Source organism: Flavobacterium sp. HJJ (assembly GCF_015351475.1).
GTDB classification, from domain to species: domain Bacteria; phylum Bacteroidota; class Bacteroidia; order Flavobacteriales; family Flavobacteriaceae; genus Flavobacterium; species Flavobacterium marginilacus.
On the sequence record NZ_JADKPR010000001.1, the window covers coordinates 1 to 57,671 of the forward strand.

Annotated in this window: 50 protein-coding genes and 2 tRNA genes (1 of these 52 running past the window's edge); 20 read left to right on the forward strand and 32 right to left on the reverse strand. The window is 35.4% G+C overall.

Features of this window, described 5'->3' with window-relative positions; translation table 11 throughout:
- Nucleotides 1-26: 26 nt before the first annotated feature.
- From IRZ80_RS00005 to tpx, 8 genes are all read right to left on the reverse strand, one after another.
- Nucleotides 27-1,268 (reverse strand): site-specific integrase, encoded by a 1,242-nt coding sequence (locus IRZ80_RS00005; protein WP_194638958.1) that lies wholly within the window; start codon nucleotides 1,266-1,268, stop codon nucleotides 27-29.
- 271 nt (nucleotides 1,269-1,539) lie between these two features.
- Nucleotides 1,540-1,627: transfer RNA gene (locus IRZ80_RS00010), tRNA-Ser, on the reverse strand.
- A gap of 158 nt (nucleotides 1,628-1,785) precedes the next feature.
- Nucleotides 1,786-2,919 (reverse strand): 3,4-dihydroxy-2-butanone-4-phosphate synthase, encoded by a 1,134-nt coding sequence (ribB, locus tag IRZ80_RS00015; protein ID WP_194638959.1) that lies wholly within the window; start codon nucleotides 2,917-2,919, stop codon nucleotides 1,786-1,788.
- Complete coding sequence (locus IRZ80_RS00020; RefSeq protein WP_194638960.1) at nucleotides 2,920-4,371, reverse strand: LptF/LptG family permease; 1,452 nt, start codon at nucleotides 4,369-4,371, stop codon at nucleotides 2,920-2,922.
- A gap of 8 nt (nucleotides 4,372-4,379) precedes the next feature.
- Complete coding sequence (locus tag IRZ80_RS00025; RefSeq protein WP_194639628.1) at nucleotides 4,380-5,021, reverse strand: LolA family protein; 642 nt, start codon at nucleotides 5,019-5,021, stop codon at nucleotides 4,380-4,382.
- Between the two features lie 403 nt (nucleotides 5,022-5,424).
- Nucleotides 5,425-7,884 (reverse strand): DNA translocase FtsK, encoded by a 2,460-nt coding sequence (locus tag IRZ80_RS00030; protein ID WP_194638961.1) that lies wholly within the window; start codon nucleotides 7,882-7,884, stop codon nucleotides 5,425-5,427.
- An 18-nt stretch (nucleotides 7,885-7,902) separates the two neighbouring features.
- Nucleotides 7,903-8,277 carry a diacylglycerol kinase family protein gene (locus IRZ80_RS00035; protein ID WP_194638962.1) on the reverse strand — a complete coding sequence of 125 codons (375 nt, stop codon included), beginning with the start codon at nucleotides 8,275-8,277 and terminating at the stop codon, nucleotides 7,903-7,905.
- A gap of 8 nt (nucleotides 8,278-8,285) precedes the next feature.
- The gene (gene tpx, locus IRZ80_RS00040) at nucleotides 8,286-8,783 is read right to left on the reverse strand and encodes a thiol peroxidase (protein WP_194638963.1); all 498 of its coding nucleotides are present in this window, start codon (nucleotides 8,781-8,783) and stop codon (nucleotides 8,286-8,288) included.
- Nucleotides 8,784-9,059: 276 nt separating this feature from the next.
- Here tpx and IRZ80_RS00045 point away from each other — a divergent pair, with 276 nt between their 5' ends.
- Entirely contained in the window at nucleotides 9,060-9,824 is a 765-nt protein-coding gene (locus tag IRZ80_RS00045; protein WP_194638964.1) for a hypothetical protein, read from the forward strand.
- Here the strand turns inward: IRZ80_RS00045 and IRZ80_RS00050 are convergent.
- On the reverse strand, nucleotides 9,817-10,782 hold the full coding sequence (locus tag IRZ80_RS00050) for a DNA cytosine methyltransferase (protein WP_194638965.1): 966 nt from the start codon (nucleotides 10,780-10,782) through the stop codon (nucleotides 9,817-9,819). The two genes, IRZ80_RS00045 and IRZ80_RS00050, sit on opposite strands and share 8 nt — an antisense overlap.
- Before the next feature lie 433 nt (nucleotides 10,783-11,215).
- Here IRZ80_RS00050 and IRZ80_RS00055 point away from each other — a divergent pair, with 433 nt between their 5' ends.
- Together IRZ80_RS00055 and IRZ80_RS00060 are read left to right on the forward strand one after the other, a co-directional pair.
- Nucleotides 11,216-11,905, forward strand: a complete 690-nt coding sequence (locus IRZ80_RS00055; protein WP_194638967.1) for a mutarotase — start codon at nucleotides 11,216-11,218, stop codon at nucleotides 11,903-11,905.
- A 372-nt stretch (nucleotides 11,906-12,277) separates the two neighbouring features.
- Entirely contained in the window at nucleotides 12,278-12,649 is a 372-nt protein-coding gene (locus tag IRZ80_RS00060; protein ID WP_194638969.1) for a nuclear transport factor 2 family protein, read from the forward strand.
- Between the two features lie 26 nt (nucleotides 12,650-12,675).
- On the opposite strand, the gene IRZ80_RS00065 is transcribed toward IRZ80_RS00060, so the two are convergent.
- A complete protein-coding gene (locus IRZ80_RS00065) occupies nucleotides 12,676-13,263 on the reverse strand; it encodes a DUF6642 family protein (protein ID WP_317174697.1) in 588 nt (195 codons plus the stop codon).
- 178 nt (nucleotides 13,264-13,441) lie between these two features.
- Between IRZ80_RS00065 and IRZ80_RS00070 the strand changes: the two genes are divergently transcribed.
- Nucleotides 13,442-13,876 carry an acyl-CoA thioesterase gene (locus IRZ80_RS00070; RefSeq protein ID WP_194638970.1) on the forward strand — a complete coding sequence of 145 codons (435 nt, stop codon included), beginning with the start codon at nucleotides 13,442-13,444 and terminating at the stop codon, nucleotides 13,874-13,876.
- Nucleotides 13,877-14,110: 234 nt separating this feature from the next.
- Nucleotides 14,111-14,500, forward strand: coding sequence for a DUF1398 domain-containing protein (locus IRZ80_RS00075; RefSeq protein ID WP_194638972.1), 390 nt, complete (start codon nucleotides 14,111-14,113; stop codon nucleotides 14,498-14,500).
- Nucleotides 14,501-14,606: 106 nt separating this feature from the next.
- Here the strand turns inward: IRZ80_RS00075 and katG are convergent, their stop codons facing one another.
- Complete coding sequence (gene katG, locus IRZ80_RS00080) at nucleotides 14,607-16,847, reverse strand: catalase/peroxidase HPI (RefSeq protein WP_194638981.1); 2,241 nt, start codon at nucleotides 16,845-16,847, stop codon at nucleotides 14,607-14,609.
- A gap of 190 nt (nucleotides 16,848-17,037) precedes the next feature.
- On the opposite strand from katG, the gene IRZ80_RS00085 reads away from it, so the two are divergent.
- From IRZ80_RS00085 to IRZ80_RS00095, 3 genes are all read left to right on the forward strand, one after another.
- Nucleotides 17,038-17,418: an iron chaperone gene (locus tag IRZ80_RS00085; RefSeq protein WP_194638984.1), complete on the forward strand. Its 381-nt coding sequence runs from the start codon at nucleotides 17,038-17,040 to the stop codon at nucleotides 17,416-17,418.
- Nucleotides 17,419-17,606: 188 nt separating this feature from the next.
- Entirely contained in the window at nucleotides 17,607-17,969 is a 363-nt protein-coding gene (locus IRZ80_RS00090) for a glyoxalase (protein ID WP_194638985.1), read from the forward strand.
- A gap of 44 nt (nucleotides 17,970-18,013) precedes the next feature.
- On the forward strand, nucleotides 18,014-19,060 hold the full coding sequence (locus tag IRZ80_RS00095; RefSeq protein ID WP_194638987.1) for an MBL fold metallo-hydrolase: 1,047 nt from the start codon (nucleotides 18,014-18,016) through the stop codon (nucleotides 19,058-19,060).
- Nucleotides 19,061-19,108: 48 nt separating this feature from the next.
- Here IRZ80_RS00095 and IRZ80_RS00100 read toward each other — a convergent pair whose 3' ends face one another.
- The 11 genes from IRZ80_RS00100 to nirB form a co-directional block, all read right to left on the reverse strand.
- Complete coding sequence (locus tag IRZ80_RS00100) at nucleotides 19,109-19,372, reverse strand: hypothetical protein (protein WP_194638989.1); 264 nt, start codon at nucleotides 19,370-19,372, stop codon at nucleotides 19,109-19,111.
- Nucleotides 19,373-19,584: 212 nt separating this feature from the next.
- Entirely contained in the window at nucleotides 19,585-21,012 is a 1,428-nt protein-coding gene (locus tag IRZ80_RS00105) for a rubredoxin (RefSeq protein WP_194638990.1), read from the reverse strand.
- 74 nt (nucleotides 21,013-21,086) lie between these two features.
- Complete coding sequence (locus IRZ80_RS00110; RefSeq protein WP_194638992.1) at nucleotides 21,087-24,602, reverse strand: nitrate reductase; 3,516 nt, start codon at nucleotides 24,600-24,602, stop codon at nucleotides 21,087-21,089.
- Nucleotides 24,603-25,177: 575 nt separating this feature from the next.
- On the reverse strand, nucleotides 25,178-26,593 hold the full coding sequence (locus tag IRZ80_RS00115; protein WP_194638994.1) for a CmpA/NrtA family ABC transporter substrate-binding protein: 1,416 nt from the start codon (nucleotides 26,591-26,593) through the stop codon (nucleotides 25,178-25,180).
- Between the two features lie 136 nt (nucleotides 26,594-26,729).
- Entirely contained in the window at nucleotides 26,730-26,948 is a 219-nt protein-coding gene (locus IRZ80_RS00120; RefSeq protein WP_194639651.1) for a hypothetical protein, read from the reverse strand.
- Between the two features lie 254 nt (nucleotides 26,949-27,202).
- Nucleotides 27,203-27,499, reverse strand: a complete 297-nt coding sequence (locus IRZ80_RS00125; RefSeq protein ID WP_194638996.1) for a hypothetical protein — start codon at nucleotides 27,497-27,499, stop codon at nucleotides 27,203-27,205.
- 151 nt (nucleotides 27,500-27,650) lie between these two features.
- A complete protein-coding gene (locus tag IRZ80_RS00130) occupies nucleotides 27,651-28,310 on the reverse strand; it encodes a response regulator transcription factor (protein WP_194638998.1) in 660 nt (219 codons plus the stop codon).
- A gap of 161 nt (nucleotides 28,311-28,471) precedes the next feature.
- Nucleotides 28,472-30,280, reverse strand: a complete 1,809-nt coding sequence (locus tag IRZ80_RS00135) for an ATP-binding protein (RefSeq protein WP_194639000.1) — start codon at nucleotides 30,278-30,280, stop codon at nucleotides 28,472-28,474.
- A 114-nt stretch (nucleotides 30,281-30,394) separates the two neighbouring features.
- A complete protein-coding gene (locus tag IRZ80_RS00140; RefSeq protein ID WP_194639002.1) occupies nucleotides 30,395-30,982 on the reverse strand; it encodes a DUF4202 domain-containing protein in 588 nt (195 codons plus the stop codon).
- 34 nt (nucleotides 30,983-31,016) lie between these two features.
- Nucleotides 31,017-31,394 (reverse strand): nitrite reductase small subunit NirD, encoded by a 378-nt coding sequence (nirD, locus tag IRZ80_RS00145; protein WP_194639003.1) that lies wholly within the window; start codon nucleotides 31,392-31,394, stop codon nucleotides 31,017-31,019.
- 256 nt (nucleotides 31,395-31,650) lie between these two features.
- Complete coding sequence (gene nirB, locus IRZ80_RS00150) at nucleotides 31,651-34,158, reverse strand: nitrite reductase large subunit NirB (protein ID WP_194639005.1); 2,508 nt, start codon at nucleotides 34,156-34,158, stop codon at nucleotides 31,651-31,653.
- Between the two features lie 623 nt (nucleotides 34,159-34,781).
- On the opposite strand from nirB, the gene IRZ80_RS00155 reads away from it, so the two are divergent.
- The 3 genes from IRZ80_RS00155 (at nucleotide 34,782) to IRZ80_RS00165 (ending at nucleotide 37,534) form a co-directional block, all read left to right on the forward strand.
- The gene (locus tag IRZ80_RS00155; protein ID WP_194639007.1) at nucleotides 34,782-35,534 is read left to right on the forward strand and encodes an SDR family NAD(P)-dependent oxidoreductase; all 753 of its coding nucleotides are present in this window, start codon (nucleotides 34,782-34,784) and stop codon (nucleotides 35,532-35,534) included.
- Between the two features lie 89 nt (nucleotides 35,535-35,623).
- Nucleotides 35,624-36,745, forward strand: coding sequence for a lactonase family protein (locus IRZ80_RS00160; protein ID WP_194639009.1), 1,122 nt, complete (start codon nucleotides 35,624-35,626; stop codon nucleotides 36,743-36,745).
- Between the two features lie 6 nt (nucleotides 36,746-36,751).
- Entirely contained in the window at nucleotides 36,752-37,534 is a 783-nt protein-coding gene (locus IRZ80_RS00165; protein WP_194639010.1) for an alpha/beta hydrolase family protein, read from the forward strand.
- A gap of 73 nt (nucleotides 37,535-37,607) precedes the next feature.
- Here the strand turns inward: IRZ80_RS00165 and IRZ80_RS00170 are convergent, their stop codons facing one another.
- The 4 genes from IRZ80_RS00170 to rocD all read right to left on the reverse strand — a co-directional run bounded on the left by IRZ80_RS00170 (nucleotide 37,608) and on the right by rocD (nucleotide 41,611).
- Nucleotides 37,608-38,912 carry a M28 family metallopeptidase gene (locus IRZ80_RS00170; RefSeq protein ID WP_194639011.1) on the reverse strand — a complete coding sequence of 435 codons (1,305 nt, stop codon included), beginning with the start codon at nucleotides 38,910-38,912 and terminating at the stop codon, nucleotides 37,608-37,610.
- 138 nt (nucleotides 38,913-39,050) lie between these two features.
- Nucleotides 39,051-39,287: a MoaD/ThiS family protein gene (locus tag IRZ80_RS00175; RefSeq protein WP_194639012.1), complete on the reverse strand. Its 237-nt coding sequence runs from the start codon at nucleotides 39,285-39,287 to the stop codon at nucleotides 39,051-39,053.
- Complete coding sequence (cobA, locus tag IRZ80_RS00180) at nucleotides 39,284-40,096, reverse strand: uroporphyrinogen-III C-methyltransferase (protein WP_194639013.1); 813 nt, start codon at nucleotides 40,094-40,096, stop codon at nucleotides 39,284-39,286. The genes IRZ80_RS00175 and cobA overlap by 4 nt, the downstream gene beginning before the upstream one ends.
- A gap of 264 nt (nucleotides 40,097-40,360) precedes the next feature.
- Nucleotides 40,361-41,611 carry an ornithine--oxo-acid transaminase gene (gene rocD / locus IRZ80_RS00185; RefSeq protein ID WP_194639014.1) on the reverse strand — a complete coding sequence of 417 codons (1,251 nt, stop codon included), beginning with the start codon at nucleotides 41,609-41,611 and terminating at the stop codon, nucleotides 40,361-40,363.
- A 234-nt stretch (nucleotides 41,612-41,845) separates the two neighbouring features.
- Here rocD and IRZ80_RS00190 point away from each other — a divergent pair, with 234 nt between their 5' ends.
- From IRZ80_RS00190 to IRZ80_RS00205, 4 genes are all read left to right on the forward strand, one after another.
- A complete protein-coding gene (locus IRZ80_RS00190; RefSeq protein WP_194639015.1) occupies nucleotides 41,846-42,298 on the forward strand; it encodes an Lrp/AsnC family transcriptional regulator in 453 nt (150 codons plus the stop codon).
- Nucleotides 42,299-42,413: 115 nt separating this feature from the next.
- Nucleotides 42,414-43,187 carry a dienelactone hydrolase family protein gene (locus IRZ80_RS00195; RefSeq protein WP_194639016.1) on the forward strand — a complete coding sequence of 258 codons (774 nt, stop codon included), beginning with the start codon at nucleotides 42,414-42,416 and terminating at the stop codon, nucleotides 43,185-43,187.
- 28 nt (nucleotides 43,188-43,215) lie between these two features.
- Nucleotides 43,216-44,232 (forward strand): M28 family peptidase, encoded by a 1,017-nt coding sequence (locus IRZ80_RS00200; protein ID WP_194639018.1) that lies wholly within the window; start codon nucleotides 43,216-43,218, stop codon nucleotides 44,230-44,232.
- A gap of 246 nt (nucleotides 44,233-44,478) precedes the next feature.
- Complete coding sequence (locus tag IRZ80_RS00205; RefSeq protein ID WP_194639020.1) at nucleotides 44,479-45,576, forward strand: PAS domain-containing sensor histidine kinase; 1,098 nt, start codon at nucleotides 44,479-44,481, stop codon at nucleotides 45,574-45,576.
- A 70-nt stretch (nucleotides 45,577-45,646) separates the two neighbouring features.
- Here IRZ80_RS00205 and IRZ80_RS00210 read toward each other — a convergent pair whose 3' ends face one another.
- The 6 genes from IRZ80_RS00210 to IRZ80_RS00235 form a co-directional block, all read right to left on the reverse strand.
- Entirely contained in the window at nucleotides 45,647-46,546 is a 900-nt protein-coding gene (locus tag IRZ80_RS00210; RefSeq protein WP_194639022.1) for a GTP pyrophosphokinase family protein, read from the reverse strand.
- 168 nt (nucleotides 46,547-46,714) lie between these two features.
- Entirely contained in the window at nucleotides 46,715-47,044 is a 330-nt protein-coding gene (locus IRZ80_RS00215) for a YegP family protein (protein ID WP_194639024.1), read from the reverse strand.
- A gap of 175 nt (nucleotides 47,045-47,219) precedes the next feature.
- Nucleotides 47,220-47,293: transfer RNA gene (locus IRZ80_RS00220), tRNA-His, on the reverse strand.
- A gap of 77 nt (nucleotides 47,294-47,370) precedes the next feature.
- On the reverse strand, nucleotides 47,371-48,087 hold the full coding sequence (bshB1, locus tag IRZ80_RS00225) for a bacillithiol biosynthesis deacetylase BshB1 (protein ID WP_194639026.1): 717 nt from the start codon (nucleotides 48,085-48,087) through the stop codon (nucleotides 47,371-47,373).
- Nucleotides 48,088-48,159: 72 nt separating this feature from the next.
- Complete coding sequence (locus IRZ80_RS00230; RefSeq protein ID WP_194639028.1) at nucleotides 48,160-49,242, reverse strand: isochorismate synthase; 1,083 nt, start codon at nucleotides 49,240-49,242, stop codon at nucleotides 48,160-48,162.
- A gap of 1 nt (nucleotide 49,243) precedes the next feature.
- Nucleotides 49,244-49,672, reverse strand: a complete 429-nt coding sequence (locus IRZ80_RS00235) for a hotdog fold thioesterase (RefSeq protein WP_194639030.1) — start codon at nucleotides 49,670-49,672, stop codon at nucleotides 49,244-49,246.
- A 375-nt stretch (nucleotides 49,673-50,047) separates the two neighbouring features.
- On the opposite strand from IRZ80_RS00235, the gene IRZ80_RS00240 reads away from it, so the two are divergent.
- From IRZ80_RS00240 to IRZ80_RS00260, 5 genes are all read left to right on the forward strand, one after another.
- Complete coding sequence (locus IRZ80_RS00240) at nucleotides 50,048-51,556, forward strand: hypothetical protein (protein WP_194639032.1); 1,509 nt, start codon at nucleotides 50,048-50,050, stop codon at nucleotides 51,554-51,556.
- 164 nt (nucleotides 51,557-51,720) lie between these two features.
- Complete coding sequence (gene purL / locus IRZ80_RS00245; RefSeq protein ID WP_194639034.1) at nucleotides 51,721-55,380, forward strand: phosphoribosylformylglycinamidine synthase; 3,660 nt, start codon at nucleotides 51,721-51,723, stop codon at nucleotides 55,378-55,380.
- Nucleotides 55,381-55,793: 413 nt separating this feature from the next.
- Complete coding sequence (locus tag IRZ80_RS00250; RefSeq protein WP_194639035.1) at nucleotides 55,794-56,678, forward strand: hypothetical protein; 885 nt, start codon at nucleotides 55,794-55,796, stop codon at nucleotides 56,676-56,678.
- 116 nt (nucleotides 56,679-56,794) lie between these two features.
- Nucleotides 56,795-57,238, forward strand: a complete 444-nt coding sequence (locus tag IRZ80_RS00255; protein WP_194639037.1) for a hypothetical protein — start codon at nucleotides 56,795-56,797, stop codon at nucleotides 57,236-57,238.
- A 250-nt stretch (nucleotides 57,239-57,488) separates the two neighbouring features.
- A protein-coding gene (locus IRZ80_RS00260; protein WP_194639045.1) for a patatin-like phospholipase family protein crosses the window boundary here: on the forward strand, nucleotides 57,489-57,671 show its 5' portion. 1,578 nt of this gene lie beyond the right edge of the window; only the first 183 of its 1,761 coding nucleotides appear in the window; its start codon is at nucleotides 57,489-57,491; the stop codon falls past the right edge of the window.

Here is a 57,671-nt window from a genome sequence, read left to right on the forward strand (position 1 = left end):
TAAATTTAATATAAATAATTTAATAATTAACTGCTTTTTGCAGACATTTCTAATGGATTTTGAAGTTTCATTTTTAATAATTTCATATCATCACTTACTTTTCTATCCAATACTTTTGCGTAATGCTGTGTTGTTCTCAAGTTTTTGTGTCCTAACATTTTGCTCACGCTTTCAATTGGAACTCCATTAGTCAATGTTACGGTTGTTGCAAAAGTATGTCGCGCAATATGGAAAGTCAACTCTTTATCAATTTTACAGATACCAGCAATTTCTTTTAAATATGCATTAATTTTTTGATTTGACAGGATAGGTAGTAATTTTTCATTAGAAATACATTGTGAATGGTTTTCATACTTATCAATTATCATTTGCGTAACAGGTAAAATTGGAATCTTTGAAGCACTTTCTGTTTTCTGACGATGGGTAAAAATCCATTTCTCTCCATCAATTCCAAGACTTATATGAGACTTTGTCAAATTTTTGACATCAATATATGCCAAGCCAGTAAAACAGCTAAAAAGGAAAATATCACGCACAAGTGAAAGTCTATCATTTTCTAAATCTTTTTCAATAATATCTTGGACTTCTTTCTCTGTTAAATAAACCCGTTCAACTTCTTTTACTTTTGCCTTATAGTTTGCAAATGGGTTTTTCTCTAACCAATCATTTGCTAAACAAATCTTAACTATTTTACTGAAATTCTTAATATACTTTACAGCTGTATTATTTGAACAATTTCTAACACTTCTTAAATAAAATTCATAGTCAGTAATAAATGCGTGATTAATTTTTGAAATATCAATATCCGAAACATTGAATTTCCATTCCAAAAATTCAATAGTATGTTTTAAAGATGTGGTATATCTCTCTAATGTTCCGTGAGCATATTCTTTACCGACTAACTCTTTAATTTTATTGTTGTGGTCTTGAAATATAGGAACAAGCATTCTTATTCTTTCATCAACTCCGAGTATTTTGTTCTTTAAACTTTCTGCTGTTACAGGTATTTTTTTATGAATTAATTCCATTTCAGCATCAACAATTTGAATTTTAAGCATATTGAGATGACTATTTATTGAACGGGCTTCCTCTGAGTTGCCCTTCATTTTACCTGCCTCTGTTGACCATTTAGATATTTCTACAAAACGATTAGTGCTTAATTCAATTCGTTTGCCGTTGATTGTAATTCTGCTGTAAATAGGCACAAGTCCGTTAGTGCTGGCTTTAGCTTTCTTCGCATAAAAGAGAATAGATACTTTTGTTTTCATCGTGGTAACCTTTTTTAGTTGTTATTAATTTAACTTCAATCGGACTAATCCACAAGATGTACAATGATTGAACTGGTTGTTCAATTGCTGTGAACCCTTGCAGATTCTAGTCTAAGAGAAAAATCGGTTACCCAAGATTTGGATTTTTTTAGGGTAACCGATTTTATCCCTTTAGGTTCACGTATGAATGAATAATTTGACTATTGATAAAAGGAAAAAACCCTTAAAATCATACGATTTTAAGGGTTTTAATTCAATTTGTATTCTCTACTGGCGGAGAAAGAGGGATTCGAACCCCCGGACCTGTTACAGTCAACAGTTTTCAAGACTGCCGCATTCGACCGCTCTGCCATTTCTCCAGTATGTTGCCATCAATTCCTGATTGCGAGTGCAAATATAAGGAGTTTTTCTAGATGACAAAACATTTTTATGTAAAAAAACTACTGTTTTTTTTACACCTTTTTTAAGTACTTTATTTTATGACAGTTAATTGGTTTGTTCTTTTTTTTAAAGACTACTAATACTTTACATATTCAGTAATTTCTAAGCCATATCCAATCATTCCTACTCTTTTACTTTGTTCAGTATTCGACACCAAACGGATTTTAGAAATATCAATATCATGCAGTATCTGAGCTCCAATACCATAATCTTTCGTATCAATAACAACTTTCGGAGCTTTCATAGTACCGTCAGCCTGAAGTGCTTTCAATTCAGTAATGCGGTTCAGTAAATTTACAGCCGACATATCCTGATTGATAAATACTACAGCGCCTTTACCATTGTCATTAATAATTTTAAACATATCATCCAGCTGCTGATCAACATTATTGGTCAGTGTCCCTAATAAGTCGTTATTAACCTGCGATGAATGTATTCTGGTCAATATAGCCTCGCCAAGATTCCATGTCCCTTTAGTCAATGCAATATGAATCTGCTTGTTTGTAATCTGCTCGTAGGCTCTCAGGCGGAAAGTTCCAAAACGGGTATTGATATCAAAATCTTCTTTTTTAATAATCAGGCTGTCGTGCTGCATTCTATAAGCAACTAATGCTTCTATAGAAACTAATTTTAGATTGAACTTTTTCGCCACTTCAGCTAATTGAGGCAGACGGGCCATAGAACCGTCTTCATTCATTATTTCTACAATCACTCCGGCCGGCTTAAATCCTGCCAATCGTGCAAAATCAATTGCTGCTTCTGTATGGCCTGTTCTTCTCAAAACGCCGCCCTGTTTAGCAATCAATGGAAAAATATGCCCTGGACGTGCCAGATCATGCAGCTTAGTAGCAGGATCAACTAATGAAAGTACCGTTTTGGCCCTATCGGCAGCTGATATACCGGTTGTCACTCCTTTACCTCTCAAATCTACCGAAACGGTAAAAGCAGTTTCCATAGGATCGGTATTATTACTTACCATAACATTAAGCCCTAATTCCTTGCAACGGCTTTCTGTTAATGGAGCACATATCAAACCACGGCCGTGTGTAGCCATAAAGTTGATCATTTCAGGAGTTACTTTATCAGCAGCGGCTAGAAAATCACCCTCATTTTCGCGGTCTTCATCATCAACAACAATAATTACTTTACCCTGACGGATGTCTTCGATGGCTTCTTCTATAGTGTTGAGCTGTATTTTTGTAGCAGACATTTATTCTTTATTTTGAGATGGAATTATTTTTTGAAAAACTTTTTGAAAAACTTTTTGAATTGGCGTAAATATGACATCTAAATTGATTAAGCCAATATCATTTGTTGCTCGATAGGTCAGTAAAACGGCCAATGGTGTCAGGATCATAGAAGACATCCAAGAACCAAAGAAAGGAGCTAAGCCGTCTTCCTGCGAAATTCTTTTACCAAAAGTATTGATAAAGTGAAAAGATATGAAAATTAATACCGCAAATACGATTGGTAAACCAACACCGCCTTTTCTGATAATGGCACCCAGCGGAGCTCCTATAAAAAACATTAGGAAACAGGCGTATACAATCACAAACTTGTCGTATAATGACAAAATATGACTGTTTATTTTTTTCTTTTTAAGATCAAGTTCAGTTTTAGCAGCATCAATATTATACATCATGCTCTGAACATTACTATTGGCTGATGCTAAAATCTCTCCTTTTTTCTTATTGTCAAAAAGAGATAACAGATTTTTCTCCAAAGGCTTCTTTTTAGTCACCACCGGAGCATTATTACTGTTTAACGAAGCTACCCTAGTATTACTGTTTTCTGCAAAATTAATAATCTCTGCATCTCTGTTTTTATTCAAAGAATCCAAAGTATACTTCAGATCACTAACATTAAGCATATTGTTTGTATTGGACACCGACTCATCTTTGGTATCCACCTTATTCAGTTTGGATAAATCTATATTAATACGGTATTTTTTAAACGAGCTTTTAGCAAAAGGCAGTTTATCTCTGTCCTCAAATTTTTTAGGCACTATATCCTGATAATAGTTCCCGTTGTTCAAAACCAGCTGGAGAAGATTGGTTTTTTCATTACTTACTAATTCACCGTCAGTGGCACGGATTACCGTTTTACTGCCGTCTCCATTTTGAGATTTTTCATGAATAGTAATCCCCGTCAGATGATTGCCGTTCTGTCCTGATTTTTTATTTACCTTAATATTGTATTTTCCAATATTGCTAAACTGTCCTTCGGTAATAGCCAGCGCCGGTTTCGCCTGTGCAATATTCTTTCGGAAATTGATAAACTTAAATTCGGCATACGGAATCACATTATTTGCAAATAAAAAAGCGATAAAACTCAATATGGCAATAGCAATTACCAAGCTCCTCATTGCTCTCTGCAGTGAAATTCCGGAAGATTTCATTGCCGCAAACTCATAATGCTCCGACAAACTCCCGAAAGACATTATCGAAGCCAATAATATTGAAAGAGGTAGTACCAAAGGTACAATCCGAGGCATCGAAAAAGCTAAAAACTTAATAACCATTATTAAATCTAAATCTTTACCCGCCAATTCCGCTATAAAAAGCCAGACCGTCTGCAGTATGAACACAAAAAAAAGGATAACAAATACCGTAGCAAATGTACCGAGAAATGTTTTTAATAAGTATCTGTCTAAAATCTTCACCTAAATAATCAGTCTAATTTATTGATGTAATAATTGGGATATTTACTTGCGGCAAAGGTAAATTGATTTTTTGGCAATGCTTGATTTGTTTTAAAAGAATTCACAGTCAACGTTGTTTTTGTACCTTTTCTGTCAATTTCGATTATGTTGTAGACATTATTTGTTTTAGAGTCCACTCCTACCAAGATTTCTTTCCTTTGGTCTTTAGCGTTAGTCGGAACCAATTTGATGTACTGAATTTTTTTACCGCCGGCATTCTGAACAATATCCATCGAAAATTTATAGCCTTTATTAAAAAATGTCAGCATTTTTGAAGGGGTAACAGCTGATTCATCTTTGTCATTAAGACCCGAAACCGTAATTTCCTCATCTTCAGGAACAATTGTATAAATCTTTTTACCATCAAAAAGTTTGGTAATTCCCATAAAATTCAGAACATATTGATTTCCCTTCATTACCACCGTTCCCTTACTGTCCTGATTGATATTCTCTTTGGCATTATTCAGGGAATATTTAAAATCAATCGTAATATTGTCATAACTTTTTACTTTGGCAGTAACTTTATCCAGCAAAGCTTTTGCTTTAGCATCCTGAGCCTGAGCTGAAAATCCCATCAAAAAAAACGTCAAAAGTCCCAAAATTGTTTTCATTCCTATTTTATTCTGTAGTGTCATTGTTATGTATTTTGTTGTGCTTAGTATTTTCTAATTATTTAATTCGTCAGTCCGCTATTGCTCCTGCAAGCATGCTGGTTACTTCTCCCAATGTCATTAAGTTTTAAGCTTTATTCACTCTCGCAAAGGCGCTAAGACGCAAAGAAATCAGATCATTACTTTGCGTCTTAGTGCCTTTGCGAGAATTATGCTTAGAAACTCCATCAAGAAATCTTAACTTAATAACTTTGACTTCTCTATCCCTCACGCAGATCCAAGTAACGAGAAATTTGATGCAAAAATAAAAAGCAATAAAGTTAAAAGCATTAAAAAAAAGATAAATTTCTACTATCAGATCTATTTCAAAGTCCAAACTTCAAAAACCCAAGAATCTAAAAATCTAATTCTCATTATTAAAAAACTGATCCAGACTAGCCATATCCTGTATGTTCACGCTTCTGGCTTTACTGCCTTCAAAAGGACCTACAATACCTGCAGCTTCCAATTGATCAATTAACCTGCCGGCCCTATTGTAACCTAATTTCAGTTTTCGCTGTAATAATGAAGCCGATCCCTGCTGTGCATTTACAATCACTTCAGCTGCTTCTCTAAACAGAGTATCTCTTTCTGATATATCCATTTCCAGATTAACACCGCCGTCTTCTCCAACAAATTCAGGAAGTAAATAAGCGGTTGCATACGCTTTTTGAGAACCAACAAAATCTACTATTTTTTCAACTTCCGGAGTATCAACAAAGGCACACTGCACCCTTACTACATCATTCCCGTTTGAATACAATAAATCTCCGCGTCCTATTAACTGATCGGCTCCCTGTGTGTCGAGAATAGTCCGTGAATCAATTTTAGAGGAAACCCTAAACGCAATTCTAGCCGGAAAGTTGGCTTTTATCAGACCTGTAATTACATTCACAGATGGTCTTTGTGTAGCAATAATTAAATGAATACCAATTGCTCTGGCTAACTGCGCCAATCTCGCAATAGGCATTTCGACTTCTTTTCCTGCGGTCATAATCAAATCGGCAAACTCATCGACTACCAAAACGATATAAGGCAGAAAGCGATGTCCGTTTTCAGGATTTAATTTTCGGGACTTGAATTTTTCATTGTATTCTTTTATGTTTCGAACCATCGCATCTTTCAGCAGATTGTAACGGTTATCCATTTCCACACAAAGCGAATTCAAAGTATTGACCACTTTTGCATTATCAGTGATAATTGCATCATCAGTATCCGGAAGTTTGGCCAGATAATGTCTTTCGATTTTATTAAAAAGTGTCAGCTCGACTTTCTTAGGGTCAACCATAACAAATTTAATCTCGGCAGGATGTTTTTTATAAAGCAGCGAAGTAATTACTGCATTCAGTCCAACCGATTTTCCCTGTCCTGTAGCACCCGCCATCAATAAGTGAGGCATTTTCGCCAGATCAACTACAAAAGTTTCATTCGAAATGGTTTTACCCAAAGCAATAGGCAGTTCCATTTCTGCTTCCTGAAATTTGGCAGAGCCAATCACACTTTTCATAGAAACCATTGTCGGATTCTTGTTTGGAACCTCAATACCAATAGTCCCTTTTCCAGGAATCGGAGCGATAATACGGATTCCCAATGCCGAAAGTGACAGGGCAATATCGTCTTCCAGACTCTTGATTTTTGAAATACGGATACCGGCTTCAGGAACAATTTCATATAAAGTCACCGATGGACCAACGGTTGCTTTGATTTGCGCAATTTCGATTTTGTAATTGCGGAGCGTTTCTACAATTCTATTTTTATTTTCCTCTAATTCCTCCTGATTGATAGTAATACCGCCCGATGAATACTCTTTTAATAAATCAATAGTCGGGTATTTGTAATTGGACAGATCCAAAGTAGGATCAAACAGCCCAAAATCTGAAACGAGGCGAGATGCCAGATTATCTTCGATAATATCTTCTTCAACCGCTTTTTCTATTACAAAAGCTTCATCTTTTACAGGTTCTTCTTTTGGAGGCAGAATATCCATTGGAAGCGGTTTGAGCGTCGGCTCCAGATTAATTTCAGAAGCACTTGAAATTGTAGGCTTCAAAGCCTCTTTATTAATTTCAAATTGGGAATTAACTGTTTTTAAATGAATGTTATCCAGCAGTTCCTCATCTTCTTCCTCGACAGGTTCTTCTACTGCAAATTCCTCCAGATTATAACTAGGCTCATTGGCTGTAACTGCCATGGCACTTTCAGCCCTGTCTTCGCTGATTTCTTTCTTAGTACTTTCAAAAAACGACTGCACCTTTTCAGGAGACACCTGTATTTTAAAAATCAAATAAATAATCAAACCGAAAATAAGAGCTAATAATGTCCCCGTTTTTCCAATATAATCCTGAATAAACAAATTCAGTTCATATCCGATAGTTCCGCCCAATACAGGCACTGAGGTTGCAAAAAATCCAAATAAAACAGATATAATTATTATGGCAAATAAATCCCAAAACCAGGTTCCCTTCAGTTTTTTGACAGAAAGTCCCAAAACCAAATACATTCCGGTAAGGAAAAATAAGCGTACAAACAGAAAAGAAGCAATACCAAAACCGCGGTAAATAATTAAATCCGCAAGATAGGCTCCGAATTTTCCGAGCCAGTTCTGAACTTCTTCTTTACGGTCTGTCAATTCAGAAACAGCACTTTGATCTATCTGCCCATAAATGAAAAAGGAAACAAACGCAGCCAATAATGCTACTGAAAATAAAACCAGAAGAGCCCCAAAAACAATACGATGCTGTTTGGTTAATTTCCATGACTTTATTCCCTTAGATTCTGATTCACTCTTTTTATCTAAAGTTTCTTTTTTTGTAGATTTTGCCATTCTTGAATTTAATTGAGCCTATAAAAATTTTGGGATATAAATAATAAGACCAACTGCAATTGCTGTTAATGCTGCAAAAAATACGGCTCCAGCTGCAATATCTTTAATAAAACCAATTCTTTCATGATAATTAGGATGAATAAAATCGGCAATTTTTTCAACTGCGGTATTCAATCCTTCTATACTCATTACTAAACCGACAGCCATAGTCTGAAAAAGCCACTCAGTTGTAGAAATATGATAATAAAAACCTGCAATGGTCATAAGGATTCCAATAGAAAACTGAACCATGATGCTGTGCTCGGTAGTTATTAATTTTACGGCACCAAGAAAAGCGTATTTCACGCTTTTCAATCGGCCCGTAAGTAAGGTATTGTCTTTTTGAAATTCCATATAAACTTTTAAAGTACTGCTAAAGCAGCTTCATAATTAGGTTCGTTTGCAATTTCGGCAACTTGCTCTGTGTGTGTTACCACTCCGTTTTCATCAGTAACGATGATTACACGGGAATGTAAACCAGCTAATGGTCCGTCAACAATATCTAAACCATTGTTTTTACCAAAAGTGCCTTCCTGAAAATCAGATAAGTTTACAACATTTTCAAGACCTTCTGCACCGCAAAAACGTTTTTGTGCAAATGGAAGATCTCTTGAAATACACAAAACAGCAGTATTTGCTAAACTGCCGGCACTTTCATTAAATTTTCTAACAGATGTCGCACAAGTTCCAGTATCAATACTTGGAAAAATATTCAAAACTAATTTCTTCCCTGCAAAAGAGCTTAAATCAGCTATTGACAAATCGTTTTTAACCAATTTAAAATCAGCCAGTTTTGAACCAACTTTTGGTAATTCACCTGAAGTGTGTATTGGATTTCCTCCTAATGTTATAGTCGCCATATAATTTATTTTTTTTATGAGGTTCAAAAGTAAGGATTAATATTTGAATCTAAAAGTATTTGTTATTTGAGGAATCGTGTTATCAGCGTTTAAAACGTACAGCCAGCGCTTTTAAATGTAAGCAGAAGTTTACTCATTTGTCATTGAATATTTTAAATAAGAAAGAAATTAAACATAATTGTCACCAGTTTTATAATAAAAACCTATTTAAATCAGAAAATTAGATTTACATTTATAAATAGTAAAAACCTAACACTAAGAATAATAAGCAAACAGATGATGAAATTAGACAGCCCAGCGGGTTCAAACAATTATAATATCAATAATAAAAGAGCATTTGCAGGAATACTAATTTCAAAAGAAACCATAGAAAAAGTTACTGTCTTTGCCTATGAAATGTGTTTTGGAACAGGACATCATCGGGACTGCAGAACCGGCGGGCAGTATGACCGAAAAGGAGGCGAAAAATTCTGCAATACATTCCAAGGAAAATTAGCCGAAGCTGTTCTTTATAATTATTTAAAATCGGAAGGTCTGGAACTAAAAGAGCCCGATTTTGGCATTTACCCAAAAGGCATTTGGGATGATTCGGATTTAGAGATTCAGGGCAAAAAAATCAATGTAAAATCGGCTGCTTCTCAGTCTAATTTACTGCTGCTGGAAACAAAGGACTGGAATCATCAGGCGCAGTATATCCCAAACATTCTGCTCAATAATGGTACTTCAGTTTCATATGATTATTTTGTTTTAGTCAGAATTCAGCCTGACATCAAAAAACTTTTTAAAACGGAACGATTGTTTTTAAACAATGAAATAGACCGAAAAACTATTGACAATATACTTTCTGCAAACACCTGGTATTTTGATATTGCAGGTTACAGCACCAATTCCGATATAATTGCAGCAATAAAAAATGAGCATGTTTTACCTCAAAACGCAATACTGAACCAATACACCAAAATGGATGCGGGCAATTATTACATACAAAGCGGTGACATGAAACCCATTAAAAATTTCGTTCAGGAATTGAAAACTATTTAGTCCCTTTTAAAACCTTCAGTATATTTTTTGAAACTGCCTGAATAACGGGCACGCTTACAGAATTTCCTGCTTGTTTATAAACACTTGAATTGGCAATTTTTTCCGGTATTTTGAACGTATCCGGAAAACCTTGAAAGCGAAGACATTCTCGTGGAGTTAGTTTTCTGAAACCGAATTCTGTTTTAATAAGCGGTACGTTATGCCCTCCGGTTCCCATATTTGCTGTCAAAGTCGGACAGACATTCGATTTGTTTTCCCTCACATACTGGCGTCTGAACTGATAAACAGTATCTTCAGACTTCATGGTATCTTTGAGCATATTAAACATATATTTATCTGCTCCATAATAGAAATTGTCGTCAACTTTTTCTTTACTGATAACATCTTTTATGGTCTTTGTAAGTTCCTCTTTCTCTGGAAATGCAAAAGTATTTTCGGCATCAGGATATTCATCTTTATCAAATGCAACCATAAATATCCGCTCTCTGTTATGAGGAATATTTCCATAATCTTTGGTATTCAAAACCTTGGCCTGAAAGGAATAATTTCTGTCTCTTAAGGACTGCTCGATGACTTTCATAGTTTTGCCGTGATCATGAGTATAAAGGTTTTTGACATTTTCCAAAAACACCACTTTAGGCCTCATGGTATCCACAAAATCCAGTATTCGGAAAAAGTGGTTACCTCTATTGTCATCAAATCCTTTTCTATAGCCGGCTACCGAAAATGGCTGACAGGGAAAACCAGCGGTGAGTATATCTATTTTTGGAATAGCATCAATATCTAACTGCAGAACATCGCCTTCAATGAGCTGGTGCGGAAAATTATTTCTGTAAGTGATACAGGCGTTTTTATCAAATTCATTGGCCCATTTTATATCAAATCCTGATTTTTTAAAACCAAGACATATTCCGCCAATACCAGCATATAAACTGCCAACAGTAAATTTATCACTCATTACATTCAATTTTGTCGCTAATTTTTGTCTGCAAAATTACATTTTCGGAAACAAATATACATCTTGAAAGGCGTATTTAAAAAAATAAAAACAAATACTGTCCTAATTGAACAAAACGAAATATTACAGATGAAACCAGCGAAATCAATGCGGAGAACATTAAAAATTAAAAATGCACTGATTCCTGACAGCTTATTTTTTAGGAGCTTTATCCAGCTGTACGCTTGTATCTTTTTATCCCGAAAAAAATCGGGATAAAAAGGATACCGCTTCCATCTGGGCTCATTGATTTCAAAAATAAACAGCAGCATAAAATTGAGAAGTCTTTTGGTCATCTGCAAAAAAACGTCCTATATTTGAAAATATAATCTCAGCTTTTTCATTGACTGCTACGGTCAACATATTTTTGACCCATTTTTCCGTTAAACTCAATATGCATATCAAGAACTTACATAAACTCTACGATGATTTATATAATCAGTCCAGCCAAAAAATTTTAAATGATGATTATGCCGTCGATTTAAATATTGATAATCCTGCAGACAAGAGATTCGGAATAACTTTGGTCATCAGACCAGAAATTGAAACCAAAAATAAGATTCAGGATTTCCTGAACGAATTAAAGAAAACCGAACCAGAACAATATTACTATTCAAACCCAGATTTACATATAACCGCGCTGTCAATTATCTCTTGTTACGAGGAATTTAATTTAGCCGCTATCAATGTTAATGATTATTCTGAAATCATAACAAAAAGTTTAGAATCATTAAGTGAATTTGAAATTGAATTCAAAGGAATAACCGCTTCCGACGCTGCCATTATGATTCAGGGGTATCCAAAAACAGAAACCTTAAATCAAATTAGAGAAAATCTTAGAAACAATTTTGGAAAATCGAGCTTACAAAAAAGCATCGACAGCAGGTATCCACTGACAACAGCACATATAACCGCACTGAGATTCAGACAAAAATTAAACGATACAAGCCAATTTATAAACTGCATAGAAAAATACAGAAATCATGATTTTGGAACTTCAAAAATCAGTACATTAGAGTTAGTCTACAATGACTGGTACCAAAGAGAGAAAATCGTTCAGAAACTGGCTGAATTCAAAATTTAATATTCTTCAACATATAAGTCATATAAGTTTTTAAAAGTTAATATAAGGTAAACTTGTTCTTTTGTCACAGCATTCGCATTTAAAAAAAGCTAAACACGAATTTCACTAATTAACACTAATTCTTATCAAAATTGAAACCAAATTTTACAAGTTTTTACAATTTCGAATATTTTGTGTAATTCAATAGTAATCTTAATTCGTGCAAATTAGTGTAATTCGTGTCAGAAACTTTTAAAAGCGAATGCCGTGCTCTTTTGTTAGTTTTAAATGATTTAACTTAAATGACCTATTGATTTTACTCAATTTTATTCAAATTAAAAACTTATATGTTTAATAACAATAACACATTTTACAAAACAAACAAAAACAGCAATGACTGACAAAATAAAACAAGCCATCACCGATTTTGTAAAAGGAGGCGATAACAGCGACACAAAACTGTTAAACAAAGTCCTGCATAAAGATTTTCGTGTAACCAGTAATCATTTTATGGGAACTCCAGGCGTGACTATAATAGAAAGAGAAAAATATCTGGCAAATGTCAGAGACGGAGTTTTTGGCGGACTGCCTAGAATAATGACAATTGAAAACATTGATGTGAGCGAAACAATTGCTTCGGTTAAACTTCGTTTAGAAAGTGCAGAAAATCATTTTATTTCATACAATACCTTAGTGCTGGATACTGATAATGAATGGAAAATAATAAATAATTTAGCAGTTGTATCGCAAAAAGCAAGACTGTAAAACTGCCCATTTTAATTTCGTACCATTTAATAATACAATCTAAAATCAAGTAATTTACACATCGCATAATGCTTTTGATGCAATTCTTCTACTATTTCAACAACATCATCCAGTTCCTGGCATAAACTAAAGAATGCCTTGTCTAATAAATTACTGTTCATACTTTTATCAGCCACACCATAACCCGAAACAGCGAGCGCGCCAGTAATATCCAGAAAATATTGTGCTTCTTCCTCTTTTAGGTCAAGTACTTTAGTATTGGCAAAATGCAGAATTTTACCTTTCATTTTACCTTCAAAAATTTCGGCAATTTCTTCAAAACTGTAGTAATAATTATTGAGGCAGATCGTATTTCTTCTGCCTTCCATGACCAAATAAATAATTACATAATCCTTGAAATTGTGATCATCATAAAGCAGCGTACCTAAGCTTTCTTCCAGTCCTTCAATAGTATCACAAGTCTTATAGATACTTGCAATACCCTGTTCGAGCGCCAGCTGTTCAAGATTTTTGACTGCGTCAGTAATAGTCATTACCTCAACATCTGGTACACCTTCAAGGCAAAAAATAAATTGGTCATAATCCTCAGAGTTATGTTTGAGCTGCAGATTCAAAATTGGTTCTTTTAATGGTTCTTCAATACAATAATGAAGGTACTAATTATAAATACAAATTACCAAAATTTAAAACTAAACCCGCCTATTTTTATTAATAATTTTGGGAAAAAGTTATACCTGCACATTAAAAATCCTTACTATCTTAGCCCATAAAAAAACATAAATTTACTTATACATGGCTACATTTAGCAAACAGCTTTCCTTTCGCTGGTCTGATTTAGATCCCAATTTTCACCTGCGCCACAGTGCTTATTATGATTTTGGGGCACAGCATCGTGTTGAAATCCTGAATCAGTTGGGACTGACATTAAAAGTGATGCAAAAGGAACACATTGGACCAATCTTATTCAGAGAAGAGTGTGTGTTCCGAAAAGAAATCAATATTTCGGATGAGATCATTATGCAGACCAAAATGGCAAAATTGAAAGCCGATGCTTCGCGCTGGTCTATTGTGCACGAATTGTATAGAGAGGATGTTTTGTGCGCAGTCATTACGGTAGAAGGCGCCTGGATGGACACAAAACTCAGAAAACTGGCCAGTCCGACGCCGCAGATTGTTGTCGAAGCTATGGGCGTTTTTCCTAAAACTGCTGATTTTGTAAATTTATAAGGTAAATTCTTGTATTTTTGGTTTTAGGATAATTGCAAAAAGCTGTTTTTTAGCCCCTATAAAAGTAGAAATCCTTATAAGCCGGGGTTTGACTTATAAGATTACTTCGTCAGTTCGCTATCGCTTGTGTGTAACGGATAGCGGGACGATGTTTCTAAAAATAACAAATCCTTCTGCTCCAAAAAAACAACAATCAAATTTTGAGTTTATGATTAATTTTAAAACCAACGAAATATGTTTACAATTGAACAAATAAAAGAAGCTCATTCTAAAGTAAAAAGCGGTGCTGATTTCCCAAATTACATACAGGATTTAATTATTTTGGGGGTAAAAGGATATGATACTTTTGTAAATGACGGACACGTGCAATATTTTGGCGTTAATAATTACAACGTTACTTCGGATGAAAAATATGATGAAATAGAAGTTGCTTCCTCAGCCAATAAAGAACGTTTCATCGAATTTTTAGCGATGCACCAAGACGGACAGACCGATTATTTAACGTTTTGCAGTCACGCGGGACAATGCGGTATTGCAAAATGGAGAGTGGACATAATCGAAATGACCTGCACTTATTTTGATAAATCAGGCTCTGAAATTATAATTGAAAAAATACCCGTTTAGCTTGCTGGTACACGAATGACGGAACTTAAAAAAATCTCAATGCTTTAAAAAACAAAAAGGTGACCAGTTTTCAGGTCACCTTTTTCAGTATTTATAAATTTAGCCATTAGACTAAGTCGAAGCGGTCCAAATTCATTACTTTGGTCCAGGCGCTCACAAAATCCTGTATAAACTTTTCCTGAGAATCCCCGCTACCATAAACCTCAGCAAGCGCACGAAGCTCAGAATTGGAACCAAATATTAAATCGGCACGCGTTCCTGTCCATTTCAAAGCTCCCGACTTGCGGTCAAAACCTTCGAATACATCTGCTGCATCAGCAGATTTCTTCCAAATATTGCCCAAATCAAGCAGGTTCACGAAGAAATCATTGGTCAATGTTTCCGGACGGGTTGTAAACACTCCATTTTTGGATTGGTCAAAGTTAATATCAAGAACACGAAGACCTCCCAAAAGTACTGTCAATTCAGGCGGGGTTAGTGTCAGCAGCTGTGCTTTGTCAATTAAAAGTTCCTCTGCCAAAAACGTATACTGCGTTTTCAAATAGTTACGGAATCCATCTGCTTCCGGTTCTAAAACCGCAAATGATTCTATGTCTGTCTGATCTTGTGACGCATCAGTTCTTCCATGTGTAAAAGGCACTGTTACACTTTGTCCCGCTTTTTGAATTGCTTTCTCAATTCCGACATTACCTGCCAGAACGATTAAATCGGCTATCGAAACCTGTCTTCCGTCAGATTGGGCAGTGTTGAATTCATTTTTAAGACCTTCAAGTTTTTCCAAAACTTTTGCTAACTGCTCAGGATTGTTTACTTTCCAATCCTTTTGCGGAGCGAGACGAATACGGGCACCATTGGCTCCTCCCCTTTTGTCAGAACCTCGGAACGTTGAAGCCGAAGCCCAGGCTGTGGAAACCAGTTGTGAGACAGACAATCCTAAATCGGCTATTTTCGTTTTTAACAATGTGACGTCATTTTCGTCAATTAATTGGTAGTTACGAGTTGGTATTGGGTCTTGCCAAATAAGTACTTCCGCAGGCACTTCCGGGCCTAGATAACGGGCAATTGGTCCCATATCACGGTGGGTTAATTTAAACCATGCACGGGCAAACGCATCCGCAAACACATCTGGGTTTTCATGAAAACGTCTAGCAATAGGCTCGTAAATAGGATCAAATCTCAAGGCAAGATCGGTCGTAAGCATTGTTGGCGCGTGGCGTAATGCTGGGTTATGCGCATCAGGAACAGAGTCTGCTCCCATTCCGTGTTTAGGCTTCCATTGGTGCGCTCCGGCTGGACTTTTGGATAATTCCCATTCGTAGCCAAATAGATTCCAAAAAAAGTTATTACTCCATTTAGTAGGTGTTGTTGTCCAGGCACCTTCCAGTCCGCTGCTTATCGTATGCTCACCATGTCCCGATCCAAAACTGTTTTTCCATCCAAGCCCCTGCTCTTCAATGATTGCTCCCGCCGGTTCCGGTCCTACATATTCATTTGGGTCTGCCGCACCATGCGTTTTACCAAAAGTATGTCCTCCAGCAATAAGTGCCACGGTTTCCTCATCATTCATTGCCATACGGGCGAAGGTTTCCCGAATATCTTTTGCAGCCGCAACAGGATCAGGATTTCCATTTGGTCCTTCTGGATTTACATAAATTAATCCCATCTGTACTGCTGCCAATGGATTTTCCAGTTCACGCTCACCACTGTAACGTTTATCTCCAAGCCACTCTCCTTCGGAACCCCAGTAAATATCAATATTTGGTTCCCAAACATCGGCACGCCCCCCGCCAAAACCGAAAGTTTTTAAACCCATTGATTCCAGTGCACAATTTCCGGCAAGAATCATCAGGTCTGCCCAAGAAATTTTTTTGCCATACTTCTGTTTAATCGGCCACAACAGCAGGCGCGCTTTATCCAGATTGACATTATCCGGCCAGCTGTTGAGCGGAGCAAAACGCTGTGTTCCTGCTCCGCCTCCGCCACGTCCGTCAGCAATACGGTACGTACCCGCACTGTGCCACGCCATACGGATAAAGAAAGGTCCATAATGACCATAATCAGCCGGCCACCAGTCCTGCGAATCAGTCATTAATGCAAAAAGATCTTTTTTTACAGCAGCCAGATCAAGGCTTTTAAACTCTTCGGCATAATTGAAATCTTCACCCATCGGATTGGAATGCGAAGAGTGCTGACGCAGAACATTTAAATTTAACTGATCAGGCCACCAGTTATGATTTCTTGGTTTTGGAGTGGCATTTTGCTGTGTGCCTGCTCCCGAAAATGGACATTTGCCTTCACCGCTGACCGGATTGACACTTGAGGATTCATGATTTGTATTATTTTCCATAATGTAATGATTTTTAAAAACTTAGACTAATTTACCAAAATTATTTTTATCCTAATTTTTTTTTCTATAGATAAAAATTATAGTTACACTTCAAAATCTTAGTTTAGAATAATTCTGAATTCAGCAGATCTGCTTTTTTATTTGTAACTTCGTTAAGCGTTATATTCATTGATTAAAAATAAAATTAACCATGAAAATTAATTTTAAATCCGTTGACGAATACATTCAGACATTCCCAAAAGACATTCAGGTTCTTCTGGAAAATGTTCGCAACGCCATTACAAAAAATGCGCCGGAAGCCGCTGAAAGCATTTCCTATGGAATGCCTGCCTATAAAATTTATGGAAAGCCCTTGGTCTATTTTGCAGGCTATAAAAACCACATCGGATTTTATGCCACGCCAACGGGACACAAAGAATTTTCTAATGAGCTTTCTAATTACAAACAAGGAAAAGGTTCCGTTCAGTTTCCTGTTGACCATCCCATTCCTTACTGGCTGATTGAACAAATTGTTATTTTTAGGGTGAAAGAGAATGAAGCTCGAAAAGATTCTAAGTTGCTGAAGAGCTAAATTTCTAAGATATTGAGAAAAGACTCTAAGTTACTGAGATGCTAAGTTTCTAAGATTTTTTAAAACTATTTTACTTAACGTCAGTTCTTAATATAATTTTCAAAAAAACTTTTCCCATTTTCTAAAAATCTCCTGGAACTGACAATTACTTAGTATCTTAGCATCTCAGAAACTTAGAAACTAAAAAAATGCACAATGCCAAATCAATCCGACCGTTTATAGGTTCCAAAAACTTTGAAATTTCACGAAGTTTTTATCAGGACTTAGGTTTTAATGAAATTATATTGGCACCTAATTTTTCTTATTTTGAAACCAAGGGAATTGGATTCTATCTGCAGGATGCCTATGTCAAAGACTGGATTGACAATACAATGCTTTTTTTAGAAGTCGATGATGTCAAACAATTTTGGATTAAGCTTTTGGAACTGAATTTAACTGTCAAATATGAAAATGTAAAATTAGTGCCCATTCGAGAAATGCCTTGGGGCAGAGAATGTTTTATTCATGATCCGTCTGGTATTCTTTGGCATATTGGCGAGTTTAATGAATAGAAAATTACCTTTATAAATACTAAAAAAGACAAAATTGAAATGCGATGAGAAAACAATTTGGTGCAAAACCTAAAAAATCTGATATTGAAAAATATGCTGAGTCAAAGTACTGGAATGGAAAAATCTTCGAAAATTTAGAAATTACCAAAATGAATATCAGCATTCAGACGCTGCCCAAATTATTATACAAACAATTTTGTAAAAAAGAAAGCAGAGAACCTCAGAATGCTCTACCCATTGTCCCATTTAATAAAGAACTGTTTCTTGAACCTCATCCGTCAATGCGAAGCATTTGGTATGGACATTCGGCAGTATTGATGCGGTTAGCCGGCAAAACAATTCTTATTGACCCAATGTTTGGTTCCAATGCGGCACCTATTGCTCCTTTTGCTGTTCAAAGATTCAGCCAAAACACATTGGATCTCATAGAGGAATTTCCAGAAATAGATTTAGTACTCCTATCCCATGACCATTACGACCACTTGGATTATGACAGCATTCAAAAACTCAGAAGCAAAACCAAACAGTTTTACGCGGCTCTGGGAGTCAAAAGACATTTAGTTTCCTGGGGAATACCCGAAAATACAATCACTGAATTCGATTGGTGGGATGAAAATTCATTTGATGAAATCCAAATAACTTTTACCCCGACCCGTCATTTTTCAGGAAGAGGACTGACTGATAGAGCAAAATCTCTTTGGGGTGGCTGGGCATTAAAAACGGAAAAAGAAAATATTTGGTTCAGTGGTGACAGCGGTTACGGCAGACATTTCAAAGAAATAGGCACTCGCTTGGGACCATTTGATTTTGCTTTTATGGAATGTGGCCAATACAATGAAAACTGGCACCAGATTCACATGTATCCCGAAGAAAGCATACAAGCCTCCATAGATGCTAATGTAAAAAACATGATGCCGGTGCATTGGGCTGGTTTTGCTTTGGCACAGCATACATGGACTGAACCTGCGGAGCGTTTTGTTCAAGAAGCAGTTTCTAAAAATCTTAATTATTGTTTACCAAAAATAGGTGAATTATTTGATTCTAACCACTCAATAATAGACACTTGGTGGAGAAATCATAATACTCAGTAACTCTATATTTTTTTTCACCTAACCCTTATAAAAACTTAAAATAAAAACCTATATTGTTGATTCATTTACTAATGAAAAAATAATGAGTACCGAAATAATTGATGACAAGGTTTTTATTTCGGTTGAAGCGGTAACGGTATTAAAAGGAGAATTTGTTTTGTAAATATTGATTTTATTATTCCCTTTCAAAAACAATTCAGTCTTTGACAATTGTCTTAAATCACTTTGTTTTACAACCGTACCTGTAAAGTTCCTCCATCTTCTTATCCAATGATCAAAAACTTTATTTATTCTGTCTTCATTTTGAGGCAAATTTAAAACTGATACGATAAATTTAAGTACTCTGGATTATTTAACCGCTCAACTTTCTTTTGAGCAGTAACGCGTGAGGAATGGGAGCAAGTTACCGAAGTAACGCGGACAGCCCGACAGCATAAAGCAAAAGGGCCGAATCACCGCAATGATGATTTGGCCCTTTTGCTTTATGGTGACACGTCCAAATAAAATGCAGCAGACTATTTTGGCTATACTTTGGCTTCTATCAAAGGGATGAAACTGTTTTTTGGTGCTTCACACAAAGAACAGCAATAGTCCTCTGGTAAATCTTTGAAAAGAATTCCTTTTTCGATGCCTTGAATGACATCGCCATATTCGGAATTATATACGGTTAAACACTCCTGACATTGATGAATATCTAGTGTTTTGGTTTCTTTTTTAGCTTTGGCATTTTGAAATTCCAATACGCTGGTACCTAATTCTTCAAAATATTTTTTACTCAATTCGATAAGAATATTGGGTAATTCCAGTTTGTCAACATCTTGTGCGTGTACGACGTATTCTCGGGTGTTTGGGTCGAAATTTTTGGCATGCAGCACATTGAAAGTATCCCGTATTTTAATCGATTCGAGATCTTTTGGCGGATCGTTTTTTTCAATTACTATTGAGGTAAAATAATGCCCGTCACGGTTATAATCTGACAGTCCGAAGGTAAGACCATAGGTACTGATGTCAAACTGATCCAGTGTGCGTACTAGGAACGTTTTTAGATTCAATGCCCATTCCATCGCTACAGGCAAATGCCAGTTAAGCTCAAGAAGGGAGTGGCGCACATTGATTCCTTTTTTGCCTAAGAACTTTTCCCAGTCAAGTTTTCGCTCTTTTGGGATTCCTTTTACGATAAAGGATTTCCAAGGAGTGATGCATATTTTTCCAATCTTGCAGTCAAAACATAAATCACACATTTCTTTTAGGAACTGCAGATCATACAGGTTGTTGCGCCAGTAAAGTCCAAGCCAGTACTGATCGATTCCGAGTCTGTTCATGCCTTCGTAATACGGGAAAGGATAAAACGAAATGTTCAACGGCTGATCAATTGTTCTGTTATTGGTGTCCAATTCACTAACGAGCTGGAAAATCATATCAATTGTATCCGGTTCTTCCTGAAGAATTTTTTCTATTTCGTAGTAGACTTTTCCAATGTCCCAGCTGTAGATCAATACTGGAAAAAGTTCCATTTTGTCCCATTTTGGGAGACGTATGTACAAAAACCAATAGTCTTCGTGATGTGAGGCTATAAAGTTAATGTGCCCTGTAAACAGCGGAACGATTTGCTGCTTGGGATCGGTTATATTGACCTTAAGTTTTGGATTTTCCTTGAACTGCTCAAGGATATAAAGGAATTTATTTCCTGTAAGCCAAGGTGTATTACTCAAAATATCGGTCGCTACGTAAGACGAAACGATATTGTTACCGCTTTTTTCATTGGGATATACAAAATGATGTTTTCCAATTTTTTCGGCAGTATTGCTTTGGAACCCTTTTGGAAATATGATGTCCTGTCTTGATCCAAAAGAGATGGCGTCAAGTCCTTGCTCCAGCCCCATATTTACAATTTCTCGTAATTCCCCCGGAGATATTACTCCGCCTTTTACAATGAGTCTCGTTAATTCCATTTTTTTTTTGTTTATGGTTTATAGTTTTTTGTTTATAGCTGCTCACAACAAACTATTAACAACAAACAATAAACTTATTTACATTTAGCCAATATTTCTTTAACTTCAGTTTTACAGCTGCCACAGCCTAATCCTGCACCAGTAGTTCTGCATAATTCTGTAAAATTGGTTACACCGCTTTTAATGGTTTCTTCAATGTTACCATGTCCAACCTGACTGCAGGAACAAACTAATTTCCCTATCACAGGTTTAGCTTCTGATCCGCTTCCTCTTAATAAAGTGTTGCGCTTGTCGGCCAATTCGATTTTGCTTTCAATCATTGTTTTGAATTCGGCAAATTCGTTTTTATCACCCATCAGGATAGCACCTACGAGTAAATCATTTTTTACGATGCATTTTTTATAATAACGTTTTCCTAAATCAGCAAAAACAATTTCTTCATAGGAATCATCATTTTCAGGCACTTCAATTTCACCAATAGAACACAGATTAATGTCTTCTAGTTTCAGAATATTCATCAGCACAGATCCTTTGTAAAAACTGCTGATGTCGCCTCCAATAAAATTAGCTAAAATGTCGGCTTGTTCTTCGGCAGCAGAAGTGATTCCGAATAATTGGTTATTGAATTCGGCAATTTCGCCTATCGCAAACACATCAGGATTGGAAGTTTGTAAATACTGATTTACTTTTACACCGCGTCCGCAGGCTAATCCTGTTTCTTTAGCCAATTCAATATTCGGAATTGTTCCAATCGTATAAACAATAGCATTTGCGGTTAAGATTCGCCCGCTTTTTAGAGCGATTTCTATTTCGTTTGCATTTTCGGTTTCGAATACGGTACTTACCTCATTATCAAAATAAATCTGAATATCTCTTAACTGTACTTCTTCAGCCAATAGTTTACTGGAAATACGATCCAGCTGACGTTCCATTAATCTGGAAGCTCTTTGTATAATTGTTATTTTGACTTTTTTATGTTTAAGCGCCGCTGCTAATTCCAGCCCTAACAGACCGCCGCCTACAATGACTACATGCTGTTCTTCGGCTGGAAGCATGGTTCCGTCTAGGTAGTCTTTTAATCGGTCGGCATCATTTTTCTTTCTAATGGTAAAACGGCCTGGCAGATGAAGCTGTGCATTTTCGGGAATGAAAGGACGGCTTCCCGTTGCCATAATCAAGGTATCAAACTGATGTTTTATGCCTTGACTGTCTGTTATAATTTTATCGGCTGCGTTTACGTTTTCAATAGCAACGCCCGATTTCATTGTAATGTTTAATTGTCCTAAAGCATCATCTTTTATTTTCAAAAGACTTTCCCAAGACAATTCTGCAGTAACATATTCCGGTAATAAAACGCGGTTATAAAATGGATTTTCCTCGTTTGAGAAAACAATAATTTCATCGGTATTATTAATTTCCCGATAATTCTGAATGAAACGGAAAGCAGCAGCCCCAGCGCCAATTACAGCAATCTTTTGGAAAGGCTTAACGTATTTTGTTACGCATACCGTGGTGAATTTAAAATCGGGTTCTTTGGAGATTGGATCAACGAGCGTATTAGTCAGATTGTTAGTTCTGTTCAAATCATTATCCAATTGTTTTCCCCAGTGCATCGGCAAAAACAGAACACCTTCTTTTATAGTATCAGTTATTTTAGCTTTAACGCGTACTTCACCATTCTTGCTGGAAACCACAACAATATCCCCGTTTTTGATTCTTGACTTGTAAGCATCAATAGGATTTATTTCAAGCACAGGACTTGGAGTATGTGTCATTAATCGGGACACTTTTCCAGTTTTGGTCATAGTGTGCCATTGATCACGAATTCGGCCTGTGGTTAATATAAACGGATATTGTTCTGATGGTTCTTCTGAAGTATTCTTAATGCTGGCCGGAATATTGAAGATCGCTTTTTTTGTAGGCGTAAAGAATTTTTTATCCGAAAATAAACGCGGTGTTCCCGAATGTCCATAATCTGGAACCGGCCATTGAAAAGTCCCTTCGTTTTTCAGCCTTGAATAATTTAAATACGAAACATCTATGTTGGTGCCTTTTGTCATCAGACAGTATTCTTTGTAAACAGCTTCAGTATTTTCAAAATTAAAACCTGAGAATTTCATTTTTTTGGCAAAATTCAACAAGATTTCAACATCAGATAATGCTTCACCGGGAGGGTTAATTCCTTTTGGCAGATATGATATACGGCGCTCGGAGTTGGTCATCGTACCTTCTTTTTCAAGCCAGCCTGCAGCAGGCAGTAATAAATCGGCAAATTTTGCCGTGTCTGCACTATGAGAAATATCCTGAACGACAACAAATTTGGCATTTTGCAGTGCTTTTTCAACTCTGCGGGAATCTGGTAAACTTACCATCGGATTGGTGCAGATAATCCAAACCGCTTTCATTTTTCCAGATTCTAAAGCATCAAACATTTCAGTTGCTGTCAATCCAGGTTTTTCTGAAATAGATTCTACACCCCAAAAATCAGCAACTTCTTTACGGTGATCAGGGTTTCCTAATTCTTTATGAACTGCCAATAAATTAGCCATCCCTCCCACTTCTCGCCCTCCCATTGCATTGGGTTGTCCTGTTAATGAGAATGGTCCCGATCCTGGTTTTCCTATTTGACCAGTAAGCAATGACAGGTTTAATAAAGCGGTATTTTTATCAACACCAATAGCACTTTGATTAAGCCCCATAGCCCACATAGAAATAAATCCTCTGGCTTTGCCAATCATTTCTGCAGCTAAGTGAATATCATTTACGGTAACGCCGCAAATTTTGGATGCATTTTCATAAGAACTGCTATTTACAAGGTCTTTGTACAGCTGAAAGTTTTCGGTATGATTTTTCACAAAATCCGAATCGACATATCCTTTCTCGATTAATCGTTTTCCAATGGCATGGTATAAAACAATATCAGTACCAGGAAGAATCTGCAAATGTAAATCGGCAGTCAGCGCCGAATCCGTTTTTCTTGGATCGACAACGATTATTTTTACTTTAGGATTTTTTTCTTTATGCTGTTCCAGTCTTCTAAAAAGAATTGGATGGCAAAAAGCTGGATTTGCCCCCGTTATCATGAAAGTATCAGCCAGTTCAATATCTGCATAAGCGATTGGAACTGAGTCTTCACCAAATGTTTTTTTGTAGCCAGCAACTGCCGAACTCATACAGAGTCTGGAGTTTGTGTCAATATTATTAGTTTTTAGAAAGCCTTTTACTAATTTGTTAACCAGATAATATTCTTCGGTCAAGCATTGTCCGGAGATATAAAAACCAACACTGTCCGGTCCGTGTTTTTTTATGATAGAAGAAAAAACAGCTGCTGCACGGTCAAGAGCTGCGTCCCAGCTTACTCTTTCTTTTGGATGTGATTTACTCCATCTCATTTCGGGATACAAAATCCTGTCCGAAGTATCATTGACAACATAATGTAAGTTCATACCTTTTGAACAAAGCATTCCTCTGTTTACCGGATGATCTTTATCGCCTGTAACCGTCACTCCATTTTTAGAATCATTTTTTACAATAATTCCGCATCCTACTCCACAATAGGAACACGTAGTTTTGATTTCTGTATTTTGCATTATGTATATCTTTGATTTATAAAGTAATCATCTTAGGATCATTTGTACACTGTACAGAGACAAAAATAAGTAATAATTACGTATTAATACGTATTAAACTAGTTTTATTTCACTCTTTGCAATCAATATAATTAGAATGCTAAAAATAGGTTCAATATTTTGAATTATTAGAAGAATTGACCACTCCTGAAGAATAATAATTGATGTTTTGCAAGTTTGACAAAAAAGAGAAAGCAGTAAATTGACAACCAGAATCTTCAGCCCTAAATAATAAATTTTAATCCAAAATCTTCCTTTGGGCGTACCCCTTCGTGAAAAACTTCGGGTCATGCTGTTCGTTCCCGCTTTTTTTCATTTCAATTGCCACAGGTTTAAAACCATGGCAATTGAAATGAAAAAAGAGCTCCACTGCCATCATTCACGCAAACCATAACCATTTCATTAAATATTTAAAGAACATCAATTTTCATAAATTAGTTCTAAAAAAAAACTGATGCATCAGATGAGAAGCATCAGTTTTTTAAGGATTGAAATCTGTTTTTGGCGGTATTTTCTCTTTGTTTCTGAAATCTAAACTAGTTTTTCAAACCAATTTTAAAACTGTTGATATATTCTACTGGTTTTCGTCCGTCATAATTCTTATCATCAATGAATTCGTTTGTTTCCGGCTTGAATCCATCGGTAACCGGAATATCAGATTCGATAATAAAACCTTCTTCCAGTAATAATTTTGCAGCCTGAAACCAAATTTCCGGTTTATAAACTTCTTTGATTTTGCTGATATACCAATCATTTGTTTTAGGTTCAGCTATTTGTCCCCATCGTTTCATTTGTGTCATAAACCAAATTCCGTCTGAATAATAAGGATAAGTCGCATTGTATTTGAAGAAAACATTAAAATCAGGCACTAAACGCACGTCTCCTTTTTCGAATTCAAAAGTTCCTAACATCGAATTATCAATCACTCGTTTACTTCCGTCCACATAAGCCGATTTGGATAAAATGCGGGTAGCTTCTTTTCTGTTTTCAGGATTATCCAGCCATTTTCCAGCTTTAATCAATGCTTTAGTAATCGCAGTAGCCGTATTTGGATATTTGGTAACAAACTCTTTTGTCATTACAAACACTTTTTCGGGATGATTCTTCCAGATTTCCTTACTTGTAACAATTGGAACACCAATACTTTCTTCAACTGCCTGCTGATTCCATGGTTCACCAACACAATAGCCGTTGATGATTCCTGCTTTTAGTGTTTCGGGCATTTGCGGAGGCGCAGTAATATTCAATTGCACATCAGCACCGCTGTTTCCTTTACTCCCCTGAATGTTATTATTGGAATAAAATCCAGGATTTATTCCGCCTGCAGCCAGCCAGTAGCGCAGCTGATAATTGTGTGTTGAATAGGCACCTACAATACCAAATGTAAAAGGTTTATTTGTTTTTTTATAAAAATTTAAAACTGGTTTTAATGCATACGATGGAATAGGATGAACAGGTTTTCCATATTCCTGTGGGATACTGTCTTTTATTTTTGCCCAAGCCTCGTTTGATACCGTAATAGCATTTCCGTTTAAATCCATAGAATAAGAAGTAACCAGCTGTGCCTGTCTTCCGCATCCTACTGCCGCCGCTATAGGCTGTCCGGCAAGCATCTGAGCTCCGTCAAGCTGATTTTCAATTACTTTATCTAGAATTTCCTTCCAATTTGCTTGCGCTTCTAAATTTACAGTAAGTCCTTCATCTTCAAAATATCCTAAGAATTTTGCAATTGCTAAAGGTGCCATATCCGTAAGTTTAATAAAACCAATATTTAAAATGGCTTTTTCTACAGGCAGCTTTTTTGTTTTTGGAGGATTTTCGTCATCAGCACGCTTGCGTCCATGTACAGTTTTCTTTTTTAAAATAGGATTGATCGAACTTGGACTTTTAAAAGCGGTAACAGTAAACACTATTACCAAAAGGGCAATTAATTTTGAGGCAGATTTTCTCATGGTCTTTTGATTTTGGCAGTTAATAGTTGAGTTAGATAAAAATTTTATCAGTATTTGTATTCGTAAGACTGGTTGGTTTTTAAAATAAAAACTGCTCTCCAGATAAGAGTTTTGCAGGGCAGCTATACACAAGTAACTAAATAGGCATTATTTTTTCGGTCCATTTCTTTGGAAAAACTGGCTGCTTTTCATTCATCATTTTGGTCATTGTCAAGTGCATCCAGATTAAACAGGCTGTCACTAAATAAGTAATCATTACTCCATTTAGTATCCAGCAGGCAAAACACACCCTAAAAGCTAATGCATTTAAAAATAAAATTCGGTGTGAAAGTGAAAGTGAATTTGTTATTGACATACTACATATTTCTTACACAAATCTAAGTAGTATACTGAGTTTGAAACCTGCCAAAACGCAGTTTTATAAAAACAATTAAGTATTTATACTTATTTTTACAAAAAAAATTAAGCAGTTCATTTATTTATCAGGAATTCTGGGGATAATTTTTTATAATAATAAACAGCTAAGTATTATGCATCAGGCAAAAAAAAGCTGTCAGAAATGATTCTAACAGCTTTATAAGATTTTAAAACATTGGTTTTTCTATTATTTTAATTTTTGCGGTCTATTGTTTTAGATAAAACCGGCTGTTTTTCATTCATGATTCTGCTGATGGTGTAATGCATCCAAATTAAGCAGATGCTTAAAAATATAAGAATAAAAAGCCATGAACTAGACCATATTCTTGTTGTTGCCAATAAATAACTAAAGATGATGGAACCAAAAAAACCTCCAAGTCCTAAACAGCCTACAATTCCGCCTACAATGCCTATCTGAGCTGGGAAACATTCTAGAATATTTATCGCTGCAGTACCTATTCCCCATATAATACCGATGAGTATTATCAAAATAAGATACACCCCCACATATTAGCATCAAACTGGATTCGGGTAATTCCTTTAGCAATTAATTCTTTTTTATTAACAATCTGGTTTTGGATGTTATCCTAAAATGGATGTTAAACAGTAGGATTAGAAATCCTTACAATTAAGTTTTTCGTTATAGTAACGAATATTCTGTTGCTTTGTTAGAAAGCTCCATCAGGTTTTTTACTTTTAATTTTTTCATTAGGTTAAAACGGTGTACCTCGGCAGTTCTTTTGCTGATATCTAATGCTTCGGCTATTTCCTTATTACCTTTTCCGCTGAGCAAAAGTTTTAAAATTTCTTTTTCTCTTTTGGTAATTACCTGATCTTCTCCCAATGATTGTTTTGGCTCTGCAATAAGTGACGGATTGGTAAGCTGCCCAATTAATATAGAAGAGATATCACCGCTAAAATATTTTCCCCCGTTGGAAACAGTATGAACTGCTTTTAAAAATTCTTCTTTACTTGAACCTTTAAGTAAGTAACCATCTGCTCCCGCTTGAATAGATTTTAATACGTATTCTTCGGACTCATGCATAGAAAGCATTATGATTTTTACAAAATTATTTTTGCTTCTTAATTGTTCGACAACTTCTATCCCTGTAAGATTGGGCATTCTGATATCAAGAATCAACAAGTCTGGTTTTAGTTCATCTATTGCCGTCAGTGCTTCGAGACCATCTGTCGCTTCGCCTATAACAGTAATATTGGCTTCGTTTTCTAATAAAGATTTTATGCCGTCTCTTACAAAAACATGATCATCTGCAAGGACTACTTGAATTTTATCACTCATACTATACTTATTAATCATCTTACGTTTTTACGTAGATTCATCTAATTTGCATGCTAAGATACGTATTTTTTGAGTTTTTAATTAAAAAAATCAATTACAATTGCAATATCGAATTTTAATAGCAATACCAATCGCATTGAAATTCAAATAGCTATTGAAATTTAAATAGGAATATTAAAAGTAATCCTCGTTCCTTCGTTTGGTATTGAATTGAAGAAAACACGGCCATTGATGTATTGAATGCGTTCTTTCATGAAAAGCATACCCATTCCAGATTCGCTGTTTCTCTTTTTCTCCACAGCATTAATATCAAATCCTTTTCCGTTATCATCAACAGTAATGCTTAAAAGTGTGGCACTATGTGAAAGCTGCACGATAATATGAGTTGAATCGGCGTATTTTATAGCGTTATTAATAGCTTCTTGGGTTAATCGATAAATATTTATCTCGATTAAAGAATCCAATCGAGCGTTGAAATCGGTTTTGTTGTAAAATAAAATATTCTTTCCTGTTAGTTTTGAAAGTTCTGCAGTAAGTTTTGAAAGCGCTGGATTAATTCCGTGGTCACTTAATTCAGGAGGCATTAAATTGAAAGTAGCCGTACGGACTCCTTTTATGATGTCAAGAGACAGTTTTTTCAGATAGTCTATTTTTACAGCCGCTTTTTCTTTATCTTCTAGATTTATACTTTCGAGACTGAATTTTAACCCTGTAAGCATCTGTCCTATTCCATCATGAATTTCCCGAGCAATTCTATTTTGCTCATTCTCTTGATTTTCGACAATTTTACTTGAAATTATTTTTTGCTGATTCAGCTTATTTTCAATATTTGCCGTATTCAAACGCTCAACTTCCTGAACCGCTTTTTTACGTTCGGTAATATCAAAACAGATAATTAAAAGCTCCGATTCGTCTTTTCTTATCGTAACAGGCACCATCGATAAGTCCAGCCAAAGCGATTGTTCGTTTCTGGTAGTGATATTTAATTCTCCCTGCCAGCCTCTGCGGTGGTTTTCCAGTATAATGCGGTCTATAAAAAGCTGTTCCTTTTCAATTGGAGTAAGTACCTGCCCAAATTTTTTGTCTGAAAGAAAAGGATTGTACTGAAGTAGTTTTGAAAATTTCTCTCCAATATGAATGATGGTGCCGTCGGTCGCAATTCTGCAGTAAAGCAGTGTATTCTCCATCGCATAATTGAGAGATTTTAGTTCTTTTACCGAGTTTTCTTTGGCTTCGCTGATGATTTCGGAGTTCTGCGCCAGTTTTAACGCCTTTTTTTCCGATGACAGTAAAGTAGAAATAAGCAGTTCTACACTTTTGTTGGTCGGTTTAAAAATAAATATAAATTCCAGCAGTAAAACCAATAATGTAAAAGCTAGAATACCATATTCGGTTTTGCGCTGCAGGGTTACTTTTTCAAGAGCCTCTCTATCGTATTCAGTTACAATCTGGTTCATTTTCGAAAGAAAAACCGATTCGTTTTCGAGTATGGTTTGTACCAGTTTTTGATTTTCCTGCTGATTTTTGTTTTCCTTTTTGTTTTCCAAAAAAGTACTGCCGGCTTTAATTATGATATCAAAATTTGGTTTCAGATTCTCGAAATCCTTATTGAGAATAGGATTTTTTTCTCTTGGAAAACCTAACTTATTATTTCCGTTTACGAGAGAATAATGATTAAATTTCCACTGAGAAATAGTATTTGAAATGGTATTTATCTGTTTCTTTTCCTGTAAAGAATCAGTTATAAAATTAAGGATCAGGATTTCTTTAGTCAGTTTCTGGCTCAGCATTCTCTGCTTCCCCGAAATGTTTATTATTTTGGAATCGCTGAGCTGACTGTAAAGATTATATTGGATAAGCAATTGACTCAAAAGTACAGTGACGGCAATGGTAATTAAGGCGAATATATACATTCGCCTTAATTTTTTGAAAGTCATTTTGTCGTATGATACTTTGGATTTTTTTTTCATGAAGACCGTACCTTTTTTTCTGCCAAAGATTAAAAAGATTTTTATAGTTTTTAATAAACTAATCTATGAAAATCTTTTTAATCTACAGCCTTATTCTTTTAAACAACAATCCAATTACAATCCTAAAGAATCTTTTATTAACTGAAGATTTTCTGGTGTGTAACTAATTTTCAAAGCTTCCTGATGTCCTTTCTCAGACATTTTATTCCAGGTTTTCAGAATGATGTTTTTCAGTTTTTCGGTATCGTGTTTTTGGACAAAAGGATCCAGATAAAATTCTAAAAACACTAAACAGATAACATCCTCAAGAAGTTGTGTTTCTTCGTCTTTTTTAAGCAGTTTTTTTTCAATCAGGAAAGATACACGGTCGATAAAAGTATCTTCATATCCTGCTTTTTTCAATATTTCAGCAGTCGTTTTGGCATGGAATTTTTTTAAATCTTCTCTCCATTTCAAATAGCCGACACGGTCCATCGGATACGATTCTCTTGGCATTTTCCAGCGGCAGATGTGCTGTGCCTTAGCTGCTATCTGAACTGCTTCTGAAGCATTGGGCTGAAAATCCATCAGCCTTTCATACATTCTGTCCGAATACAATAATTCTTTCGGATAGGTTATTTCTTGGTATATTTCATTATTTGGATCGGCTTCGTTTTCTGCATCAATCCACGCACTGGCGTTTAAGAAGGGAATAGTTTTCATTTTGGAATAGTGTATATATTCAAAGATACATACATTATTCTAAAAACCCAACGAATACTTCATCACCTTCTACTTTCACAGGATAAGTTGCGATTGAATAGTCTTCACCATTTAAATTAGAACCATCAACCAATGAGAATGTTTTTTTGTGCATTGGACATGCAATTTTTGGAACATCATCAGCAGAACCGGTCATTCCTCTGGATAAAACCATTTCCATTTTGTGAGGACAGGCATTTTGACAGGCGTACCAAGCGTTTCTTCTTTCGAAATTAAAAATGGCAATCTGTTTGTTTTTATACTTGATGCATCCGCCTCTGTTACTTGGAAAATCTTTAATGTTTCCAGCTTTGAACCAAATTTTCACTTCGCTTGTGTTTACCGTTTTGTATTGGCTTAATAGATCTTCCATGGGATTTAGTTTTTTGTTTTCAGATCCCGGCCCCGCCATGAGGATTAGCAGAACCGAGAGCGGAAAAGTATTTTTATTAAGTTGCTATTTCGCAAAGATTCACAATATGAACCCAAAGACACGAGAAGATAATTTTCTGTTTGTAGTTGTCTTTGCTGTTGTTTTTTTATTTTAAATTTTCGCGAATCTCTTTGTATTCTTTGTGAATCTTTGTGAAATAATTATATTTAAATTTGTATTATCGAGCAATTAATATCTACCAAGGTCTTGGCATTTTTTGATCTCTTAACGGCACGTATTCAATGTTATCATCTTTCTCATCCGTATTCACAAAGTGACTGAAACGCTTCATCAATCTTGGTTTTTCAAGTACTTGTTTCCACTCACATTCGAAAGTTCCAACTAGTGATTCCATCTCAGTTTCCAATGTTTCGCAAATACCTAAACGGTCATGAATAATAACTTCTTTTAGGTAATCCAAACCGCCTTCCAGTTTTTCTAACCAAGTAGATGTTCTGACTAATGGTCCTGCAGTACGGATATAATACATAAGGAAACGATCCATATATTTGAAAACAGTTTCTTTATTTATTTGTTCAGCCAATAAAACAGCGTGTTTTGGATTAGCCCCGCCATTACCACAGATGTAAAGATTCCAGCCACCTTCAACAGCAATTACTCCAAAATCTTTTCCTCTTGCTTCGGCGCATTCTCTGATACAGGCAGAAACTCCTCCTTTTAATTTATGAGGAGAACGAATTCCTCTGTAACGGTTTTCTAATTCGATGGCAAAAGTTGTACTGTCATCCATTCCATATCGGCACCACGTATTACCCACACAGCTTTTTACTGCTCTTAATGATTTTCCGTAAGCATGTCCGCTTTCAAAACCATTGTCAATTAATACTTTCCAGATTTTTGGCAAATCATCTAATTGTGCACCAAATAAATCGACACGCTGTGCTCCAGTTATTTTAGTATATAAATCAAATTGTTTGGCAACTTCCCCAATTACAATCAATTTTTCAGGAGTGATTTCACCACCAGCAATTCTTGGCACAACAGAATAAGTTCCGTTTCTTTGAATGTTTGCTAAATACCTATCGTTGGTATCCTGTGTAGTTACGTGCTTATTAGCAGTGTCATTATAAATACTGGAGAAAATTGAAGCTACAACCGGTTTACAGATTTCGCATCCGTCACCTTTTCCATGATGATCAATTACTTCGTAATAATTAGTGTATTTATTGATTTTTACAAGGTCAAATAATTCTTGTCTTGTATAACTAAAGTGCTCACAGATACTTTCTTTTACTTCTCTTCCTATTGATTTTTGAGCTGCTTTTACTAAGTCAGCTACCATTGGTTTACAGCCTCCGCAACCTGAAGTAGCTTTGGTAAGCTTAACAACATCTGAAAAAGTTTCACAAGTTCCGTCAGTTATTGAACAGCAGATAGCGCCTTTGGTCACGTTTTCGCAAGAGCAGATAACCGCTGTATCAGGCAGGTCAGATGCACTGCCAAGTGTAGATCCTTCTCCACCGCGCGAACCAAGAATTAAATCTTCCGGGTTTGCAGGCAAGGTCATTGCATTGGCATAAATTTGGAACAGACCGTTGTAATCTGATGAATCTCCTACAAGGATTCCGCCCAATAATGTTTTTCCGTCTTTGGTAACATTGATTCTTTTGTAAATACCGCTGAATTTGTTTTCATAAACAATTGCAGTAACATCTTCGTTTTCAATAAAAGGATCACCAAAGCTCGCAACTTCAACTCCAATCAGTTTCAATTGAGTTGACATATCGATGGTTTCTCTCATCGTTTTATCCCCATTAAGGATTTGTTCGGCAGCAACATCGGCCATTTCGTACCCAGGAGCCACAAGACCATATATCATTTGATTGTATAAAGCGGCCTCACCTATAGCATAGATATTAGGATCTGATGTCTGCATTTTATTGTTTACCACAATACCGCCTCTAACGCCTACCTCAAGTCCGGAAACTCTTCCCAGTTCGTCGCGGGGTTTAATTCCGGCTGATATAACCAACATATCAACTTTTAACAAATCGTCATTGGCAAACATCATTCCTTTTATACTCTCTTCTCCATCTATATATTGAGTTGCTTTATTTAGATGAATACCTATATTTAATTCTTCTATTTTAGATTGAAGCATATCACTTGCGCCTTGATCCAATTGTCTTGGCATCAATCGCGGAGCAAATTCTACTACATGAGGATTTAATCCTAAATCGCGAACAGCTTTTGCTGCCTCAAGCCCTAATAAACCACCTCCAAGAACCGCTGCTTCAGTAGACCCATTGGCTTTTATTTTTTTAGCGTAAGCCATAATAGCATCAAGATCTTCAATGGTTCTGTAAACAAAAACCCCTTCTTTTTCCACACCGTCAATTGGCGGTACAAATGCAGCAGACCCAGTAGCCAAAACTAAGTAATCATACTGATATGTTTTTTCTAAATGTGTGTGTATCGTTTTTTGTTCTCTATTGATATCTGTAATTAACTCCGAAGTGTTTAATATGATGTTATTCTCCTTATACCATGATCCCGTTGAAAGAGACAGGTCTTCAGCGCTTTTCCCTGCAAAGTATTCACTTAGGTGAACCCTGTCATAAGCGCGTCTTGGTTCTTCTCCAAATACTGTAATTTGATAATTCTCTTGCCCAGATTTCGAAATGAATTTCTCGCAAAATTTATAACCTACCATGCCGTTTCCGACTACTATCACATTAATCATAATCTGTTAATTAAGTATTACTACGCAAACATACGTATAAATACTTAATTTATATACTTATTTTTAGATTTTTTTCTAAAATAGAATCATTTTTAATAACTATTGCTCGAATCATACGTAAAAACGTACTTAGACTACATACGTCCACTCATTTAAGCACATTAAATAATTACAAAGCAATTACTTATAAACTACGTAGAGAAACTAACAAAAACACTTAATATTTTATGACTGTCCGCAAATAATACCATGTATTTTTTTCGCCACTGATTACACAGATTATCAAAGATTTCATCATTATTTTTTTTTAAATCTGTGTAAATATTTCTGAATCAAGACCATTTAAAGTGATTTACAGGAAACATTGAGTGCTGGATGCTGTTTAATAAAATTGAAATTGCTCAACATTCGCTTCAATAATCGTCTTTACAAATGATAACAAATGAAATTAAAAAATAAGTCTGCTTAATATAATTTCACAGCCTAAAAAAGCATAAAGCAACTGCCAGTTTGTTAAATTGAGCTACTCGTTCACACACTTTTATTATCTTAGTGCAAAAATTAAAGGTTTCGAAAGTGACTGACATTTGAAAAACAATTTACATAAAACAGCATTTAAAAAAATGACAAAAATAGCTTTAATAACAGGCGCAACTTCAGGAATAGGAAAAGCCACAGCAATCAAATTGGCCGAAAACGGATATGATTTAATCATCTGCGGACGCCGTGCCGAAAAACTCGAAGAATTAAAAAGTACATTGCCCAAAAACATAAAAGTTCATAGTTTAATCTTTGATGTCCGCGATAGAAAAGAAGTTGAACTACAGCTTAATTCTCTGCCAAATGAATGGAAAAACATTGACATTCTAGTAAACAGTGCTGGTAATGCTCACGGACTTTCTACTATCGACAATGGCGATATCGAAGACTGGGACGCAATGATTGACGGAAACGTAAAAGGATTATTGTATGTTTCCAAAGCCATAATTCCGCAGATGGTAGAAAGAAAAAAGGGCCATATTATCAATTTGAGTTCAGTTGCAGGAAAACAAACCTATGCGAACGGTGCCGTGTACTGCGCCTCAAAAAAAGCGGTGGAAGCCATCAGCGAAGGAATGCGTCTTGACTTAACCCAGCACGGGATTAAAATTACAAATATTGCACCAGGAGCCGTTGCAACTGAGTTTTCAGAAGTCCGATTCAAAGGTGACACAGAAAGAGCCCAAAAAGTATATGAAGGCTACGACCCGTTATTAGCCGAAGATATAGCCGATTTTATTGCTTATGCTGTCAATGCTCCAGATCGTGTAACAATTGCCGATGTAACAATATATGCTAAAGCACAATCGGCTCCTACTATGATCTATAAAAAATAAAAGTGATTTTCGAGCAGTTATTAAAACACAATTGTATTCTGTCCTTATTAAAACGATCTGCTTCAGCACACTCAAAACACATCTTAACATTGAAAAAAACAACACAATTTCTGATTCTATTTTTTGCCTGCATAAATCTGTATTCGCAAAATACCTATGTCTTTTTCGGCTCATTTAACAGAGATAAAACTACCGATGCCATTTATGTATATCAGCTAGATACTATCAGCGGAAAATTATCAAAAATCACAGCAGTAAAAGATATTGTAAGCCCGTCTTATCTTACTTTGTCGCCAAATGGGAAGTTTGTTTTTGCCTGTACAGAAAGTAAAACTCCAAACGGAGGAAAAGTGAGCAGTTTTGAGTTTAGCCCCGAAAATAAAACACTGACTTTTATAAACAGTCAAAGCAGCGGCGGAGAAAACCCAGTTTACATGACGGTTCATAAAAACGGGAAATGGCTTATTAACGGCAATTACACCGAAGGAAGCGTTTCTGTTTATCCAATTACCGACAACGGAATCATAAATCCAATTGCTCAAAACTTTCAATATTCTGAGGGAAGCATCGACCCGGAAAGACAAAAGCGTTCGCACATTCATTCCACCGTTTTTTCACCTAACTGTGATTATCTCTTTTTACCCGACTTGGGTTCAGATAAAATCAGATGCTACAAATTTGAAGAAGATAAAACAGAACCTTTAGTAACTGCTGAAAATCCATTTACCCAAACCGCTTTAGGAAGCGGACCTAGACATTTTACCTTTCATCCAAATGGTAAATTTGCCTATTGTATCGAAGAAATAGCAGGTCACATAAGTGCTTACCGTTATGAAAACGGAAAATTGGACAGCATTCAAAGAATAGCAGCACATCCCGAAGATTACAAAGGCAATTTTGAAAGTTCTGATATTCATATTTCTCCGGACGGGCATTTTTTATACGCTTCCAACCGGGGCGAAAAAAATAATATCGCCATATATTCAATCGGAAATGATGGCAAACTCACATTGATCGGATACCAATCTACTTTGGGAAATCATCCCAGAGTATTTGCTATTGATGAAACCGGAAAATTTCTGATTGTAACGAATACTATAAGCGGAAATGTATTTGTCTTTAAACGAAATGCCAAAACTGGATTACTTAAAAAAGTAGGCAGAGAACTAAAAATGAAAAGTGTTTCCTGTGTCAAAATCAGAAAATATTAGCAGAAAATGAACAAAAATATTTACATCCAAATTCTAATCTGTTCGCTTCTGACAAGCTGTCTTACTAATAAAAAATCTTCAGCAGCTACAACTCAAAACAAAACATTTGAAGTTGTATTGGATAGTATAGATTTGTTTGATACCTCCAGAGACAGGAAAGTTCCAGTAATGATTTACAAACCAAAATCAGACCCGAAAATTGAGAAACAAAAAATTGTAATTTTTAGCCACGGTTACTATCAAAACAAAGGGAATTCGAATACAAAATATTCCTATTTAACAAATTTTATTGCCTCAAAAGGATATTTTGTTGCCAGTATTCAGCACGAGTTACCAACGGATAGTTTAATTCCTAAAACTGGAATTCCACAAATTGTTAGAATGCCATTTTGGAAAAGTGGAGCAGATAATATAATGTTTGTTATAAATGAATTGAAAAAGTCCAATCCAAATTTAGATTTTAAACATATTACACTAATTGGACACTCAAATGGAGCAGATACGACGGCTTTATTTCCTCAAAAATATCCAAATATAGTTGATAAAATTATCGCTATGGATAACCGAAGAATGGCTTTACCAAGAACAAATCATCCAAAAGTGTATTCCTTACGCTCAAGTGACCTAACAGCAGATGAAGGCGTTTTACCAACTGCAGAAGAACAGAAAAAATTTGGAATAAAAATCATTAAGCTCCCAAATACCATTCATAATGATATGGATGATCGTGCCAATAAAAAACAGAGAAAAGAAATTAATGATTACACTTTTACATTCCTGAATGAATAAATTAATTTTAATGAAATAAACAAAAGCAGCTCCAAAATAGAGCTGCTTTTTAAATATTTTATATCTCTGAATTCTATCTTAACTGAGTAGTATCAACTCTTGACGGTGTATCTTTCCCGCTGATAATGGACGAAGAACTTAAAGCTATAGATTTAATAATTTCGGTCATATTGGCGATGTCCAATGTCTCAAATTCATCATCGGCAGTGTGATAAAAGGGCTCATTATCCATTTTTGAAGTCGAAATAGTATGTGCAGGTACTCCTAGTTTCGCCAAAGTAGCATTATCGGAACGATAAAACAGCTGCTGCTCAGGATACGGATCCGGATAAAACTTAAAAGTCGTTTTTTCTAAATTTTTCTGCAGAATTTTTCCAAAATCTGATTTTTCGAATCCAGTTATATACGCTGAATTTTTTCCCCATTTAGATTCTGTACCAATCATTTCCAAATTGAACATGGCAATTACCTTGTCCGCAGGAAGCTGTTTTGAAAAATATTTGGCTCCAAAACCGCCTAATTCTTCGGCAACAAATGTGGTAAAAATGATAGTGCGTTCGTTATTATTCAGTTTTTTAAAATAATTAGCCAGCATAATCACTGCTGTACTTCCCGCTGCATCATCATTGGCACCGTTATAAATAGAATCATTAGCAGGGTGCGGCACACCTTCTTCCGGCGAACCTACTCCAAGATGATCATAATGTCCGGAAAAAATAACATATTCGTCTGGCTTACTTTTGCCTGGCAATATACCAACTACATTATTCAATGTTTTCTTGGAAATAGTATTGGTTAATTCAACTGAAAAAACGTTAGCTTCATTAACTTCAAAAACAAACAAAACTGTATTGGTTCCAGGTTCAGAAGTGATTCTGTCAATATGCTGAATATTTGGCAGCACATTATTAAAAGAAGCATCAACTAATACCAGATAACTCTTTGAACTCTTGTAATATTCATTGAATTTCTTTCCTAGATTATCTCCTTTACTGATTTTGACAACTGTGATATCGCTTTTCTCGGTCAAAGAAACCTGTGGCTGATAAGAGAAAGCAACTACTTGGTTGTTGTCAATTTCTTTTCCGTCGATAATTATTTTGGAAGAAACAGCTTTAGACTCAGTCATAGAAAATTCCTGTCTAAAATTAGCCGCTCCCATAAAAGGTTTCAGTCCTGCTTTTTTGAATTCTGATTCTATAAAGGCTGATGCTTTATCAATTCCGGGAGTAAAAGTTCTTCTCCCCTGCATATCATCTGCAGATAAGACTTTTTCTATACGAGAAACTTCATTGGAAGTGATTACCTTATCAATAGATTGCCCATGAACACCAAAACACAGACCTAAAACAAATATACTTACAATACTTTTTTTCATTTTTTTACTTTTATAAATGACACTTAAGTAAACCAAAAGTATATTATTTATTTGTAAAACAATACTGCAAATACGAATTTTTAAATAGAAAAAACACTAAATAATTATAATCCTTAAGAATACTTCAAAAAAACTAAATTATACTCCTATAAAAGGAGGAAGGAGAGCAACGGTATCGTTGTCTTTTAAAATCTGATTCGAAAATTTATGAATTATTTTTTGGTTAACTGCTACGCTGAAAGGAAACTGCTTGAGTTGGTATTTTTTTTCCAGCTCAGCCAATAATCTGCTTAACGGTAAATCCGAAAAATCAATTTTTTCACCACGGCGTCTTGTCCGCGCAGCAAGAGCACCAAAATACTTTATCCTAATCATATCATTTCATCAAGATTCTGCAATATAAATTCCTCTTCCCAAAAAGAATCAAAAACCATTTCCTCTTCGATATACGAAGTTAGTTTTGATGCATTTTTAACTACTTCACCAATTACGATAATCGCCGGAGAAGCGATTTCGTTCTCTTTTACTAATGCTGTAATTGTACTGACAGTTCCAATTACTTTTTTTTGAGTCGTTTTGGTGCCGTTTTGAATAATTGCAATAGGCAGATCATCGGTTCTGTTGTTTTGGTACAAAGCGACAATCTCATCCAGTTTATTCATTCCCATCAAAATGACAACCGTAGCCGAAGATTGTGAAGCCAGAGCAACATCTTTTGACAATTTATGTTCAGAAGTTGTTCCGGTAATTACCCAGAAACTTTCAGCAACTTTTCTTTGCGTCAGGCTGATTCCATTGGAAGCAGGCACTCCCATTGCTGATGAAATTCCGGGAACAATTGCCGTATCAATTCCAAATTGACTGGCAAAATCAATTTCCTCGCTTCCTCTTCCAAAAACAAAAGGATCACCGCCTTTTAAACGAACAACATGCCCTTTACTTTTTGCCATCGACACAATTAAATCGTTAATCTGGTCCTGACTATAAGCGTGGCATCCAAAACGTTTTCCAACAAATATAATTTCAGCCTGCGGAGCATACTGCAGCAGTTCTTCATTAACCAATGCATCATACAAAACAACATCGGCACTTTCTAATGCTTTAACTGCCTTTAGCGTAATCAGTTCTACATCTCCAGGCCCTGCTCCTACTATTGTTAATTTTGGTTTATCTGCCGTTTTCATGATTCAAAGTATAAAGTTCAACTTCTGATTAACTACGTAAAAATACGTACACAAATATAAGTATTAAAAATAACGCTTAAACAAAATATGTTCTCTATTTTCCGAAAAGCATTTACTTTTAACTATTTGACAAAAAATGACCCGCAAAAAAGACAATAATCATTTCAAAGTATTACATATTTATAAAATTCATTATACTGTAGAATACAAAGAGAGGCTATCCAAAATTTTCGGTTGCCTCTCTTTGTATTTTTAATAAGATTATTATCTAAAATCGTTCAGTGCTTTCTCTATGATAGCAAGACATTCGTGAATTTGATCTTCTGTAATTACTAATGGCGGTGCAAAACGTATTTTATTACCGTGAGTTGGTTTTGCCAATAACCCATAATCTCTGAAACGAAGACAAATATCCCAAGCCAGATCAGAATCTTCACTGCTGTTAATCACAATTGCATTAAGAAGTCCTTTGCCTCGAACCAATTCTATTAATGGATTACGCTCCGCGATTTCATTCAGTCCTTTTCTTAAAATCAAACCTAATTTTTGTGCGTTTTCAGATAAATTTTCTTCACGAACCACTTCAAGAGCAGCAACGGCAACGGCAGCTGCGATTGGATTTCCTCCAAAAGTAGATCCATGCTGTCCCGGCTTGATTACATCCATTATCGCATTATTGGCCAAAACCGCCGATACCGGATAAACACCGCCAGAAATAGCTTTGCCTAAAATCAAAATATCCGGCTGTACATTTTCATGATGCACTGCCAGTAATTTACCTGTTCTGGCAATTCCTGTCTGAACTTCATCTGCAATAAACAATACATTATGCGCTTCGCAAAGTGCTTTGGCTTTCGCCAAATAACCTTCGCTTGGAACATAAACTCCAGCCTCGCCCTGAATAGGCTCTACCAAAAAACCAGCAATATTAGCTGAAGATTTCAATGCTTTTTCTAAAGCCTCAATGTCATCATACGGTATTTTTATAAAACCTTCGGTAAAAGGTCCGAAAGATTTTCTTGCGCTTTCATCATTTGAAAAAGAAATAATAGTAGTAGTTCTTCCGTGAAAATTTCCTTCGCATACAATAACCTGAGCCTGATTTTCGGGAATTCCTTTTACTTCATAAGACCATTTTCTGCACAATTTCAAAGCAGTTTCTACAGCCTCGGCTCCAGTGTTCATTGGAAGCACTTTATCAAAACCAAAATATCTGGTTACATACTCTTCATAAACACCCAATTGGTCATTATAAAAGGCACGCGAAGTTAATGTCAGTTTTTGCGCCTGTTCAACCATTGCTCCAACAATTTTTGGATGACAGTGGCCTTGATTTACTGCAGAATAAGCAGATAAGAAATCAAAATATTTTTTCCCGTCAACATCCCATACAAAAACACCCTCCCCTTTTTCCAGAACAACCGGTAACGGATGATAATTATGTGCGCCGTATTTATTCTCTTTTTCAATTAAAACTTCCGATTTTAAAGAAAGTGATTGTGCTGTATGTTCCATTATCTAAAATTTTATAAAATATTCATACAAAAGTAACAAATGTTTTTTATCAACCAAATAAAAAGCTAAATTTGACTTTTATAACATCATTTTTAAAAAATAAACATTTATTTATAACAAAAATAAGTCATGTTGTTATTTTAACGCATCCAGATACCCGCATCGGAAAAAACAAATAAAAAACAATTACTTTTATCCCAAATAAAAGTGATTTTAACTTTAAAAAAGGAAAATATGGACATTTTAGATGAATTTGACATCAATATCATAAAAGAATTGGAAAAAGACGGAAGAATGGCTTTTTCTGCAATAGCGACTAATCTCAAGATTTCAAATACTATGGTGCACCAGCGCATCAACCGATTAATAGAACAGGGAATCATATCTGGGATCAGACCCGTTTTAAACGAAAAAAAGATAGGATACGACTGGGGAACTTTTACCGGAATCACTTTGAAGAAAGATCAGGATTCTGAAAAAGTTATAGAAGCCCTAAAACTGATTCCAGAAATAACCGAATGTTATTACATCACGGGCACTTTTACGCTTTACATAAGAATGATAGCCAAAGATCATGAACACATGAGAAGGCTGCTTTATGAAAAAATCGACTCTATTCCCGGCATTTCAAAGACAGAATCCCTAATTGAATTGGGCTGTGCCTTTAAACGGAACATCAGTTTGTAAATAGTTAAGAAAAAACATAAAATCCTAACTTAACGATCTAATAACCTTGAAAGAAGCATTTTTCAAGGTTTTTTTTATATCAATAATTTATTAGATATTTGCAAAAAATAGCACCATGAAAAACTTAAAAATTATATTTTTCGCAATGATTTTAATTACATGCCAAGCTTTTGGTCAATTAAAACCAGTACAATACAAAGACGGGAATCAGGTCTTGAATGGTTTCAAAATCAATCCTACGAAGAAAAGCAATCAAAACCCCGGCATATTAATTTTACCTGCCTGGAAAGGAATTGACAAATTATCTAAAGATACTGCGGAAAGTCTTTCAAAATTGGGTTATTATGCTTTCATAGCAGATATATACGGAGAAGGAAACTATCCTAAAGACAATGCCGAAGCCGGAAAAATTGCAGGATTTTACAAAAATGATTTTTTGGCTTATCAAAAACGGATTTCACTAGCCTTGCAACAGCTTATTGACGCTGGAGCAAATCCTGATAATATCGTAATTATTGGTTATTGTTTTGGAGGAACTGGAGCTCTTGAAGCAGCCCGGGGACACCTCAATGTTAAAGGAATTGTTTCCTTTCATGGCGGTTTGGGCAAAGATGCTGCAAGACCTACAGAATCGATAAAGGCGAAAGTATTAGTTTGTCATGGCGCAGATGATCCCTATGAATCAAAAGAAGAAATAACCGCTTTTCAGCAGGAAATGCGTGACTCAAAAGCCGACTGGCAAATGATTTATTATGCCAATGCCGTACATTCCTTTACCAATCCTGAGTCAGGAACAGATAATTCTAAAGGAGCTGCATACAATGAAGTGGCCGCCAAAAGATCTTTCGAACATTTCAAGCTGTTCCTGAACGAAGTATTAAAAAAATAATAAATTAAATAAACACCCTAGATTTTAAATGAAAAAAGTACTAACACTATTTGTATTTATAACAGCGTTTCATTGTTTCGCACAAAAGAAAGCGGTTAACAATGATGATCCGACGAAGTTTATGAATACCATAACCGCCGAAAAATTAAAAACAAAACTTACCATTGTTGCTTCTGATGAAATGGAAGGCCGCGATACTGGATCCAAAGGACAAAAAAAAGCTGGAAAATACCTTATCGAGCAATACAAAAAAAGTAAAATATCCTACCCAAAAGGAGCTGCGAGCTATTATCAGCCTATTCCTGCTTCTTACTTAAATGCCAAGTACAATCAAAACCTGCCTGATTCAGAGAATATTTGGGCATACATTGAAGGATCTGAAAAACCAGACGAAGTTTTAGTCGTTTCTGCACATTACGACCACGTAGGTGTAAAAAACGGAGATGTTTATAACGGTGCTGATGATGATGGTTCCGGTACAGTAGCCATTCTGCAGATTGCCGAAGCTTTCCAAAAAGCGAAAAAAGAGGGACATGGTCCAAAACGTTCTATATTATTTCTTCATGTAACTGGTGAAGAACACGGTTTACACGGCTCACGTTTTTACTCTGAACACCCATTATTTCCAATAGCAAATACTATTGCAGATATTAATATCGATATGATTGGCCGCCGTGATTTTGATCATCCTGACACTAATAATTATATATATGTGATTGGTGCAGACAGGTTATCCAGCGATTTACACAACATTACCGTTGCACAGAACGAAAAATACACCAAACTGGATTTGGATTTCAAATTCAATGACCCAAAAGATCCAAATCATTTCTATGAGCGTTCTGACCATTATAACTTTGCTAAATTTGGTATTCCAGCCGTATTTCTTTTTAATGGTGTACACGCCGATTACCACCAAAAGACTGATGAAGTAGAGAAAATTGAATTCGATGCTTTAGCAAAAAGAGCCCAGCTAGCATTTGCAATTGCCTGGGATTTAGCTAACAGGCCTGACAGAATTATAGTTGACAAACAAGCAAAATAATATTTAACAGAAAAGAGCTTCAAATTTTTTTGAAGCTCTTTTTTTTTTAACGCATATTTCAAAAAACCATACAGGAAATCAAAACAATATCAATATATTTGGAATTCAGTTAAAAGATATTCAGATTGCTTACGAGATGCATTATATCTTTTTTTGCAGATTAAGAAGAAACGAAAGAGATCATACTATCCCTTCCCTATTTATCGCATCAAAAGAATTGAAGTATAACAATTGTAATATTCAACAATGACAGTAAATCCAAATTCAGACAGCAAATACTTATTTGAGCATTTTTTTGAACTATCCGCTGATTTACTCTGTATCACTGGGTTCGATGGTTTTTTCAAAAGAATTAATCCAGCGGTTTCTCAATTATTAGGCTACACAAATGAGGAATTGTTTTCAAAACCAATAAACGATTTTATCCATATTGATGACCAGATATACACTTCAAAAGCAAGGAATGAATTATACAAAAATAAACCACTCTTAAATTTCGAAAACAGATACGTTACAAAAAGCGGTGAAATTGTATGGCTCTCCTGGACATCAATGCCTGCAGCTGACGAAAAATTAGTTTATGCAATTGCAAAAAACATCACACACAACAAAAAACTGGAAGAGGAACGGAATTTACTGCTTACTAAATTTACAAAAACCAATAACGACCTCAAAAAAATAAGTTACACGAGCTCACATGATCTGCGGTCTCCTGTAAACAACCTACTTTCAATTTTCAGCCTCTTGGATGTTACCAAAATTGAAGATTCTGAAACCCTGCAGTTTCTTGAGATGCTTCAATCTGCTACCGAAACATTAAAGAAAACTTTAAATAATTATGTAGATATTTTAATCCTAGAGGATAAGTCAATTGCACAAATTGAAGAAATAGACCTAGATACAATTCTTAATACTGTCATTCTTTCTATAAATTCTTTAATACAAAAGTCAAATGCTGTTATCAATATTAACTTTTCACAGCTCGAAAAGATTAATTTTAACAAATCCTATCTTGAAAGCATTTTTCTAAATTTATTGACTAATTCAATTAAATATGCTATCCCGGGCTGTTCACCAATTATTTCCATCCATTCCAGAAAAACAGATGAAGTTGATCAGTTGATTTTTTCTGACAATGGTATTGGCTTCGATATGGAGCTCGTAAAAGATAAAATATTTGGTTTACACCAAAAGTTCAACAACCACATAGACAGTAAAGGAATCGGGCTTTATTTAGTAAACAACCACGTCACAAGCCTAGGCGGTAAAATTGATGTAGAAAGCAAAATCAACGAAGGAACAACCTTTATTATTTCTTTTAAAAAAGAACCGGTTTTCTCATAATTACGCAAACGAATGTACGCAACAAAAAAGCCTCAATTAACTCAAGCCTATATTTAAAAACATTCAATTATTACTTCACTTTTTGCTGTTCATCAATTCTTAATTTTTCTTCATCGAGAATTTCAAATACTTTTTCTATATATATTTCTGCATCGTTATCTGATAAATCAATTTTATTAAAAATAAGAGTATGCAAAGCATCAGAATTTAAAATATTATAATCTTTTTCAATCCTAGAACTTAATATTTTATTTCTATATTCATTTAAATCATAAATCCCTTTTGAATTTTCTAGCATTATTCTTCTAAATGTTTCTGAATTTAAATCTTGCTTTAAAATTTCATCATATTGCGCTTCTGCTATATACTTAAAATGTTCTTCAACTGCGTTTTTAATTTCTTGCAATTTATCATCTACAACTTCTAATAAAGCAGACATCTTAGACAATTCTCTACTCATAATTTTTGGAATATTCTCTTCCCTTTTATAAAAAAGACTATGTGAAGTTTCTGCCCATATATGCTCTGATAACGTTCTAACTTGCACTTCTATTCTTTTAAGAGAATGATTTTCCCAATTTGGAGTTTTTGCCCAATCATCTTTTATTCCAAGCAATAAATGAATTGAACTATATCCAAATTTATCAGGACTTAAATTTGAAATAATAGGATTATTATATGATTTAAATTCTGTTCTAAGAATTTCCACTACTTTTGTTTTATATTCTGGAAATAACAAAACAATTCTTAACCCTATTAAATCATTAAGTTCTGTTATTGTTTTTTTAATTACAAATCTTTCAGATGAATTTTTCTCTAAAATAGAATCAATTGTCTTAATCCTTCCACTTATTCCAAAAGCAATTGGTATTTTATGTTTTAGTAATCTTTTCTCAACAATTTGTTTGAATTCATGCAAAAAATCTGAATAATCATCTATTATACTTTTGTATTCTTTTTTAATATCCATCTATTACAAAATTTTAAGAAAATTTGATTTGACAATAACTAGTTCCAACAAATTAGAAATAATTTTTCTATAAAACAAAATGGATTATGATTAAGTCATAAATGGAAATTTTACAAATTCTATAAAAAAACAATAGGAGTTTCCCAGACAGAAAACTCCTAATATCGTTTATAATTCTTCTTTTATAACTGCATCTGGGGCATTTTTCTTGACAGACTCAATTCCATTATCTCTTGCTGCAGCTGATTCATACATTTCACTAGTACCAATAATCTGGCCATTAGAAGCTTTTAGATTGAAATAAGGCTTTCCGTTTTTGGCTTCCAATCTCTCAAATCGAGCATCATCCTGTGAATTTTTCTTAACAGATTCAATTCCGTTATCACAAGAAGCTTTTGTTGTATAACCTTCGCTAGCCAAAATAACCTGACCATTACCTGCTTTCAAAACAAACTGAAATTCGTCATTTTTTCTTTTAGTAATCAAAAATGTTCCCATAGAAGTTTAAGTGTTATTAATTTATAAATAGTTAAAATCTGAAATTATTATATCGCCTTCTAAAATACAAAACTTAAATCTGAATTCAAAAACTAGAACAACTTAAATAACATTTTTCAGCCGAAAGTTTATTCCACAAAAAAAGCCTTGAATTTCTTCAAGGCTTTTCATTCTGGGTGGCTGACCGGGTTCGAACCGGCGACCCGCGGCACCACAAACCGCTACTCTAACCAGCTGAGCTACAACCACCATTTGCGCTTAGCGGTTGCAAATATAGAACAAATGTTTGCTTCTGCAAACAAAAAATCAAAAAAAAATTGACATTTTTACTTCAAATCTCCTAAGCTATTGACTGCCAAATACCTTTCAGCAGTAAATCCTTCGGCATGTTCCACACCAGTAAGCCTCCCAAGATCTCTGGAACGGTAATTCAGGCTTTCCAAGAAGTTTTTACTCGATATAGGAGATTCCGGTTCTTTCGAATCCGGATCATAAAACTGGGAGCTGTAAGCCAGAATTGCTTCAATTTTTTTATCTGTGAAGCCTGTAATATCCACAACAAAATCCGGCTCTATATTTTTCCATTGAATATAATGATATACTAATTTGGGTCTCCATGCTTTTTGGATTTCACCGTCCAAAATTGTTTCAATCTTCATCAGACCTGACAAAAAACAGGCCTCCGAAACCAATTTACTGCCTTTTCCATGATCGATGTGCCTGTCATCTATTGCATTGCACAATACGATTTCCGGCTGATACTTACGGATCATTTTTATAATTTCCAGCTGATGCTTTTCATCATTGACAAAAAAACCGTCTCTCATATTCAAATTCTCCCGAACAGAAACCCCCAGTATTTTCGCTGCTGCTGCTGCCTCTTCATCCCGAATTTCAGCAGAACCGCGTGTACCTAATTCTCCACGGGTCAAATCAATAATTCCGACCATTTTACCTAGAGAAATCTCTTTTAGGATTGTTCCGGAACATCCTAATTCTACATCATCGGGATGTGCCCCAAAAGCCAATATATCTAATTTCATATCTTTTTTTGTTTATTGTTTTTGGTTTGTAGTTTATTGTTAAGTTCTTAAAAAATAAACTATCAACTTTTTTTAACCGTTTAAAACTCTTTTCATTGTCATTGATTTGTTGACGCTTTCCTCCCACTCTTTTTCAGGAATGCTGTCTTTCGTGATACCGCAGCCCATAAACAAATTTACTTTTACATTTTTTGTCCCGGAATACATTTCAATTTCCATGCATCTTAAATTGACAAACAGATTTGAACTAACCGAGTCTACAGCAAAACTCGTATTCAATTCTCCCAAAAAACCAGTATAGAAAGTCCGATCGTAATTTTCATTTTCCAGAATAAAAGCTTTCGAAGCTTCTTTTGGCAGTCCGCAGACAGCTGGCGTTGGATGCAGTAAATTAACGACCTGCTTTAAATTATAACCTGTATTCAATACTCCCCAAATATCCGTTTTCAGATGCCAGATACTGCCGGCTTTAAGATTATATGGTTCGGTTACCGAAACTTCCAGTACAGCTTCCTGCAGCTGGTCTACAATATAATCTGTCACATACTGCTGTTCTTCTCTTTCTTTCTTTTCCCAAACAATTTCATCCGAGCCGTAATCTTTCTGTGTTCCTGCCAAAGCCATTGTTTCAAACACATTTACATTGGCTTTTACCAATTGTTCTGGTGTCGCTCCCATCCAAAGTCCAACTTGCGGATGAAAAAAACAATATACAAAAGTAGTCGGATACAATTGTACCAAGTTTTCGAAAACTGCAGTTAAATCAAATTTTTCCAGTTTTATTATTTCTTTTCGGGAAAGAACAACTTTCTTAAACTCCTGTTTATTTATCGCCCGAATTCCTTTAGCAACAATGCTTTCAAAATCATTTTTATCCGACTCATCAAGAATTCCCTGTATACTTCCTGCGACATCAGCAGCTGTTTTTTCTCTAACAGCACCTATTATTTCCGATTCATTTTCAGGGATTAAATGAATCCTGTTTCCGTCAAATGAAGCAAAAACAAATCCTTTCTCGGTAAAATCAGTTACATTAAACAACGTATCATTCTGCTGAAACATCCCGATTATTGTATCTGAATTGGGCTTGCAGTACAAAACATACGGCAGGTTTTTCTCCTGCTGCTGCTGTACTCTTTCAAAAAAATCATTCATATTATTTATTCTCTTTCGTCAAAACCATATTTGTCAATTTGCATAGCGAAATCAAATTCCCAGCTTCGTCCGTGATTTTAATTTCCCAAAGATGCAGACTCTTTCCTTTATGAATAATACGTGCTGTTCCAAAGACAAATCCTTCTCGAATACTTTTTAAATGATTGGCCGAAATCTCGATTCCTCTCACCTCCTGGCTTTTTGCATCAATAAAAAAATGCGACGCCGCACTTCCTACGCTTTCTGCCAATGCCACCGAAGCACCGCCATGCAGCAGTCCCATCGGCTGATGTACTGAAGAATTCACAGGCATTTTTGCTGTTAAAAAATCAGATCCGGCATCAATATACTCGATATTCAGAGTTTCCATCAAAGTGTTTTTGGAAAAGGTATTGCAAAATTCGAGGGTTTTATCTTTATCAAAAGTCATATCTTAATTTTAAAGATTGTAAAAATACGCTAATTTGATAATTCAAAAAACAAATTGAATACAAATCAAACAAACCACTCTGCATTGAAAGTCCATAGTATTTGTGTGACAGGCTAAATGCATGCAAGGCTGGATTCCAAAAAAATCATGAAATTGCCACAGATTTACAGATTTCAAAATCATTTTAATCTGTGAATCTGTGTAAAATGAATATTTTTTTCAGAAGCTAAAAGCGAATGCCCTAAAATACATAGTACAAACTTTATTTGAGAACACTAAATAAAGTTTAAACAGACCCTAAATATTTTGGGTATAAAACCAATAAACAAATCAAAAAAACTAATTTATTCCTATTTTTACAAAAAATAAAACCAAATGCCTCGCATCACCTTATTACTTTTAACCGGAATCCTGCTTTCATTCTGCTCCTGCCGGAGTGATTTTGAAACCACTGCCAGTACAGGTGATTTGACTTTTTCAAAAGATACGGTATATCTGGATACGGTTTTCACCAATTTGAGTTCAAGCACTTTTGCCCTAAAAGTCTATAACCATTCCAAAAAAGACATCAATATTCCTCAGATAAAATTTGCCAAAGGCTTAAACTCAAAATACCGGATGAGTGTAGATGGTGCGCAGGGAAATCAAGGCAAGATGTTCGAGAACGTTACATTATTGGCCAAAGACAGCCTGTATATCTTCATAGAAACAACTGTAGAAAGTGACTCCTCAACCCCAAAAGAATTTCTAAATACCGACCAAATTGAATTTGACAGCGGCGCTAATCTTCAAAAAGTAGAATTAGTAACTTTAGTTCAGGACGCTGTTTTGTTATATCCGAAACGCAATACTGACGGAACTACTGAAACACTCCCTATCGGAAACGAAAAAATTTACGGCTTTTATTTAGACAAAAACGATCCCATTCATGGTAATGAATTTCATTTTACCAACAAAAAAGCCTATGTGATTTACGGATACGCAGCAGTTCCCGAAGGAGAAACCGTAACATTTGACCCCGGCGCAAGAGTTTATTTTCATGCCAATTCAGGACTTATAGTTTCCAAAAATTCCTCCATCAATGTTAATGGAACAAAATCTGTCACTGACAAACTGGAAAATGAAGTCATTTTCAGCAGTGACCGCCAGCAGCCTGATTTTGCATATATTCCGGGGCAATGGGGCACAATCTGGATGCAGAATGGAAGTGCCAACAATAAAATTCAAAACCTGACAGTCAAAAATGCAACAGTCGGACTATTGGCCGAAGGCAATAACGGAACGGCTGCATCTATAAAAAACACACAGATTTACAACTGTACACATTACGGCATTCAAGGCAAAAATGCTATAATTGAGGGAGAAAACATCGTTATCAACTACACAGGACAAGCCAGTCTTGCCTGTACTTACGGAGGAAATTACAAGTTTACGCACTGTACTTTCAACAACAACTGGTCAAGTCCGGGACAGTTAGCGGTTTACATCAGCAATTACATTTCTGGTGCTGTCCCAGAAGCAAAAAATCTGACTCAAGCAGCATTCAACAACTGTATTATTTACGGTTCCTATTCGAATGAAATGCTTTTGGATAAAAAACCAGAAGCACTTTTTAATTATCAATTCAACAATTGTGTGATTAAATCAAATAAAAACAATAATTCTGATTACCAGTTTGAAACAGATCCAGTACATTATAATGCCATTATCCTCAATAAAGACCCAAAATTCTTTAACCCGAACATCAATAATTTCAATATTGACAATACCTCTCCCGCTTTCGCAAAAGGGAATTCTGCGTATTTAATTCCGCTTGATATTTTGGGTATTACCAGAACACTTCCTCCAGATTTGGGAGCTTATCAGAGTAAACCGTTTAATTAACCGCGAATTCGCTAATTATATTCATTTAGAATTCCTAAAAAATTTACGAATTTGCGGTCTTTATTCTCAATTCTATTATTTACCAAATAGTTTGCTTTTCGCATTTGCTCTTACTATTTATTTAAACTAAATTTGCACCGTTAAATACAACAAACTACACAACAATGATCCATTTCTTTGAAAACCAAAGCAAAACTGTTTTTGCAGTACAAACGCAAAACGAAATTTCAGCTCAAGACATTTCAAAACTTAACTGGCTTTTTGCCGACGCAAATAAAATAGAGAAATCCGCATTGACGGATTTTTTTGTTGGACCTCGTGCCACTATGGTTACGCCTTGGAGTACCAATGCGGTTGAAATTACTCAAAACATGGGAATTTCCGGTATTATCAGAATTGAGGAATTTCATCCAGCCACGGCAGATTTCACAGATTTTGACCCAATGCTTTCTCAAAAATTCAATCAATTAGATCAGGATATTTTCACGATTCACATACAGCCGGAACCCATTCTGGAAATCGATGATATAGCAACATATAACAAAGCAGAAGGTTTGGCTTTGAGCCAGGAAGAAGTAGAATATTTGGATAATCTGGCTGCCAAATTAGGCCGAAAATTAACCGATTCAGAAATTTTCGCTTTCTCGCAGGCTAATTCAGAACACTGTCGTCACAAGATTTTCAACGGAACTTTTGTTATCGACGGAGTTGAAAAAGAAACTTCTCTTTTCAAATTAATCAAAAAAACATCTCAGGAAAATCCTAACGATATTGTTTCGGCTTACAAAGACAACGTGGCTTTTGTAAAAGGCCCAAGAGTACAGCAATTTGCTCCAAAAACTGCCGACAAACCTGATTTTTACGAAATAAAAGAATTTGATTCGGTTATCTCTTTAAAAGCAGAAACACACAACTTCCCAACAACTGTAGAGCCTTTTAACGGAGCTGCAACAGGTTCGGGAGGAGAAATTCGTGACCGTTTGGCTGGAGGACAAGGTTCATTGCCAATGGCGGGGACTGCAGTTTATATGACTTCTTATTCAAGATTAGAAGAAAACAGACCTTGGGAAGATGCTGTAGCCGAAAGAAAATGGCTGTACCAAATTCCTATGGATATTTTAATCAAAGCTTCAAACGGAGCTTCTGATTTTGGGAATAAATTTGGCCAGCCATTGATTACTGGTTCCGTTTTGACTTTCGAACATCAGGAAAACAACCGTAAAATTGGTTACGATAAAGTAATCATGCAGGCGGGCGGTATTGGTTACGGTAAATTGGATCAAGCTATCAAACACAAACCACAGGAAGGCGATAAAATCGTTATTCTTGGCGGAGAAAATTATAGAATTGGAATGGGCGGTGCTGCGGTTTCTTCTGCAGATACTGGAGCTTTTGGTTCGGGAATTGAGTTAAATGCTATTCAGCGTTCGAACCCGGAAATGCAAAAACGTGCTGCTAACGCTATTCGTGGTTTGGTAGAAAGCGACAGCAACCCAATTGTTTCTATTCACGATCACGGTGCGGGCGGACACTTGAACTGTCTTTCAGAATTAGTCGAAGAAACTGGAGGATTGATTGATTTGGACAAATTACCTGTTGGTGACCCTACCCTTTCAGCAAAAGAAATTATTGGCAACGAATCTCAGGAAAGAATGGGATTGGTTATTGGCCAGAAAGATATTGATACTTTACAAAGAATCGCCGACAGAGAGCGTTCTCCAATGTATCAGGTTGGTGACGTTACTGGCGACCACCGTTTTACATTTGAATCTAAAACTTCAGGTCTAAAACCAATGGATTATGCTTTGGAAGATTTCTTTGGAAGTTCTCCAAAAACAGTAATGACAGACAAAACTATTGATTACAACTATAGCAGTTTAAACTATGATGTAAAAAATATAGCAACATACTTAGAGCAGGTTTTACAACTAGAAGCGGTTGCTTCTAAAGACTGGCTGACTAACAAAGTTGACCGCTGCGTTGGCGGAAGAGTAGCCAAACAGCAATGCGCAGGACCATTGCAGTTACCATTGAATAATGTTGGTGTGATGGCATTGGATTTCCAAGGAAAAGAAGGAATTGCAACTTCTATTGGGCACTCTCCTATCGCGTCTTTGATTGATCCTATTGCAGGAACAAGAACTGCAATTGCTGAATCTTTATCTAACATCGTTTGGGCTCCAATAAAAGACGGATTGAAAGGTGTTTCTCTTTCTGCGAACTGGATGTGGGCTTGTAAAAACGAAGGTGAAGATGCCCGTTTGTATGCTGCTGTTGAAGCTTGTTCGAATTTTGCAATCGACTTGGGAATCAATATTCCAACAGGAAAAGATTCACTTTCGATGAAACAGAAATATCCAAACGACGAAGTAATCGCACCAGGAACGGTAATTATTTCTGCAGGAGGAAATTGTACAGATATTAGAAAAGTAGTAGAGCCTGTTCTGCAAAAAGACGGCGGTTCTATTTATTATATCAATTTGTCTCAGGATGACTTCAAATTAGGAGGTTCTTCATTGGCGCAGACATTAAACGCTATTGGAAATGAAGCGCCAACAATCAAAGATGCTGCATTCTTCAAAAGCGCCTTCAATACACTTCAGGAATTGATTTTAGACAATCAGATTTTAGCCGGACACGATATCGGAAGCGGCGGTTTGATTACGACTTTATTAGAAATGTGTTTTGCTGATGTGAACTTGGGAGCAAAAATTGACTTCTCCGTTTTTGAAGAAAAAGACATCATCAAATATCTTTTCTCAGAAAACATTGCTGTGGTTTTCCAAGCGAATTCAGATGAAGCAGTTGAAGCTAAATTGAAAGCGAATAATGTTTCTTTCTTCAAATTAGGAAATGCAACTTCTGAAGCTGCTTTAGATTTTGGTCCTTGTAAATTAGACATTCCAAAATACAGAGATATCTGGTTTAAAACTTCATTCCTATTAGATCAAAAACAAGCCAAAAACGGAACTGCGCAAGCACGTTTCGACAATTATAAAAATCAAGTTTTAAATTATAATTTCCCAGCTCATTTTACAGGAAAAAAACCTGTAATTGATGCTTCAAAACCAAGACCGAAAGCAGCGATTATCCGAGAAAAAGGAAGTAATTCCGAGCGTGAAATGGCAAATGCAATGTACTTGGCAGGATTTGATGTAAAAGACGTTCACATGACCGATTTGATTTCGGGACGTGAAACACTGGAAGATATTCAGTTCATCGGAGCGGTTGGTGGATTTTCTAACTCAGATGTTTTAGGTTCTGCAAAAGGATGGGCAGGAGCTTTCAAATACAACGAAAAAGCAAATACGGCATTAAAAAACTTCTTCAAAAGAGAAGATACTTTATCTGTCGGAATCTGTAATGGATGCCAATTGTTCATGGAATTGGAAGTAATCAATCCTGAACACGAAATTCACGGAAAAATGCTTCATAATGAAAGCCATAAACACGAAAGTATCTTTACTTCGGTAAAAATCCAGGAAAACAAATCGGTGATGTTATCGACTTTGGCGGGAAGCACACTTGGAGTCTGGGTTTCGCATGGTGAAGGAAAATTCAATTTGCCTTACGCAGAAGACCAATACAATATCGTTGGTAAATACGGGTATGAAGGATATCCTGCTAACCCAAATGGTTCAGCTTTCAACACTGCAATGATGTGTGATACAACAGGACGTCACTTGGTGATGATGCCTCACATCGAGCGTTCGACTTTCCAATGGAACTGGGCCAATTATCCAAAAGACAGAAATGACGAGGTTACGCCTTGGCACGAAGCTTTTGTCAATGCTAAAAAATGGATTGACAATACAAACAAATAATTCTCTTAATATTTAAGATCTTATTTTCCAGTAACCGTCTCTTATTTTTTTAGAGACGGTTTTTTTTTTTTGCCTAACTATTTTTATATGCCTATGCTTAACTAATACCAAGTATTTTTTTATAAGTCTTTTTAGTAAATTCTCAAAAAAATCTACAACAATATCATCAAAATTCATTTTATTATTCTGAATAAAAAAATGTTCAAAAAAAGTCCGGCGATATAATTTCTATTCTGTTTTTCTATTAAATTTTGAACTATATTCGCCAAAAAAAGAAAAGGCATTACAATCAAATAAGACTTTAGCAATTAAAATTTTATTTGCCTTACAGCCTGTCTCCTGCAATATCAGAGACTTTTTTTTTATGAATAATTTTAGTTCTAAATCACAAAATAATTTTTAAAAAGCCCCCAATGAATTTTTTAAAAAAAACATTTTTAGTTTTAAGCTTACTGCTCGTTATCAATCCTGTATCTGCACAATCTGCTGATATATTAATGAGAATAAATCCTTTGCTTGAATTAGGTGTAAACACCCAGCTGTTAAAATTAAAAGGAAACGTAAAAGAAATGCAGGAACATAAATTTGCAACAGATGTCCAAGGTCATACGGCAAACGATTCTGCATCAGTAAGTAATGTATATAAGTTTGACACAAATGGTTTAACAAAAGAAATTGAAGAAACACTGAGAAATCAGCAATCAAAAAAGAGCTTCTTCAGTTACACTAACAAAGGTTTTGTCTCTCATATCGATATTGAGACAACACTTATATTACACCAAAAAGACACAACCAATACCGATACCATCAATACAGCTGAAAAAGATCCAGTTTTTTCTGCAGTAGATTATAAGTACGTTCAAAAGAAAAATATTTTATTTAAAGGCGAAGATTATATAGAAGGAATGCCAAAAAAAGTAACAGCCCGAAAGGAATACTTCTACCATTTTAATGATGACAACCAAATTTTCCAAGTAGATTACCAGACAAATGATTTAGTTACCAAATACAGCTACGACAGCAATGGATTAATTAATGAATCTCTGACTACAAAATCTGGAATGCCATTTTCTAAAAATATTTACAAATACGACCGCAACAGCAGACTTACCAATATAGTAACCATTAATTCGGACAATGCAACAAAATACCCAAATGAAGAAACAGTTTTCTCTTACAAACTTGATTCCAACGGAAATGCAGTTGAGAAAAAAGTAAAAAGCTACATTTATACACCGCAGGGAAGCAAGAAGTTTAATGAAGGCTATTTATATCTTTATAATTACACCTATTTATAGTTTTTTATCTAAAACCTGCTTTGTATCTTAGCCAAAACTCAAGAATAAATACTTAACAAAAAATTAAAAAGTGATGCCCTTTACTCTTTAATTCTTCTATAATTTAACCTACAGCCATGAAAAATTTTACATTACTGCTTACAGCGCTTCTACTGAGTGCCTCAAATTCTTTTGCCCAAATTAAAATTACAAAAATCAAAGACAAAGGAAAAGATCATTATCTGGCAAATGTTATTGGTTACCCGATTACCGGCATTTACACCTATGTGAATCAAATTGCGCCTACAACAATTCTTAACGAAGACGGAACTGGAATTATGCAAAACGAAGACTTAACCAAAGAAAATATCATTTGGGGAATTGAATGTTCCGAAGCAGGAATTCCTATTTTCAAGGAAGGATTCAATAGTGCTACATATTCTTTTTGGTACAAAAAAAACACTTCAGCACATTCTAAGTCAAATGATAAAAACGAATGGATACTGCAGCAGTTTTCCATTCATTATGACAAAAAGAAAATGTTCATCTCAGGCGAACGCGTAAAAGAATATATTGAATAATTATTCTTTAACTCAATCAATTATTCTGAAAAATGAAAAAATAATCATTTTGAGATAAAATCTGGATCGATAAAAGCTGTTAAAATAAGTACTAAAAAAGCGTTCATCTAAAAATGAACGCTTTTTTGCTTATTACAAATAACTAATTAATAATCAATACATTAAAATTAAAATTCATTTTTTTATTGAAGCATTATTACTACATTTACAACGGCCTTTATTTTTAAAACACACTTAAAACTCAAAAAGTATGACAAATAAAACCTTTAGAATCGGAATATGTATGGCAGGAGCAGTCTCTGCAGGTGCCTATACTGCAGGCGTAATGGATTATATAATGGAAGCTTTGAGCGAATGGGAAAAAAGAAAAGGACAGCCAAATGTACCCAGCCATAAAGTAGTCATACCAATAATGGGAGGAGCTTCGGCTGGC

Coding starts and splice junctions, on each gene's coding strand:
- IRZ80_RS00190 (WP_194639015.1), top strand. CDS start 41,846: ATGGACATTTTAGATGAATTTGACATCAATATCATAAAAGAATTGGAA.
- IRZ80_RS00165 (WP_194639010.1), top strand. CDS start 36,752: ATGAACAAAAATATTTACATCCAAATTCTAATCTGTTCGCTTCTGACA.
- IRZ80_RS00050 (WP_194638965.1), bottom strand. CDS start 10,782: ATGAGTGATAAATTTACTGTTGGCAGTTTATATGCTGGTATTGGCGGA.
- cobA (WP_194639013.1), bottom strand. CDS start 40,096: ATGAAAACGGCAGATAAACCAAAATTAACAATAGTAGGAGCAGGGCCT.
- tpx (WP_194638963.1), bottom strand. CDS start 8,783: ATGGCGACTATAACATTAGGAGGAAATCCAATACACACTTCAGGTGAA.
- IRZ80_RS00095 (WP_194638987.1), top strand. CDS start 18,014: ATGAGAAAACAATTTGGTGCAAAACCTAAAAAATCTGATATTGAAAAA.
- nirD (WP_194639003.1), bottom strand. CDS start 31,394: ATGGAAGATCTATTAAGCCAATACAAAACGGTAAACACAAGCGAAGTG.
- bshB1 (WP_194639026.1), bottom strand. CDS start 48,087: ATGAAATTAGATATATTGGCTTTTGGGGCACATCCCGATGATGTAGAA.
- IRZ80_RS00110 (WP_194638992.1), bottom strand. CDS start 24,602: ATGCAAAATACAGAAATCAAAACTACGTGTTCCTATTGTGGAGTAGGA.
- IRZ80_RS00175 (WP_194639012.1), bottom strand. CDS start 39,287: ATGATTAGGATAAAGTATTTTGGTGCTCTTGCTGCGCGGACAAGACGC.
- IRZ80_RS00255 (WP_194639037.1), top strand. CDS start 56,795: ATGAAAAATTTTACATTACTGCTTACAGCGCTTCTACTGAGTGCCTCA.
- ribB (WP_194638959.1), bottom strand. CDS start 2,919: ATGTCTGCTACAAAAATACAGCTCAACACTATAGAAGAAGCCATCGAA.
- IRZ80_RS00055 (WP_194638967.1), top strand. CDS start 11,216: ATGCATATCAAGAACTTACATAAACTCTACGATGATTTATATAATCAG.
- purL (WP_194639034.1), top strand. CDS start 51,721: ATGATCCATTTCTTTGAAAACCAAAGCAAAACTGTTTTTGCAGTACAA.
- IRZ80_RS00170 (WP_194639011.1), bottom strand. CDS start 38,912: ATGAAAAAAAGTATTGTAAGTATATTTGTTTTAGGTCTGTGTTTTGGT.
- IRZ80_RS00205 (WP_194639020.1), top strand. CDS start 44,479: ATGACAGTAAATCCAAATTCAGACAGCAAATACTTATTTGAGCATTTT.
- IRZ80_RS00210 (WP_194639022.1), bottom strand. CDS start 46,546: ATGGATATTAAAAAAGAATACAAAAGTATAATAGATGATTATTCAGAT.
- rocD (WP_194639014.1), bottom strand. CDS start 41,611: ATGGAACATACAGCACAATCACTTTCTTTAAAATCGGAAGTTTTAATT.
- IRZ80_RS00045 (WP_194638964.1), top strand. CDS start 9,060: ATGATGAAATTAGACAGCCCAGCGGGTTCAAACAATTATAATATCAAT.
- IRZ80_RS00030 (WP_194638961.1), bottom strand. CDS start 7,884: ATGGCAAAATCTACAAAAAAAGAAACTTTAGATAAAAAGAGTGAATCA.
- IRZ80_RS00105 (WP_194638990.1), bottom strand. CDS start 21,012: ATGGAATTAACGAGACTCATTGTAAAAGGCGGAGTAATATCTCCGGGG.
- IRZ80_RS00250 (WP_194639035.1), top strand. CDS start 55,794: ATGAATTTTTTAAAAAAAACATTTTTAGTTTTAAGCTTACTGCTCGTT.
- IRZ80_RS00035 (WP_194638962.1), bottom strand. CDS start 8,277: ATGGAATTTCAAAAAGACAATACCTTACTTACGGGCCGATTGAAAAGC.
- IRZ80_RS00140 (WP_194639002.1), bottom strand. CDS start 30,982: ATGAAAACTATTCCCTTCTTAAACGCCAGTGCGTGGATTGATGCAGAA.
- IRZ80_RS00085 (WP_194638984.1), top strand. CDS start 17,038: ATGAAAATTAATTTTAAATCCGTTGACGAATACATTCAGACATTCCCA.
- IRZ80_RS00195 (WP_194639016.1), top strand. CDS start 42,414: ATGAAAAACTTAAAAATTATATTTTTCGCAATGATTTTAATTACATGC.
- IRZ80_RS00025 (WP_194639628.1), bottom strand. CDS start 5,021: ATGAAAACAATTTTGGGACTTTTGACGTTTTTTTTGATGGGATTTTCA.
- IRZ80_RS00135 (WP_194639000.1), bottom strand. CDS start 30,280: ATGAAAAAAAAATCCAAAGTATCATACGACAAAATGACTTTCAAAAAA.
- IRZ80_RS00005 (WP_194638958.1), bottom strand. CDS start 1,268: ATGAAAACAAAAGTATCTATTCTCTTTTATGCGAAGAAAGCTAAAGCC.
- IRZ80_RS00115 (WP_194638994.1), bottom strand. CDS start 26,593: ATGAGAAAATCTGCCTCAAAATTAATTGCCCTTTTGGTAATAGTGTTT.
- IRZ80_RS00155 (WP_194639007.1), top strand. CDS start 34,782: ATGACAAAAATAGCTTTAATAACAGGCGCAACTTCAGGAATAGGAAAA.
- IRZ80_RS00130 (WP_194638998.1), bottom strand. CDS start 28,310: ATGAGTGATAAAATTCAAGTAGTCCTTGCAGATGATCATGTTTTTGTA.
- IRZ80_RS00215 (WP_194639024.1), bottom strand. CDS start 47,044: ATGGGAACATTTTTGATTACTAAAAGAAAAAATGACGAATTTCAGTTT.
- katG (WP_194638981.1), bottom strand. CDS start 16,847: ATGGAAAATAATACAAATCATGAATCCTCAAGTGTCAATCCGGTCAGC.
- IRZ80_RS00120 (WP_194639651.1), bottom strand. CDS start 26,948: ATGTCAATAACAAATTCACTTTCACTTTCACACCGAATTTTATTTTTA.
- nirB (WP_194639005.1), bottom strand. CDS start 34,158: ATGATTAATGTGATAGTAGTCGGAAACGGCATGGTAGGTTATAAATTT.
- IRZ80_RS00075 (WP_194638972.1), top strand. CDS start 14,111: ATGTTTACAATTGAACAAATAAAAGAAGCTCATTCTAAAGTAAAAAGC.
- IRZ80_RS00060 (WP_194638969.1), top strand. CDS start 12,278: ATGACTGACAAAATAAAACAAGCCATCACCGATTTTGTAAAAGGAGGC.
- IRZ80_RS00235 (WP_194639030.1), bottom strand. CDS start 49,672: ATGACTTTTGATAAAGATAAAACCCTCGAATTTTGCAATACCTTTTCC.
- IRZ80_RS00200 (WP_194639018.1), top strand. CDS start 43,216: ATGAAAAAAGTACTAACACTATTTGTATTTATAACAGCGTTTCATTGT.
- IRZ80_RS00240 (WP_194639032.1), top strand. CDS start 50,048: ATGCCTCGCATCACCTTATTACTTTTAACCGGAATCCTGCTTTCATTC.
- IRZ80_RS00070 (WP_194638970.1), top strand. CDS start 13,442: ATGGCTACATTTAGCAAACAGCTTTCCTTTCGCTGGTCTGATTTAGAT.
- IRZ80_RS00230 (WP_194639028.1), bottom strand. CDS start 49,242: ATGAATGATTTTTTTGAAAGAGTACAGCAGCAGCAGGAGAAAAACCTG.
- IRZ80_RS00090 (WP_194638985.1), top strand. CDS start 17,607: ATGCACAATGCCAAATCAATCCGACCGTTTATAGGTTCCAAAAACTTT.